This window comes from bacterium (assembly GCA_024224155.1).
Lineage (GTDB): Bacteria > Acidobacteriota > Thermoanaerobaculia > Multivoradales > JAHEKO01 > CALZIK01.
In genome coordinates, this window is record JAAENP010000154.1 from 56,559 (window position 1) to 114,229 (window position 57,671).

Sequence of the window (57,671 nt, forward strand, 5' to 3'; positions counted from 1 at the left end):
CGAGCCATCGGGCCGCAGACGGCGATGTTGCTCAAGGTCTTCCCGAGCAACTACCGGCAGGCGGGCTACGTCGCGAGTGTTTCGCCGGGCGACCTCGTCGCTCTCGGTCGAAGCCGGGCGATTCCGCTTCTGGTCGACGAGGGCAGCGGGCTTTTGCAGGCGCGAGAACACCCACAACTCAGAGATCACCCGAGCTTGGAGGCGTTGCTTCGACAAGGCTGCGACCTGGTATGTGGCAGCGGAGACAAGCTCCTGGGCGGGCCCCAGGCCGGACTTCTTCTCGGGAGCTCGGAGCTCGTGGAGAGATGCCGGCATCACCCCTTGTATCGAGCGCTGCGACCCGACAGAACGACCCTTGCCGCTCTCGAGGGCGTCTTGCGGCGGCACCTTGCCGGAAACCCCATGCCGCTCGACCGCCTCTGGCCCGACGAAACCGAGCACCGCGGACGCCTCGAGGCGTTGGCGCCCAGGCTGGGCGCCGAGATCGTACCGGCCGACGCGTTTCTCGGCGGGGGGTCGGCTCCCGACCAGCCGGTTCCGGGCCTGGCCTTGGCGCTCCCGGATACCCCCGAACTGGCCTCCGCTTTGAGACTCGGCAGTCCGCCCGTTGTGGGCTACTCACGAAGGGGTCGGTTCGTCCTGGATCTGCGCACGGTCGAGGCGGAGGATGACGAGGTCCTGGCGACCGCCGTCTTGGCAGGGCTCCGAAAAATGGGAATCGATGCAGCAAGCCCCTAGAATCTTGATTGTCGAGGATCGCGACGCGCTCCGGCGCCTGCTCGAAACGGCGTTGGCCCAGCACGGTTACGACATAACGAGCGCGGCGGATGGCGCCGAGGGTGTCGCGCTTGCCAAGACCGGAGACTTCGATCTTGTCGTCACGGATTTGAAGCTGCCCTCGGCGTCGGGACTCGAGGTCCTCGAGGCCAGCCGAGAGCGCCGACCGGAAGCGCCGGTGTTGGTGCTCACCGCTCACGGCACCGTTCAGACCGCGGTCGACGCGATGAAAATGGGCGCCAGTGATTACCTCGAGAAGCCCGTTGAGATAGACGATCTGACGGCGCTCGTGGGCAGCCACCTCGGTGGTGAATCCGGGCCGACGCTGCTCGAAGCTCCGGGAGTCCCTCCAATCGTGGGGCGCCATCCCTTGATGCGCGCGGCCGCGAAACTCACGCTGCGAGTAGCCCCGACCGAGAGTACGGTCCTGCTGACCGGCGAGAGCGGTACTGGCAAGGAACTGTTCGCGCGGGCGATTCATGCCCACTCGCCCCGCAAGTCGAGCCCCTTTGTAGCGGTCAACTGCGCCGCCTTGCCGGCCCAGTTGCTCGAGAACGAGCTCTTTGGTCACGAGAAGGGCGCCTTCACGGGAGCGCACAGGCGCCAGAAGGGCCGATTCGAGGCCGCCCAGGGTGGAACTCTGCTGCTGGACGAGATCGGCGAGCTGGAAACGGGGATCCAGGGCAAGGTACTGCGGGTACTCGAAGAGCGCGCCTTCGAGCGGGTCGGAGGTACGCGGACGGTTCGGGCGGATGTTCGGTTGGTTGCGGCCACCAATCGCGACCTGCGCGCCATGGTGAAACATGGCGAGTTCCGGTCGGATCTCTTTTTTCGGTTGGAAGTCTTCCCGATCGAGTTACCGGCTCTGAGAGAGCGATCCTCGGACATTCCGGCTCTGGCAGGCCACATCCTCGAACAAGTCTGTACTCGTTTGGGGAGAACCCGTCTGATACCGACTTCGAGGGCGGAGGACCTGCTCCAGCAACAGCCTTGGCCGGGCAATGTCCGCCAACTGGCGAATCTGCTCGAACGAGCGGCGATTTTGTGCGAAGGCAACACTCTGAGCGTAGCCGATCTGAAGGGGCTGCTGTCGCCCGGTGACGCCGAGGCACGGCAAGAGGTCGAAGACGCCTTGCTGGCCTCGGGTGGCGACAAGAAGCGCGCGGCCGAGCTTCTGGGGATCAGCTACCGCAGCTTGCAGCGCAAGGTCCAGCAGTACGACCTCGAGGGCTTTCCACGGTATCGCGGACAGTCGTAGCCGTCCGCCCACTCGGGGCTTCGGCTGCCGCTATTCGTCGACAAGAGCGATTGAGAGTCGCGCCATCGAACCGCCACCGGGCCGGTCACCAAGTCGAAGCCGGCCGCCGTGAAGATCCACGATTCGGCGGGCGAGCGAGAGCCCCAAGCCGACTCCTCCCGCGCGCCCGGTGACGAACGGCTCGAAGAGCCGCTTGCGCACGGCTTCGGGAAGCCCGGGGCCGCGGTCGAGGATCTCGATGATCGCCAACCCGTCCTGGCGCGATGTCCGGACCGTCACGGACTCCTCGATCCCGGCGGCTTGCTGGGCCTGACAGGCATTGTGGAGGAGATTGCGGATCGCCCGTTCAAGCAGCTGAGCGTCGCCCATGACCGGTAGTGGCTCGCGACCCTGAATCTCGACGCTGCTCCCTTCAAGCGCAGGATCGGCCGCCGCCCGGCGCACGACGGTTTCCAGGTTCAAGAGCTCGGGGCGGCTGCTTTCGGGACGCGCAAAGGACAGGAAATCTTCCAGGACTCTCTGCAGATGATCGGTCTCCCGGCGTAGCTCGGAGAGGTAGTCGGTGATCGCTTCCTCCTCGGGTGCTCGTTCCACCAAGGTCAGGTATCCGCGAAATGTGGAAAGGCTGTTGCGCATCTCGTGAGCGACACCCGCGGCGAGCTCGCCGACCTGGGCAAGGCTGAACGAGATCTTCTCCTCTTCGGCTTGGCGACGGGTCTCGGTGAGATCCGCGAACAGCGCCAGGAAACCCCGCACTTCGCCGTCATTGCGCCGAAGAGGGTGGACGCTCACGCCCAGCGGTACCGATTCACCGTCGCGCTCGATGTCGATTTCCCGGCGTTGGATGGGTTCGTTGCTTTCGATGGCGCTGGCGACCAGCTCGCTCAGCTTAGTATGGCCGGCGAGAAGCTCCGCCATGGGCGCCCCCGATTCGGGAGACGGCGAACCCAGCAGTCGAGCGCCTACGGGATTGAGGGCAAGGACCTCACCACCGCGGCCCAAGAGCAGGAATCCGCTCTCGAGTGAGGGCCCCAGAGCCAGTTCCAGTGTCGCCAGCTCCTCTTCTGGAGAACGTTCCGCTTCGAGCGCGCGGACCGCCTTCTCGAACGAGGAAATCAGGAAGGCGACTTCGTCCTCTGTTGTGTCCCCGGGGTCCTGGAGCCGGCGGGCTGTGGCCAGTAGCTGGTCGTAGGGTGCCAGCAGGTGCCTGAGAAAGAGGAGCACCAGGATCGACAGCGCCGCGTTGATGGGCAGGACCACCCAGGCCAGGGTGCGCACGTTTCTCAGCTGCCGGCTGAGCTCGTGGGCTCGCAGGTCGATACGAAGATAGTGAGGCTCTCCGCTCCAGACAGTGGGTGCGATTGCGGCGATGTAGTCTCTGTTCTTATCGGGTCCGACAGCGAGTGGCCGCTCGATTTCGAGGGCGTCGAAGTCGCCGAATGGCATTCCCGTCGAGATCGAGCCGCCTTCAACGATCGCATGGCCGGCGCTCGATACCAGGACGAAGGATTCTACGTGCGACAGCTGCTCGCGAAGCTCACTGGCCGTGGTGATGCGGCGGGCGGCGATGGACTCCGCGAGTCGGTCCACCAGGTGAGCGGCTTCGAGTCTGCGCGCCTCGACGGTGAGCGTAATCCCGGTCCGATAGCTGAGGAGGGTGTAGGTCGACAGCACGACCAGCAGCAGGAACACGACCGGCAGAACGATCAAGACCTCGCGCCGCAGGCCGATTCCGGGACCGCGTAGGGCTCGTTTCATAGCAGGCCGAGATAGAAGTCGACGATTTGGTCGCCGAAGAAGAGTGCGACCACGGCGCCGACGGACAGGAAGACACCGAAGGGCAATCGGGAGCTCGCGCCCAGCCGTCGCAAGGCGATCAACAAGAGCCCGGTCATGGCCCCGGCTACCGTCGCCACCAACAGAGTGACCGCAGCGCCCTGCCAGCCCAGAAAAGCTCCGACCATGGCCAGCATGTTGACATCGCCGAGGCCCATGCCTTCTTCGTTGCGCAGCCAGTACCAGAAATTCACGATCAGGATCAGGGCCCCGGCGCCGAAGAGGATACCGAGAGCGGCATCGGCGAAGCTGGTTCGGGGCAGCCAGGGCTGAAGCATCAGACCGGCGAGGATTCCCGGCAGCGTGAGCTTGTCGGGCAGTAGAAAATGATCGTAGTCGATCAACGCCAGGCACAGCAGCAGTGAGCAAAAAAGGACCGCGGCGAGAGTTTCGAGGCTGAATCCAAAGCGCCATGCGCACAGAGCGAAGAAAGTGCTAGCCGCGAGCTCGATCAGGGGATAGCGAATCGAGATCGGAGCCGAGCATCTGCGGCACTTACCCCGAAGCAAAAGGTAGCTCAGAACCGGAATGTTGTCGCGCGCGGCTACCGGTCCGCCGCAGAATGTGCACGCGGAGCGTGGGAAGACGATGGACGTGCCGCGTGGCAGCCGGTGGACCACGACGTTGAGGAAACTGCCGACAACGAGGCCGAACAGGGCCGAATAGATGATCAGGAGCGGGGTTGCCACGCTGGCCGTGATTCTATCCCCCGGCTTCGCCGTCGAACCAGTTCCGCTCCAAGCACGGCCAGCGCCGTGAGCAAGCTCAACGCCAGGCCCAGGCGAAGATAGGGAGTTCGGAATCTGAGGGCCAGCACGTGCTGCCCGGGCGGTAGCTCCAGTCCGATCTGGCCCAGAACGGTTCGATGTACAGGGATCGTCTGCCCGTCCAGTTGCGCTTGCCAGCCCCTGTCGAAGGTTGTGTTGACGACCGCCAGCAGAACCGACGACGAGGTGTACTCGAGCACGGTCGATGAGCTCTTGGCCGCCAGGCGCTGAATGCTCTCGGGAGCGCCGCCCGTCGAGGCGCCCAACTGGGGAGAGCCCACCCAATGGGCGGTGCGAAACCTGGCCGCGGCGGCCTGCGTTTCCGCCTCTTGCGCGGAGTCATGCCATTGAACACTGCGCTCCCAGCTGAGTATGGGGTTTCGCCATGGCAGCGTTTCCACTTCGACGGCGGGTAGACCCTCGCCCGCCAGCCGAGCCTGAGTCAGTTGGCTCACCGATCGATTGCGGAGCACGTAGCCGATACCCCATGCGGCCAGGATGCGGCGCGTGGCCTCTGCGTCGGACCAGTGTTTGTTTACCAAAGCCAGCGCACGATTGGCGGGTTCGGTGAGCATTCGGTCGAAATCGAGGTGCAGTGCATACGAATAGCCCCAGAGATTCCCCAGGTAGGGTTCAGCGCGGTCGACTTTGGACCACAGGGCGTCGGGCCCGGGTCGGGTCGAGCGCGGCTGGAAGCCGTCCCGGCCGACGAAGGGCTCGTCGGTGAAAACCCGTCCGCCTGCGGGGTCGACCCCGGATAGATGGCCGGGAGGCAACGTCAGCTCGGAATAGTCGATCGCGGGAGTCAGGCCGCCGTTGTAGTACGCGAGGTCCGCACCGAGCGTGACCAGGGTGAGCGGCACGAGCAGTGCCGCGGGAGTTCGCCTGAGCCGGTGGAGAAGAAGGACTCCGAGCGAGGCGAAACAGGCCAGCAAGCCCACCCAGGTCTGCCCTTTGAGAAACTCGACCGCGGTATCGAGCCGATCACCGACAGGTGGATGAATCGTGTTTTCTCGAACGAACCAGGCTCCGACTTCGGGTTTGAAGCTCAGGGTCAAGCAGAAGACCAGGACCACCAAGGTGACCACGGACGCCAGCGCGATCGCGAAGTCTTCGCGAGCAGGTTCGTCGTCTTCGCGCCGATCGAGCAGGTGCTGCCAGCCCAGTCCCGCTCCGAAGGCCAGTGCTGTGGTGGTCAGGAGCATGAACTTCTCTGGATACCGGATCAGGTTGATCAACGGTAGTGAAGGAGCCAGCTGCGCATAGAGCGGGTTGTGGCGACCGAAGGCGAGCGCCAGCCCCACGAGCGCCAGTGTTACCCAAAACATTCGACCGGCAATCGGCCAGCGCACGAACGCCGCTAGCGCCAGGATCAGGGTCAGCTGACCGGCGTAGATGGAGATGAGATACGGGAAGTCCTGGTCATGGAGCTTCCAGCCGAAGTACAGGTCTTCGTCGAGGCCCATCGGGTCGCCGTAGAGGCGGGGAAGGGCAAACTCGAGCAGGCGCAACGGCGGCGTCGACCACACGGCCGACTCGGCTTCAGATGGGCCGCTACGACTCGAGCTCTGAACATGAGCCAGGGTCGGCACCAGTTGGACCGCCGAGAGCAGCACGGCGAAGACCGCTACGAGAGTGAGGGAGCGGACGCGCCGCAGGGGATTGCCCTTGGACGTGAGGGCCATGCAGGCGACTGCGATGCTCGATACGAGCGCGATGGCGGGCTCTCCGGCGAGCACCTGTATCGCCAGGCCGAAGCCGGGGAGCGCGCTCCTCAAGCTGATAGCGGGTCGATCCGGCGCCTCAAAGTAGCGGCGAGCCCAGAAGAGAGTCCAGGGCAGCCAGCTGGCGGAACAGTAGGTAGTTACGCCATTGACCGCCGAGAGCATCCCGCCGCCGGCGAAGAACGCGACCGCGGTCAAGGTCGCCGCGGCTCGCCCGCAGCCAAAGCTGCGTGCCGCGATCCAGGCTCCGGCGAAGGCGAACATTCCGTGCAGGACCAGGATCCAGGAGACGGCAGTGTGGGCGGGCAAGACTAGGGCGAGCCAGGTGGGCGGATAGAAAGCCGCATAGTTCGGATTCGAGAGAACCGGCTGGCCGGCGTGGATAGTCGGGTTCCAGACCGGGAGTCCGTCCGTCACCAGGCTTGCAAAGGCCGCACGCAGCGGCACGTGGAAAATGGGTACGTCGCGAACGACCAGGATTGCGCCACTCGCCAGGAGGTGGCCCAGGAAGACCGCGACGACGAGGATGCCGATGATCGCTACGCCGCCGCGGCTTACGAGTCGGTGCACGCCGTGACCACGTCTGAGTAGACCGCGAGGCCTTTGAGAAAGGCCCCGCGCGTGATGCGCTCGTCAACCGAGTGGATGCCGCCGGTTTCTTCGGCCGCCAGGGCAAAGGGTGAAAAGCCGTATGCGGGGATCCCGCGCTCTCTGAAGTATCGAGCATCGGTCACGCCGGGGATGAAAGCCGGTACCACCGGCGCGCTCTGGCCCAGGAGAAGCTCGAGACAGCGGTAGATCTCGTTGTCGAGTGGCGAGGCTTCCGCTCTGGAGGAGCTCAGAAGTACTTCGACTTCCACATAGTCGCCGAGCAGCTCGCGAATCTCTTCCAGCATCGCCTTCTCGTCGGCATCGGGAAGCAGGCGGATGTCTATCCTCGCCTCGGCCTTCTTCGGGACGACGTTGATCCGCTCCCCGGTTTCGATCACGTTGACTTGAATCGTATCCAGAAGGTAGTTGGCGACGCCTGGGAACAGCCGTTCGTTGGGCTTTTCGTCCTTGACGATATCGTCGAGCTCGGCGACCATCCTTCCGAAAAAATCACTCTGGTACGGTTTGACGGCTTCCAGATAACGGCGAGCCTCCGGCGTGACCCGGAAGTCCCTTGGCCGCTGGAGTAGCCGAGCGAGGCCGAGCGTCAGCTGGTGGGGTGCGCTGCCCGGATTGAGCATCGAGCCATGGCCTCCGCGGCCATACGAGGTCGCTTTTAGCCAGAGCGGGCGTTTCTGCGCCGTTTCGATGCCCCACCAAAAATGCCGGCCGGCGATCACGCGGTTGGCTCCACCTTCGCCGAGCACGGCAGCGGTGTCCGCGAACATCTCGGGGTGATGACGGATGAGCCAGCCGGTTCCCTGCGAACCTCCGCGCTCTTCGTCGGCGACCGCCAGGTAGACGACCGGACGTGTCTGGGGACCTCCTCGCCGGTGCAAATCGATGAAGGCCGCCAGCTGAGCTATGCCGAGGCTCTTGGCGTCTACGGCGCCGCGACCCCAGATCCAGCCGTTCTCCTCGAGTCCCGAGAAGGGCTCTTGGCTCCATCCCGGCCCCGGGGGGACGACGTCCATGTGGTGGGTCAGGACGAGGGCGCCGGCGCCCGGGGTCGGGGTCGCGGCCTCCAGTCGTGCGTAGAGGCTGGTGCGGCCCGAAGGCGTGACCAGCAGACGCGTCGGGATGCCCTCGCGGTGCAGGATCTCGCGCAGGTACTGGGCAGCTGCTTCCTCGCGGCCCGGAGGGTTTGTCGTGTCGAGCTTGAGGTAGCCGACGAACCATGCCAGAGCTTCGGGTGGGGCGGCGTGGCTCTTCTGGGCGCAGCTCGGAAAGAGTAGCAGCCCCGCGAGGGCGAGCGCGGACGGTAAGCCGAGGCTACCGCTCGGGGTCGTGCGTCGGCCGCCCGTCGGAGGAGCTCGTCTCACGACCTTTCTGACGTTCACCATGGGCAGCCGGGTCTGGAACTCAATTGTAACAAGGAAAGGGCCCATTGGCCGGAGGCAAAAAAAGAGGCGCCGCTCTCGCGAGAGCGGCGCCTCCGGGTAGGTCGAGTTTAGGCGCTGGCTTAGCTGCCGGCGGCCTTGACCGTCTCGACACCGGCGGGGTACTGGACGAAGAAGCCGTCGGCCCAGACGATGTCCTGGTTGTAGTCGGTCGCGATGAACGGACCCATGGTGTAGGAAGCGCTCGTAAAGGCATCGCCGCGGCCTGCGCTGCGAATACCCATGTAGGTCGGGTCGTCGAGCGCGGTGCCATGCTGGTAATCGTAGTCGTTACCCCAAGCGTCCTTGCCGGGCACCTGCTGGATATAGAACATGGTGTTGCTGACGAAGAGCGTGCTGAGCAATCCGTCGGCGGAGATGTCCGAGCTGAGGAGGGCCCAGTTGTAGGTGCTGCCCGAGCCCGCTGCGGCTGCGGAGTTCTGGTCCTGGTACCACGAGAACCACGCCGAGCCCACGTTGCGGATGTCGCCGACCGTGCGCTTCTGCTTGGCCTTCTGGAGAGCGTCCAGGAGGTTGGGAATGAGAATTGCCGCGATGATACCGATGATCGCGACGACGATAAGGAGCTCGATCAGGGTGAAACCCTTTTGGCCCCGGCGTCTGTTGAGTCTTGAAATCATGTTCTGGCTCCTTTTGCCTTCGGTTATGAAACTAAGCGATTTCAACGCTTTTCTGTCTGGACGGCTGAAGGAGCAGTATCCGTGCCAGACTCAAAAGACACCTGAATCAAAGGGTTTCCTGGGAAGAAATCGGACCCGGCCGACAATAATTGACGGCCGGCCTGTCGGTCTCTGTCAGCCCGCGATTCCCTCGACCGCGCGCCTGTAAATCTCGAGCCCGGACACGTAGCCCGGCAGCGACATCCGCTCGTTGGGACCGTCGACGCGAAAGGTGTCGGTCGAAAAGACGACGAAAGGAGAGAAGCCATACGATGGAATACCCAGCTGGCGAAAAAAGCGCGAATCGGTAGCGCTCCAGGGCAGGAAATACGGTCCAACCGCGGTGTCCGGGTAGACACTCTCGACCGCTTCGGCAAGGGCGGCGAGGGCTGGATGATCGGGAGGACTTCCGTGTCGCGCTCCCAAGGGTTCGGCGATCTGGAAGGTGAGGCCGTGCGACAACCACTCGGGCAGCAGCTCTTTGCGCGCATCGTCGAGGTCTTGACCGGGAAGGAGATGCAGCATGACTTTCATTCGGAAGCCCCCACCGGGATCGGGCTCAGGGGCGAAGGCGGCGATTTCGTTGCGGAACATCGCGCGTAGGAAGGGCGGAAGCTGCTGGAAGCTGCCGGGCTGAGCGAGCAGGTTGTCGGGCGTCAGCAGCGTTTCGCGATAGAGATCTCGATCCCGCGACCCGCCATAGTCCTTGAAGAAGCGACTCGTCTCGGGGGTCATCAGCGGCGCTCGAAAGTGCTCGTTGTGTTCGATCAGCTGCAGTCGGAGATCCTGGAGCTGCCTCTCTGAGCTCGAGCAGAAGTGGCCTGTGGCGAAGCGCTTCTGAGCGAACTCGATGCCCCAGTATTTGATTTCTTGCCGGTTGATCGGCTCCACGATGCCGCCCTCGGTGAGGACCATCCAGAACCTCTCGGTCAGTTCGGGATGCCGCTCCAGGATCCAGCGAGTGCCAAGCTCGCTGCCGACCTCCTCGCTGCCAGTCGCCAGGAAGATCACTGATTTCTCCGGCTTTTTCTGACGCTCGATCAGATTCTTGAGGGCAAGAAGTTGAACGATCGCCACGCTCTTCATGTCGAAAACGCCGCGACCGTACAACCAGGCCTGGCTGATCTCGGCTGCGAACGGATCGAAGTCCCAGCTCTCGGGCTCCACGATCGGGAAGACATCGATGTGGTTGTGGAGGACCAGAGCTTCCGGACTCGCGCCCTCGAGAATCGCCCAGACGTTGGCTTCCTTCTCTCCGAGCCGCTCCACGGTCGGCACGAGTCCCATTCCTGCCAGCTCGTCGGCCAAGAACTCGGCACCCGCCAGCTCGCTGCCGGTAACCGAACTGGTGTCGATTCGCATGTAGCGTCGCAGCAAGTCGACCTCGGGCATCGCGGCGTAGTCGATCTGAGTCCAGTCTTGATCTTGGTCCAGCTCCGACGGGCGCTCGAAGAACCAGGTCAGGAAGAGAACGATGCCGACCGCCAGGGTGGCCGTGCCGTAGAGCAGCAGTCTTTTGCGCGTGTCCGAGAGCGGTCTGCGGCGGGCGGGTTCGCTCATGGAGCGCCAAAGTCTAGCAGCCGACTTCGCGCCTCGAAGCGGCATCGAGTCGTGCTGCCCACGCCGAGGTTAGAATCTCTCGGAAGGTCTCTCTCCGATGGCACAGAACCAACGCGAGCGCCGCTATCTTGTCGGGGTCCTGATCCTCGGGTTGACAGCATGCCTGGGCTATCTCGGGGTCGAGCTCTTCTTTCTCGACGGCGGCCTGGGGTTTCCCCTGGACGACTCCTGGATTCACCTCCAGTTCGCTCGCAATCTCTCGCTGGGCGACGGCTTGACGTACAACCCCGGCGAGCCGGTTGCCGGATCAACGGCACCTCTGTGGACCGCCGTGCTGTCGATCCTGTTTCTTCTGCCCGGCCCGGTGACGATCTGGGTCAAGCTCGTCGGGATCGCGATCACGATCGCCGCCTTGCATGCAGTTTTCGTCCTTGGCCGGGAGCTCGGATTGGGGACGGGATTGGCGGCCTTCGCCACGGCGATGACTGCCTTCACGAGTTGGATCCTGTGGGCGGCCCTCTCGGGGATGGAGATTCCGCTGTTCGTGCTGCTGTCCCTGTGGGGAATCATCCTGCATCTGCGCGAGAAACAGCGGAACGCGGGCAGCCTGTGGGCATTTGCGGCTCTGGCGCTGTCGGCGCTGGCGCGCCCGGAGGGATTCTTGCTCGTCCTGCTTGCCGGCGTCGATCGCATGTTGCAGTGGGACCGTTCGGATACCGGGGAGTTGAAGCTGGGGATCGGAGGATGGCGCGCCGTTATCAAAGGGGTCGTGGCCGGATTGATTCTGATTACCCCGATTGTCGTGCTCAACTGGAGCTTCAGCTCCTCGTTGCTGCCGACCACGTTCGGCGCCAAGTCCAGCGGCACGATCCGACTGCTGCCGGACCTTCGCTATCTCTACGAGGTGGTAAGCGTATTCATCCGGGCACAGCCCTACATGCTCTTCTTGAGTCTGGGCGGCGTCGTGGTTCTGGTCGAGCGGCTCGGGACGAAAAGGGATCGGGGCTTGCTGCCCGGTCTCTGGCTGGTGGGACTGCCGCTGGCGTATTCGCTGATCAGCCCGCCGGGTAAGTACTTGTTAGGCAACTTCGGACGCTATTTCTATCCGCTGTTCCCGATCCTGATCCTGCTCGGTACGCTGGCGATCGCTCGGGCGGCCCGGGCGATAGGTCCCAAGATCACGGTCGGCGGGCTTGCACTCCCCTTGCGGGCGGCGGTCATGCTGCTTCTGTTCTGGCCCACGGTCTCGACTTCGGCCTTGGGCGCGGGCCGCTACATCCAGGCGGTCGCGAATATCGAAGACGGAGACGTGCAGATGGCGAAGTGGCTCGCCGAGAGAGTCGATCCCAGAGCGCTCCTGGCGGTCAACGACGTCGGTGCCCTCAAGTACTTTCTGCCAAACCGCGTCGTCGACCTCGCCGGGATCATCCATCCGCGCGTGTCAGGCTACATTCGAGATGCCAAGGCCTCGGGCGGTGATTGGCGAAATGGAGTTCTGCGCATCCTGGAAGAGACCCGCCCTGATTTTCTGGTGATCTTCCCCGGCTGGTACCCGGGCCTCGGAAGCCTGAATTCGGGCTTTGTGCCGCTGTACGAGCTCGAGATTCCGGACAACATCGCTATGGGCGGGGATCGAATCGTGGTCTACAGCACACCCTGGACGCGCTATCCGCTGGCCCCGTAGGCGAGCTTGTTCGCCGATCTTCGGCCGGTCTAGAAGAAGTAGACGATGCCGAGAACCGCGCAGCCCCAAAGCAGGATATTCAGAATCGAGGGCAAGTCTCGAACGACAGCCTCCGTCGGGTTGACCTGCTCGGGGACCTGATACATCAAATACAGGTAGCGGAAGATTCCGAATAGAACGAACGGCATCGTATAGACCAGAAAGTCGGTATTGAATCGCTCCACGGTTTCCGGTGCCACCGAATAGAGTGCATAGGAGACAACCGAGGAGGCGGTCACGACGTTGATCATCTGATCAAGAAAGCCGGCGCTGTAGTGCGACAGCACGAGTCGCTGAGCGGTCGCCTCGTCGGCCAGCAGCATCAACTCATGCCGTCGCTTCGAGAAGGCGAGAAACAGGGCCAGGAAGATCGTGCACAGCAGCAGCCAGGCGGAGATGTCGACGGAGATCGCCGCACCGCCACCGAGAACGCGAAGCACGAAGCCCAGACTGACGATCATCACGTCTAGAATGACCACTCTCTTGAGTCCCAAGCTGTAGAGTGCGTTGAGAGCGAGGTAACTGAGAACCACGACCATGAAACCGGTACCGAGCCAGGTGCCCCCGATGACGACCCCGACAACGAGCAAGGCGGCGAAGCCCAGGGCCAGGGCCGGGGATATGGTCCCAGCCGCCAGCGGTCGGAGCTTCTTGAGCGGGTGCTTGCGGTCCAGATGACGGTCGCGATAGTCGTTGAATATGTAGACGACGCTCGAGGCGGCGCAAAAACACGTGAACGCAACCAGAGTGCGTGCCACGGCAGAGGGGACATGCAGCAGCTGAGCGAACACCAGGGGCGCCAGCACGAAGACGTTCTTGGGCCAGTGCGCCGGTCGCGAGAGCTTGAGCAGGGCGGCGAGCATCCGCCGTATCTTATGGGACCGGAGGGCGCCGACCGCCGGCTGCTCTTCGCCGGTGCGGAGATCCACGGTGCTTGACGCTTCGGAGCGCCCGGTTTCAGGCGGGGGGATCAGCCCGCGCCGGTTCGCTCTCCTCTACGTTCTTCCCACGTTCCTCCTGTTGCTCCTCGCGGTCTGGCCGGTAGTCGCCGGGCTCGAGACTTTCTTCTTTCGAGATGTCTTCAACACGCATCTCGAGATGAAGTGGTGGCAGGCCGAAGCGATGAAGGACGGTTTCATGCCGCTGGTGGATCCCTATCGCTCCGGGGGGCAGCCTCATACCGGAAACCCGAACACGGTGGCGCTCTATCCGAGCAATTTGCTCTATCTGTTCACGCCCCTGCTTTGGGCGTTCAATGCCCACTTCTGGCTGCACTTGCTGCTGGCTCCGGTCGGGGCATTCTGGCTGGGGAGGCGGCTGGGTCTCGGGCGCGGAGGAGCCTGGGCCGCCGGGGTCTTCTTCGGCGCGAGCGGGTATCTGCTTTCGAACTTGAACCTCTACAACCTGGTGGCCGGTGCCGTCCTGATTCCTCCTTTCACGGCCTCGATTCTGAGCTTGTGCTCGAATCCGGGCCGAAACTGGCGGCTCGCTGTTGTGGCGGTCCTGTGGTGTCTGCTGATTCTGGCGGGCGACCCGATGACCGCCGCTATCGGTTTCGGAATCGGGGTTTCGGCGCTCTGGATGGCTCGTCCGAACCGGCGCGGTTTGGCCGGACTCGCGCTGGCGCTCGCCGCCGGAACCCTTCTTGCGGCGCCTCTCTGGATCGAGTTCGTGCGTATCGTGGGCCTGTCCTTTCGCGGCCACTGGGGCTATTCGCCGGCCGGTGCGACCGAGGCGAGCTGGCATCCCGCGGCGATCGCCGAGTGGTTCATACCCTTCGCCTACGGGCGCCCGGATCTGACATTCTGGGGGCATCGCTTCTATTCCGGAGCTCAGCCGCTCTTTTACTCGTTCTATCCGGGCCTTCTGGCGATCGTGTGCTTCCTTTTGGGGCTGTTCACGGGTCGTCGGTTTCGGCTCTGGGCGCTTGCCCTGATCGGACTGGGCCTCTTTCTGGCTCTCGGCGGGCACAATCCGGTCGTGGCCTGGCTGCTGAGCCTGCCCGGGCTGAGTGTCTTGCGCCTGCCGGTCAAGTTCTGGCCGCTGGTCGCGGTGCCGGCCGCGATGGTGGCGGGCCTTGGATTCGATCGCTGCCTGGCCGCCGGGGGCGCCGGCCGACTGCGCCGGGCGTCCCTGGCCCTGGCGGCCGCCTATTTGATTGCCTGGCTTCTGGCGACCCAGGTCGGCGCGAGTGTCGAAAGCGTCTTCTCGAGTTGGATGCCGGCCGGTTTCGCCAGCGCCGGCCTGGCCGCACCCGAGCGGTTGCGCTGGGCCGGCCTTTCGCTCCAGTTCGCCGGCCTCGCCGTGGCCGTCGCACTCGCTACGCTCGTACGCCCTCGGGTCTTCAGGACTCTGGGTCCGGCGCTGTTGATCGTTCATCTGGCGGTGCAACTGGCGCTGCTGCGGCCCTTGTATCGAGCCGAGCCGGTGAGCCTGTATCGAACGGCGCCAAGCGCTAGCGTTGCGATCCCGCCCGAGTCGGTCGCCGCCCACGGTGCGGCCGGGGGCCTTTTCGGCAAGCCGCCGATTCCGATCGCCGAGTATCCGGATCCGGATCCGCGCTGGCTGCAGCGGCAGATTCACAATGAGTCCTACCCCTATGTAGGCATGATGCAGCGGCGCCGGTTCGAGTTCGCGCTCTCGCCCGAGGGGCTCGATTCCTTTCTCACCCGGGCCACCACGGAGGCCTTCGCTATGCTTCCGGACGAGCAGCGCATTCGGCTCTTGGAAGCGTCCGGTGTGGAGTGGCTTTACATGAAACGTGAACTGGGTGTGAGCGAAGGCGTCGAGTTGGCCGGGCGCTTTGCCTCGCAGGGTGCCGACCTGCTGCTCTATCGGCTGACCGGTGCCGCGGCCCCGGCCCAGTTTGTCAGCGAGTTCGTGTATTCCAGTAACTTGAACGATGCGCTCACGACCTTGACCTCTCCCGGATTTCGACCGCGCGAACAGGTTGTGATCGCGGGTTCCGGGTCTGCCGGCTCGGGGATGACGGGCACGGTCGAGGAGGTTACGTCGCGCAATCCCGAAGCCCGGGCCTGGAGAGTCGAGGCCGAGGGATTCGGCGCGCTCGTCATTCAGAGGACCTATCTGCCGACCTATCGCGTGGAGGTGGACGGAGAAGAGATCACACCCTGGGTGGCCAACATGCATCGCATCGCTGTGCCCGTCGAGGCCGGCGACCATGTCGTTCGATTGTGGCCGAGCCGGCTCGCGTTTCGTCTGTCGGTCGCCGTGGCCCTGTTGACGGCGGTCGGTCTTGTCCTCTACGTTTCAGGTGCGCACAGAAAGCGCCCGGGCTCGGAAGCATTCGGGTTAGCAGACGTCTGATTCATGACGCAGTCCAAGTTCTCCAAGATCCTGATCGCGAATCGCGGTGAAATCGCGGTACGCGTGATTCGAGCGGCGCGAGACCTCGGGATTACCAGCGCGGTGGTCTTTTCCGACCCCGATCGCGAAGCTCTACCGGTTCTCCTGGCCGACGAGGCCCACAACGTGGGAGGAGCGGCGTCTACCGAGAGTTACCTCAAGGCGGAAAGGATCGCCGACCTGGCAGTGACGATCGGCGCGGATGCCGTCCATCCCGGCTACGGCTTTCTGGCCGAAAACGCGGACTTCGCTCGGCTGTGTGCCGAGCGCGGAGTTGCGTTTATCGGCCCGCCGCCGGAGGCGATGGCCCGGATGGGCTCCAAGCTCGAGAGCCGGCGCCTGATGCGCGAAGCCGGTGTCGCGATCGTCCCGGGAGGTGAGCTCCCGCTGGAAACGACTCGGGACGCCGCGGCCGCTGCGGCCGAGATCGGCTATCCGGTGATGCTCAAGGCCTCGGCCGGTGGCGGCGGCAAGGGCATGCGACTGGTCCATAGCGCTGGTGAGCTCGAAAGCGCCTACCGCGCCGCCCGGTCCGAGGCGGCCGCTAGTTTCGGAGAGGATGCCGTTTACCTGGAGAAGTACATCGAACAACCTCGCCACGTCGAGATCCAGGTCATGGCCGATCACCACGGTAAAGTGGTCTCGCTCGGAGAGCGAGAGTGCTCACTCCAGCGACGCCACCAGAAGGTGCTGGAAGAGGCACCCTCGCCGGTAGTCAATGAAGACCTGCGGGTACGGATGGGTGCCGCGGCGGTGACCGCGGCCGAGGCCGTCGGCTACACCAACGCCGGCACCGTCGAGTTCCTGCTGTCGAGAGATCGGAGTTTCTACTTTCTGGAAATGAACACACGGCTGCAGGTGGAGCATCCGGTGACCGAGATGGTGACCGGTCTCGATCTGGTGATCACCCAGATCCGCGTCGCCCAGGGCGAGCCGCTCGGGCCGGAGTTCGACAACATCGAACGCTACGGCCACGCGATCGAAGTTCGCCTCTATGCCGAAGATGCGTTTCACAACTTCATCCCTTCGCCCGGCCGTCTCACCCGACTGCGTCTTCCCGAGGGACCGGGGATCCGCAACGACTGCGGGGTCAGTGAAGGCTCAGAGGTCACCATCCACTATGATCCGATGCTGGGCAAGCTGATAGCGTTCGGTGCCGATCGCGAGGCCGCGATCCGGCGTCTCGGTCGCGCGCTGGCCGAGCTACGGATCGAAGGGGTCAAGACCAATGTGCCCCTGTTCGTCTCGCTGCTCGAGGACCCGGATTTTCTCTCCGGAGAGCTCGATATCGGTATGCTGGACCGGAAGCTCGCGTCCGGCGAACTCACGCCGGGGAACTCGACCGGAGCCGAGGATCTCGCCGTCATGGTGGCGGCGCTCGAGTATGCGGAGCGGCACGCCCGCCGGGCGGCCAGGCCGATGCAGGACGGTCGACGCCATTCATGGCGCGAGACAGGACGCCGGGAAGCGGTCGGGAGAAAAACGTGAAGCTCGTAATCAGACATCGAGATCGGGATCGTGTGGTGCGCGTAGACCGCGATGGATCTCGAGCGCGAGTGGAGCTCGAGGGGCGATCGATCGAGTTGGATATCCGCTCGCCCGGGGGGAACGTTCGCTCGATTCTGTGGGACGGCGATCATCACGATGTCGCCGTGTGGCACCTGGGGGAGGATCGCTTCGAGGTTGCGGGCGAGTTCGGAAGCGAGATCGTGCAGGTCCTCGATCCTTTGGCTCATCTGGCCGCCACCTCACACGACGCCCAGGCGGGGCCCGCGAGTCAGCAGGTCGTTGCCTACATGCCGGGACGGGTCGTAGAGGTTTTGGTGAAAGAAGGTGATTCGGTGGCGACCGGACAGGGCGTTCTCGTGCTCGAGGCGATGAAGATGGAGAACGAGATCCAATCCGAGCGCGCCGGCACGGTGCGAAAGATCCTGGTGGCCGCGGGCGAGGCCGTCGAGGGTGGCGATCCGCTCTACGAGATCGAGTAGGACCGGTTTCTCTGCGAATGCAGGTGAGGTGCGGCTAGCCGAGGATCTCGACCAGGGTGTCGATAACCCGGGTAACCGAAAGATCCCGCATGCATCGCTGGTGGAGCAGTGGGCAGCGCTTCTTGAAGCACGGGGAACACCATCGGTGGTTGTAGAGCACGCGGTGCCGGTCGCCGGCGGGAGCGGTTCGAGTGGGGTTGGTGGGCCCGAAGAGCGCCACGCATGCCGTACCGGTGGCGGCCGCGACGTGCATCGGGCCGGAGTCGTTGGTGATCAGAACGTCGAGTCGCGCCAGCACGGCGGCTAGTTCGGCGAGGTTCAGCCTGGGACCGACCACCGGAACCACGGTGGTCGAGTTGCGCTGAATCTCAGCGGCCAGGGGCTCTTCTCCGGGCCCCGCGATCAGCACCGTCTGGAGCGGCGCTCGCTCACCGAGCTCGCGGAGGAGCTCGGCGAAGCAGCTGGAGGGCCAGCGTTTGCTGGGACCGAACTCGGCTCCGGGAAAGACGCCCACCGTCTTGAGGTCCTCTTCGCTTCGAACGCCGGCATCCCGCAAGGCGGCGCGGCCGGAATCGAGTAGTGAGGCGCTGAGATCCAGCCGCGGCGGACCGGTGGGGATCGGCGCTCCGAGTCGCTCGAGCAACGCGTCGTAGTCGTTCAGCTGGTGGCGTAGTCCCGCCGGGCGTTTCACCGGCGGTTCCAGCAAGCCACTGCGTAGGTCGCCGCGGTAGCCCCAGCGTACGGGAATACCGGCTCGAAATGCCAGCCAGGCACTGCGAAAGGAGTTCGGCAAGATGACGGCCTCTTCGAATCCGAGCTCTCTCAGGACATGAATGGTTTGGCGATCGGATCGCGCCCGCACCACGATCCGGTCGACGGCCGAAACGGTTTCGAGCAGCGGCTTCAGATGCGGCCTCGCCAACACGGTCAACGATCGGCCCGTGGCACTCAGGGCGTCGAGCATGGGGATCGCCATGACGCTGTCGCCGACCCAGTTGGGCGCGACTACCAGCGTCTTTGAGGACAGTGTCTGGGTGGGCTTCAATGGCGTCTCCAGCGATCGTGCATCCAGAGCCACTGGCCGAGCTCCCGCCGGATCGCGAGCTCGGTGGCCTGTGTGTAGCGCGCCGTGAGGGTTACGACTTCCGAGGCGTCGGGCTTGGAGCGACTCGCCGACGTCGGGCGGATCGGAGCGTGGGCGACGATTCGGTAGCGGCCACCCGGAAGCCGGTAGGCGAAGAGTGGCAGCACGGGGGCGCCGCTCCGCAAAGAGATCTGTGCGGGTAGCGGGCTGGTCCACGACTCGCGCCCGAAGAATGGGACCTGCACACCTTGAAACGGGTGCACGCGCTGATCGATCAGAATCGCCACGCGCTCGCCTCCTTCCAGAGCCCTCAGCATGCCCCGTGCGGCATGACGTTTTGGCAGCGATCGATTCCCGAAGCGCTCGCGCGTCCTGCGCACTCTCCTGTCGACCGCAGAATGCGTAAACGGGCGGGCAACGACGTGCATGGGCCCGCGGTAGAGAGCCACCACCGGACCGATCACTTCGTGGACGCCGAGATGGGCGGTCAGCACGATGACGCCTCGTTTCTCGGATTCGGCCTCCTCGAAGTAGTGCCAGTTCTCGAAGCTCAACAACCGGCAGATTCTTTCGGCACTCAGGCGCGCAAGCGACACCGACTCGAAGATCGAGGCTCCGAAGTGGCGAAACGAGCGCCGCGCGGTTGGCTCGAGCTCGCTCGCGGTGCACTCGGGGAACGCCAACGACAGATTTCGGCGGGTGACCCGGCGCCTCGAAGCGGCGGCTGCGAACAACAGGGCGCCAGCCAGGTCGCCGAAGCGCCCGAGCCACAGATGCGACGCCCGCGCTGCTCGGCTCATGTCAGCCGCTCCAGCTCGCGATCGAGCCAGACCCAGAAGGCGCCTTCCGGCTCGGCCCGGATCGGCAAGTGCGCCAAGGGGCTTTCGAGACGTCCGAGAAGCTTGACGTAGTCTTTGGTCGTGGTGAGGATCCAGTCGGCGGCGGACTCACGCGCGGCGCGCTCGATCCTGGCGAGGTCGACCTCCCGGTAGGCGTGGTGATCGCCGAATTCGAGCACTCCCTTGACCTCATTTGGGAGTCGGGCGACGCTTTCCGCGAAACGCACCGGGTGGGCGATTCCGGTGACCAGGAAAACCGAAGCGTCCGGAGGCAGGGGCTCGCGCCGCTCAGTGGTGGCGCCGAGCTCGCTGGTGCGGCTCGAGAAGCCGGGACCGCGGAAGCCGTAGGCGGCCAGCGCCCGAGCGAGTTGCTCGCCGCTGCCGGCGCCCGAATCCAGCTCCTCGATGCCTGAGAGAATGACGGCGGAGGCGCGCTCAGCCGATGCCAGGGGCTCCCGGAGCCGGCCGGAAGGGGGCAGCCGTCCGCCAGCGAAAGGGTCCCGTGCGGGGAAGACCAGGATGTCGAGCTCGCGCTGCAGGCGCAGGTGCGAAAAGCCGTCGTCCAGCACGAAACAGTCAGGTGGCGCCGGCAGCCGCTCGATCGCGTGCCGGCCGGCCAAGTAGCGGTCTCGACCGACGATGACCGCCACTCCCGGCAGCTCGGCGGCCAAGGCGACCGGCTCGTCGCCGGCCACCCGCGGCCCCAGCAGGGGACCGCCTCCGGTGCTCACCAGATGCACCCCGGTTCCCCGTCTACCGTAGCCACGCGATAGCACCGCAACCTGCCTTCCGCTCTCGGCGATGTGTCGCGCGACGGCGGCGGTCAGAGGAGTTTTGCCGGTTCCACCCCAATGAAGGTTGCCGACGCTGATTACCGGCACCGGGAGTCTCGATGACCTCGATCGATACCAGCGGCGGCGCAAACTATGGGCCGCGTTGTAGAGGAGCTGCCAGGGGGACCGAGGAGGGGCCGGCGCGACCAGCGGAGCGTCGTTGCTCATGTCGACGCGACCTGGCCCAGGTGCCGTTCGAGAAAGCTCCGGGTCTTGGTGAGAGCTCCCTGGTTGCTCTCGAATACAATCGCGGCACGCCGGCCCAGGGCGGCGGCGGCCTCCGGATCTCGAAGCCAACCATCCCAGACCGCCGCCAGATCGCCGGCGTTGCGGACCCGGTTCCAGGCACGGTCGTCATCGAAGCGGGCCTCGATCTCCTTGAAGTTGTGCATCGAGGGCCCGGCCGCGATGGGTACGCCGTGACAGGCGGCCTCGATCGGGTTGTGGCCCCCCGTCGGCACCAGCGTGCCGCCGATGAAAGCGCCCGCGCTCAGGCCGTAGACAGCCGCCAGTTCGCCCAGGCTGTCGAGTACCAGAACGTCGACCCTGGGACTCGTTTCCTTCTCGGTGTCGAGGGTTGCGAGGTCCAGTTGCGACCGCTGCCGGAGACGGAGCCCGGTCTTGGCGAGTCTCGCGACGACGCGGGGCCAGCGCTCGGGATGGCGAGGGGCGAGCACCAGGAGGGCGCGGTCACCGTCCCCCAACCGCTCGAAGGCCTCGACGACCTGCTCCTCCTCGCCGCGCATCGTGGAGCCCGCCACCAGGATCGGGCGGCCTCGCGCCAGCCGAACGATCGCCTTTTCGAGCTCGGGTATCTCGGCCGGGCGCCCGGTTTCGAATTTCAGGTTGCCGGTCACGGTGATTCGGTCCGCTTCGACCCCCAGCTCCAAGAGCCTGCGACCGTCGAGTTCGGTTTGAACGGCGAAGGCGGTGATCGGTTCGAGAACCGGTGCCAGGAACCGGTTTAGGAATCGCATTCTCCTGAAGCTTCTATCGCTGATCCGGGCGTTCACGACCACGGCAGGGATTCCCCGTCGTCGGACTTCTCGCAGGACGAGTGGCCAGAGATCGCCCTCGCAGAGAATGAGTCCGGCGGGCTGGAGCCGGTCGAAGAATCGACGGACCGCTAAACCGATTTCGAAGGGCAGATAGGTCACGAAAGCACCTGGAAATCGGCTCCGGGCCCGCTCCTGGCCGCTGGGAGTCACCGTAGTCAGGACCAGTGGCCGGCTCTCGGGGAGAATCGGCGCCAGACTCGCGGCGACGCTGACCTCTCCCACCGAAACCGCATGCACCCAGAGAGTCGTTTCGGGCGCGATCGGGACATGGCCCAGTCTCGGAGACAGAGTCGCCAGATAGTGACGGCCGCGCCTCAACAGCAGCCACGGGCCGGCGACAATGGCGAGCAGGACGTACAGAAGCTGATAGAGAAGCCACATGCTTAGCCTGGACTATTCACCAGAATTCTACTGTGGAGGCGCAAGTCATTGAATCTCCGTCGTTGCGCTCCGTCGGCCTCCTCAACGTAGCTATGGCTACGCCTGCGGAGGCCTCGGTCGCGACGCCTTGTGTCTTCAACAATCTGCGCCCCCTCGCTACGAATCCTCGTGAATAGTCCAGGCTGGGTTTGCGCGCTCTTTTGGAGTGGGTCAACCGTCGAGCCGCGACCACGACCAGTTGCGCGCCGAGCCAGTCTGATTCGGCAGTATAATTGCTTGTTGGACCGAACTTGGCGAGAGACGCTCCAAGCCTAGACAAGTCAAGTTCGTCTTTCGTACTAAGTAACGGATTGGAATGCCTTACCTGGTCCCCAGACACTCGACCGAGGCCGAAAGCGCCGCGCTCACGGACAGTGAGCTGCTGGCGGCGACCGGCCGGGGTGATCAGCAGGCCTTTGCCGAGCTCGTTGATCGCAAGACCGAGCCGTTGCTCCACCTGGCGTTTCGCATCGTCGGCGACCGCGAGGAGGCGAAGGATCTAGTGCAACTCGCTTTCTTGCGTGCCTGGGAGCACCGCGAGCGCTATGACCCGCGTTGGAGCGCGAATACCTGGCTGTACCGCATAACAACCAACCTGGGCATCGACTACATTCGGGCGCGAAGCACCCGTCGCCGGAAGACCGAGCCGGTGCGCCACCATCTGCGCGCGGTGCACAGCAAGCCCGAGGCCGGCTTCGAGTCGATGATGGCCAGCGAAACCCTGGCAATCCTGAGGGATCTGGCCAGCGACCTCAGCGCTCGACAGAGCAAGGCCTTTCTACTGCGGGAGGTGGAGGGATTGAGCTCGAAGGAGGTCGCCGAGGTCCTGGAGTGCAGCGAATCGACGGTCAGAAACCACCTGTTCGCGGCGCGCGTGAAGCTCCGGCGTGAACTGAGCCGGCGCTTTCCCGAGTATGCCGCGTTGGCGCGGGATGGCCGCCGGTGAGCTGCGAACTCTGGGACGAGCTGGCCTCCCACGGCGAGCGCCTCTTGCAGGAGGGCTCGCCCGAGCGTTCGCGAGCCGAGCGCCACTTTGCCCGCTGTTCCACCTGTGCCGAGCGGGCGTTTCTGCTCGACCCGAGTTGGGCCGTCAGGCGCCTGGATCGGTCAGGCGAGTTGCACCAGCTGGAGAGGCCGAGCTTTGGAGAAGACGAGATCGCGGAGCTCAAACGAGACGTGCTCGAGGCGGGGCGGATCCGAGACGTTGAGAGTATGGTTCGTTCCCATCGGCGATTCGCTCGAGTCGCGGTGGCCGCGGCCCTGTTCGCGGTAGTCGTCGCCGGAGGCGCGCTGATGCGAACCGCGGGCGATCTTCGGGCGCCGTCCAGCTCTCGATCCACGAGCTTCACCGCCGAGACGATCGCGCCTCCCCGCTCGTCGCAGCCCCTTCCGGCCTCCGGCGCATCGATCTATCTGTCGCTCCCGTCGGTCGGTTCACTGGCGCCATCCGCCGCTCGCGTCTACGATCTCGGCCAGGAAGACTTCGCCCTGGTAATGGTTGTCCATGAGACGCTGGACCTTTAGTAGGAGCTGCTGGCTTGCCGGCCTGGTTCTCGCTTGCCTGGGCCCGCTGGCGGCCGGAGGGCAGGTAGAGGAAGCCGCCTCGGGAGAGCTGGTCGCATATGCCTACAACCTGCAACATCGGGGTGCCTCCGAGGCGTTGGAGCTGGTTCTGCCCCTCTTGTCGAGCCGTGGCGCCGTGGAGCTGCAGCCTGGAGGCAACGCGTTGGTCGTTCGTGACACCGCGCAGGTCCTGCAGAGGATCCGGCCGCGGCTGCGCGCCTTCGATCATCCCTTCGAGCCACTGCGCCTCAGGGTCCAGATCATTCGAGCCGAGCGAAGCGGTGTGGCCTCCGGTCCTGAACCCGAGCTCCCCGCCGGCGTCATGGCCCGGCTCCGCGAGCTCCTCAAGTATGAGAGTTACTCGCTGCTCGCGGGATCGGAGCTCTCGATCGAAGACGGGATGGCTGTGGTCCAGGATGTCGGCGACGAATATCGGGTTGATTTCCGGCTTCGCCACCTGCTGTCCGACGCGCGCGCGTCACTCGAGGGTTTTCGGCTCTCTCGGGGCGCAAATGAAGAGTTCGAGGCGCTGATTCACGCCAATCTCAACCTCGATCTCGACAAACCCATGGTTCTGGGACTGGCGCCGAGCGAGGGCAGCGACTCGGCGCTTATGTTGGTGATCGAAAGCCTGCCGGTGCGAACGGCCAAGGTCGCGGAAGAATAGCGGATGCAGTTCGTTTGCACAGTGGGGAAAACCGACGGGCGTATCGTCGAGGAATCCCATGATGGCCGCTCGGAGGCCGCGGTACGGGCGGAGCTCGAGCGTCGTGGTCATCACGTTCTCAAGATCCGACGTCGGGGGTTGCCGGTCATCTCGCCGCTGGCGTGGTCGTCCAATGGCCGGCGCGCCAAGAAGGTACCGGATCAGGCGCTGCTCTTGTTCAATCAGGAGTTCGCAGCACTGCTTCGATCGGGGTTACCGGTCTTGCAGGGGCTCGGCCTCATGGCCGACCGCCAGCGTGATCCGGTCTTCAAGGAGATCTTGGAAGACGTTGTGCGCAAGGTCCAGAACGGATCCGAGCTCTCCGCGGCGTTCGCTCACCACGGCGAGTCGCTGCCGCAGCTCTTTCCGGCGACCCTGAAGGCCGGTGAGCGGAGCGGGGAGCTCGAATCGGTGATAAGGCGGTTCGTGCGCTACATGAAGCTGATCACCGAGGCCCGCCGCAAAGTGGTGTCGGCACTCGTCTATCCGGCCGTCCTCGTGGGTCTTTCGCTTCTCTTGATCGCGGTGATGGCGGTTTACGTGGTACCCAAGTTCACCGAGTTCTTCTCCGCGCTCGATACCGAGCTGCCGCTGCTGACGCGAATGACCCTCAGTTTTTCACGCTTCATGAGCAACAACTGGTTGGTTCTGCTGGCCGGAACCACCATCGTCGTGGTGGTGGTGGGCAGAGTGTCACGCTCGCCGGCCGGAGGGCGTGTCTTCGATCGCTTGAAGCTCAAGGTGCCGATTTTGGGCTCGATCTTCCGGCGACTCGCGATGTCCGAGTTCTCCCGATCCCTGTCAACGCTCCTGGCCGGGGGGATTCCAGTGGTTCCGGCCCTGGAGGACTCGGTATCGGCGGTCGGCAACGCTTACATTCGGCGGGTGCTCGAGCCCATGATCCCGAAAGTGCGCGAGGGCGTGGCGCTCTATTCGGCGCTGGAAGCGAGCGGTGAAAGTCCTGAGATTGTGGTCGAAATGACCAAGGTCGGCGAGGAGACCGGCAGTCTGGACTTGATGCTGGGCAACGCCTCGGACTTCTTGGACGAAGAGGTGGATACCCTGCTACAGCGGATCCTGGTACTGGTTGAACCGATCATGCTCGTGTTGATGGGCACCATCGTGGCCACCCTTCTGGTGTCTGTCTATTTGCCACTCTTCAGTATGCTGAGCCAGGTCGGACCGAGATAGGACCCGGGGGAAAGATGGAAGAGACAGTTTTTGCCGAAACGATGGCGACGGCGCCGGCGGAGCGAGAGCAGTATGAGAAGCGGGCAGCCGAGCTCGCCAGACGCCACGATCTCGAGTTCGTGGCCCATGATCGCTTTACCGTCGACAACGACCTCTTCCGGTCGATCCCCTTCGAGGTGATGCTTCGCTACGGCTTCATCCCGGAGAGCCAGGTCGACGGCCGGATCACGATCGTGGTCGCCGATCCAACGGACGTGACTCGTCTCGACGAGATCGAGCTGCTGCTCGGTTCGCCGATCGACGTCAAGGTCGGAGCCGGTGCCGCGATTGAGGACGTGCTCCAGAAATCGGAGAGCGCCCAGAGAGTCCTGGACGAGGCCACCGAGGACTTTCGCTTGCAGCTGGTGCAGGACGACGGCGACAGCGGCGAGGTGCTGTCGATCGACCGAATCTCGGCCGATACCAGTCCGATCATCAAGCTCGTCGATTCGACGGTTCTCAACGCCATTCAGCGGCGCGCCAGCGACATCCACATCGAGACGCGCGAGAGCGAAGTGGTCATCAAGTACCGGATTGACGGAGTCCTCTACCAGGCGATGGAGCCGATCGACAAGCGGCACCACCAGACCGTCATCAGCCGCATCAAAGTCATGTCCGAGCTCGACATCGCTGAAAAGAGGGTTCCCCAGGACGGCCGGTTCAAGCTTCGTTTCAAGGGACGAACGATCGACTTCCGTGTCTCGATCATGCCCTCGGTGCATGGCGAGGACTGCGTCATCAGGATTCTGGACAAGGAGTCGATCAACAAGGAGTTTCGCAACCTGCGACTCCCGGTTCTCGGGTTCGACGAAGCCACGATTCGCAAGGTCCGCAAGTTCATCCGGGAGCCCTACGGCATGGTGTTGGTGACCGGTCCGACCGGCTCCGGTAAGACCACCACGTTGTACGCGTGTCTGTCCGAGATTCAATCGACCGAGGACAAGATCGTCACGATCGAAGACCCAGTGGAGTATCAGCTCAAGGGCATCACGCAGATTCCGGTCAATGAGAAGAAGGGACTCACCTTTGCCCGTGGCCTGCGCTCGATTCTGAGACACGATCCCGACAAGATCATGGTTGGTGAGATCCGAGATGAGGAAACCGCCCAGATCGCCGTACAATCCGCTCTCACCGGTCATCTGGTGTTCACAACCGTGCACGCCAACAACGTCGTCGACGTCCTGGGTCGGTTCCTCAACATGCAAGTCGATCTCTACAACTTCGTATCGGCGCTGAACTGTGTACTGGCGCAGCGGCTTGTGCGCAAGATCTGCAATCACTGCAAGGTGCCGGTGGAAGTTTCCCCTGAGCTGCTCGAGGAAAGCGGCATCGAGGCGGCTTCGGTTGCCGATCGGAAGTTCTACGAAGGCGCAGGCTGTGTCGAGTGCGGTGGCACCGGCTTCCACGGCCGCACGGCCATTTCCGAGCTTCTCGATCTGTCCGATCGGATCCGGGAGCTGATCTTGGAAAGGCGGCCGGCCTCCGAGATCAAGCGTGCCGCGAAAGAAGAAGGTATGTTTTTCCTGCGTGAATCGGCGCTGTCCGAGGTTTTCAGAGGAGTCACGACGCTTCGTGAAGTCAACAAAGTTACCTTTGTGGAGTAGGCAGCTTCTGGGACTGAACGCGGTCCGCGTTCCCCCCCACGTCTTTTCGATCGCCGAGGGCAGCCTTAGCTACCTCAGCCTGGCCGAAGAGGGCGAGCTCTACTGCCGAGAGTCTCTGCGCGCGGAGCTCGGGGAGGATTGCTTTCAGGCCGGACCGCTCGGCGGCCGGCTGCGCGACGTCGAAGGCTTCACGCGAGTGCTTGACGAGTTGCTCGGCAGAATGGTCAGCCGGCCGAGCGAGGCTTCACTGGTGGTTCCCGACAATTGGTTGCGCCTGACCTTCGTCGACGTGGACGAGTGGCCGCGGCGTCGAGGCGATCAACACGAGATCTTGAGTTTCAAGCTCGGCCGGATCGTCCCGTTTCGGGTCCAGGAGCTGAGGTTCAGAGCCCAGCGAGTACCCGCAATTACGGCCGGCAGCGACCATCGCTTCCTGGTGGGCTTTGGCGTCGAGTCGGCGTTCGAGCAGTTGGAGGATGTCTTCGAGGATCGTGGCATTCGAATCGGCGATCTCTCGAATGCCAGCCTGTCGCTGCTTCAGGCCTTCAAGGGAGGCCTGGAGTCGGCGCCTCTGGGCGGACTGGTGTCCGTGGACGAAGATCGCTATGCGTTGATGGTGACGCAGCAGGGTTCGCCGATTCTGTACCGAGGCAAGGCCCACGCACGGGGCGAGTCTCTGGAGCTGGTCGCCCGCGAGCTGCGTCTCACCAAGAGCTTCATGCAACAACGCTTGGAGCCCGGCATTCTGAGCGAACTTGTGCTGGTCGCTTCCGAGGCTCGAGAAGATCCCTGGCGCTCTTTGCTGGAAGATGTATTCGAAGTTCCGGTCGCCTCGCTGTCGCGAGAATGGCCTACCATTCCGGGCCTTCAGAACCTCACCAGCCAGGCTGCCGCTCCACTGCTCGGAGCGGCTCTTCGGGAGGTTGCCTGATCGATGAGCCTGAACCTGTCGCGAAAACCGTTCGTGAACCGGCGTCCGGTTCGCAGAGCCGGTTATCTTCTGTGGACTCTGGGGCTCGTCCTCGCGGTGGTCAACGGCTTTCTCTACTGGAACCACCTGTCCGGTCAAGGCGTCACCGAGACCGGCCTGCAGGATGTGATCGGCCAGCTGGAAGAGGAATCGGAGCTGCTCGCTCGGGCTCAGGAGCAACTCGCGGGGTTTGAAACGGCCGAGCTGAACCGCAAGATCGAGTTCGTCAACCTACGAATCCAGCAGCGCACGTTCTCCTGGAGTCAGCTCTTCGACGTGCTCGCGGCGACGCTGCCCGACGACGTCCGGTTGTCGAGTCTGTCCCCGAAGTTCGAGGACGCCGCTAGGCGAGGTCGGCGCGGCGCCGTCGGCTCGCGCTCCGATGAGGTACGCCTCGGGATCCACGGCGAAGCCAAGTCCTCGGAGACACTGCTCGAGTTCCTGGATCGGCTGTTCGCCCACGTCGCTTTCGACGATCCCGATCTGCATCGGGAACAGGTCCGACCGGACGACCAAGTGATCGACTTCTCGATCTCGACCAACTACTTGCCGACCGCCGTCGACTCGACCGCGGCGAACGGCGACGAGGCCGAGGAGGTGAGCGAGTGACCTCCCTGGCTTGGAAACAGCACCTCCGGCTTTGGCTGCCGCCGGCTGTCTTTTTCGTCTTGATGGTGGCTTTCTTGAGTGTTTTCGCCCTCAAGTTCGCCGACGAGGCGCAGGTGGCTCGGAGCCGTCTCGCGAAGCGTACCGAGGAGCTCAACGCGATTCGCGCACAGCGGGTGCGCGCGGAGAGCGTCGTCGAGCAGATTCGGGCGAGTGAAGAAGGACTAGCGGATTTCTACGGCCGACGTCTGTCATCTGAGAGTCAGGCTCTGACCAGAATCCTCGCCGAGGTCAAAGATCTCTGCGGTCGCGCCGGCATCCCGCCCGCTTCCTTGAGCTACGAAAGGCAAACGCTGAAGGGCCAGGACGTGTCTCGTCGCACGATTACCTTTGCGGTCGACGGCAGCTACGCACAGCTGCGCCAGTTGATCAACTTCATCGAGCTTTCGGATTCCTTTCTGATCCTGGATCAGGTCGGACTGCGAGGCAACGACATCGAGGGAACCCCACTCCGTATCAACTTGAGGCTCTCGACCTTGTTCACCGCGGACGCGAATCTGGTAACGGCGGATCTACAGGACCTGGAGAGCTGAGGGTGGATCGCCAAAAGACACTCTTGATCGTGCTGGCGGTGGTCGCTCTCATGGTCACCCTGAGGGCGGTGTGGCCGTGGTTGTCGAGACTGGATGATTCCGTGGGTGTGGCCTCCTTCGGCCGGTCCGGCGACGATCCCGGAGCCGTGGTGGCTGGACTGACGCCGCTGCGACTGGCGGATCTAGAGCTCAAACCCGGTGAGTACCACCCGGGAAGAGATCCGTTCCGGTTTGCGGCCAAGCCGCCGCCGCCGCCACCACCGCCGCCACCGGCGGTGAAACCGCCGCCACGCAAGCAGCCCCGGCCGCAGCCCGCAGGGGCCAATCGGGGCAAACCTCCGGCCCCCAAACCGCCGCCGGTCGACGTCAAATACCTGGGCAGCTTCGGTCCGGCGAGAGGGAAAATTGCTGTTTTTGGGGACGGAACGGACATCTATAACGTACGCAAGGGAGGTATCCTCAAGGAGCACTTCCTGGTGGAGAGCATCAACTACGAATCGGCCGATCTGAAGTACGTCAATTTCCCCAAGCTGCCGCCGCAACGGCTGGCGGCGGGGGAATAGTCTGGGTGCCGCTCGAGTGAGAGAAAAACGAGGTCTAAATTCATGAAACGGCGATCACTTCTCATCAGCGGCCTGCTGCTCCTGGTGCTGATGGCCTGTACGGCCAACCGGGCCTACCGCCTGGCCCAAGCGGCCGAACAGCAGGGGGATTGGGACCAGGCCGTTCTCCACTATCTCGAGCTGCTGGATCAAGCTCCGGATCGTGTCTCCTACAGAACAGGTTTGTTGAGGGCCAAGATCCGGGCTTCTCAGCAGCATTTCGAGCGCGGCAAGAAGTTCCAGGAAGCCAACGCGATCGAGCGGGCTCTGGCCGAGTTTCAGCAAGCGGTTCAGCTCGACCCATCGAATCAATACGCAATGGTGGAGCTCGAGAAGCTGCGTGATCAGCTACTCAGAGCGGACGAAAGCTCTTACGTCGACTCGCTTCAGGATCTGAAAGAGAAGAACCGCGGCTCGCGACCGCAACCCCCCATCCTGAGCCCCCGGTCGACGGAGCCGATTTCGCTCGAGTTTCCCAAGGCGGTGTCGGTTTTCGACATCTACAAGGCCATGGGCACGGCCTTCGGTATCAACATCCTCTTCGACCCGAAGCTGCGGGATCAGCAGATTGCGATCGAGCTCAGGGATGTCGTGGCGCAGGATGCGCTCGAGATCCTGATGCGCACCGCGAATCACTTCTACAAGGTGCTCGACGAGCAGTCGATCATCGTCGCCGAAGACTCGCCTCAAAACCGGCGCAACTACGAAGACCTCGTCATTCAAACGTTCTTCCTGTCGAATGCCGAGGTCAAAGACGTCATGACCATGCTTCGGAGCCTGGTCGGAGCCAAGAACGTCGCCGCCAACGATCAGCTCAACGCGATCATCCTCCGCGACACGGCCGATAAGGTCAAAGTGGCCGAGCGCATCATTCACACCAACGACAAAGCCCGTGGAGAGGTCGTCATCGACGTCGAGCTGCTGCAGGTCAACGGCACCAAGATCCGTGATTTGGGTGTCGAGCTGTCGCAGAACTTCGTGGTCCAGTCGTTCGATTCGGGCGGCGCCAGTCCGGGCAGCGTGCGCGTCTCGGACGTCGAGTTCATCAACCAGGGCAACTGGTTCGTGACGATCCCGAACATCACCTACAACTTCCTCAAGAACAGCACCGACGCCGAGTTGCTGGCGAGCCCCCAGATCCGGATCAGCGACGGCGAGCAGGCGACCCTTCATATCGGCGATCGAATCCCGATTCCGGTGACTTCCTTCAACACCTCGCAGACCGTGGGCGGCAACATCGTTCCCCTGACGTCGTTTCAGTACCAGGACATCGGCATTCGACTCGACCTCGAGCCCCGGATCCATCACAACAAGGAGATCTCGCTGCAGCTGCAGGTCGAGGTCAGCGACCTGAGTGGGTTCGTCGAGGGTTCCGGCGGTCAGAATCAGCCGATCATCGGGACTCGGACCATCGAGTCGACCATCCGGCTGAAGAACGGCGAGACCAACTTCCTCGCCGGCTTGATCCGGACCGGTGAAACCACCACCGAGTCCGGGGTGCCCGGGCTATCGGATATTCCGGTTCTGGGCCGGCTCTTCTCCAACAAAAGAACCGAGCGCAATCGCACGGATCTGGTGTTGACTCTGACGCCTCACATCATTCGTACCCCCGACATCACCGAAGAGGATCTGCTGCCGATCTGGGTCGGCACCGAGGCCAACATCACCTTCCGGGGCGGCAGCCCCCGGGTCGAGTCCGAGGTCGAGGGTCCCTTCGACGAGGGTTCCGGCAGCGACGCCGAGCGAATTCGCGAAATGATCCGGCGCCGAATCCAGAACTTGCCGCGCGGCCTGCAGCGTAACGGTCAAGAGGAGGCGCAAGAGGAGGAGACTCCCACGGGAATCGATTTGGCGCCTTCGGCGGCGCCGGGCGACGTCTTCGGGCGCGAACCTGACGAAGGTGACGATAACGATGGCGACGGCGATGGCGGCAACCTGGCCGATCGATCGTTGATCATCGTACCGGGTGGATTCACCGAGGTATCCGACGACGGAGCCGATTCGGTCTTGCGAAGTGTGGCGGTGGAGCGGGAGCCCGAGGTCGAGCCTCTGGGCGGTGGCCTGCGGATGATCCTCGAACCGGCGCTCATCAATGTCGAGGTGGGCGAGGTCTTCGAGGTCGATGTTCTGGTCGATGCGGCCGAAGCGGTGGCTCACCTTCCGTTGACGCTGGCCTTCGATCCGTCGGTGATCGAGTTCGAGCGTCTCAGGCCGGGTGATTTCCTCGGAGGCCCGGAAGCCGCCGAGGTGGTCGTCGACTCCGCCTCACCGGGTAGGGTCGTGATCGGAGCCAGCCGCCTGGGCCGATCGGACGGCGTAAGCGGCAGTGGCTCCGTAGCTACCGCCTTGTTTCGCGCCAAGAGACCCGGCGAGACCGAGCTCAGCTTTGCTCGAGCCCGCGCGCTCGCGGCCGATCTCGAGACGGTAGCGCCATTCGAAACCTGGCAAGCTCTAGCGGTCGTCCATTCCGCCGGGGAGGGTCCCGACACAACCTCCGAAAGGCGGTGATGATTCGGGTGCGACGCGCGGCCGCCGGCGGGTTTACTCTCGCGGAGATGGTGATGGTGGCGGCGATTATGGCCATTCTGGCCAGCATCGCCCTGCCATTGGGCAAGCATGCGATGAAACGCCAGAAGGAAATGGAGCTACGGACCAACCTGCGGATCCTCCGCAACGCGATCGACGAGTTCAAGCGCTTCAGTGACGGCGGACTGATCCCGGTGGAGCTCGGTACCGACGGCTACCCGGAAGACATCGAGGTCCTGATCGAGGGAGTCGACCTGGTCGGGCAGATCGACAGGCGATTCCGGTTTCTTCGCAGGATACCGAGAGATCCTATGACCGGAGAGGCCGAATGGGGCAAGCGCAGCTTTCAGGATGATTGGGATTCGAACTCATGGGGTGGTGAGAATCTCTTCGATGTCTACTCTCTCAGTGAAGGAACGGGGCTCAACGGGATCCCGTACGCGGAATGGTAGGAATCCGCTGTGCGCCTGGGAGGCGTCGCCGCTCGAGCACGAACGGCTTTACGCTGCTCGAGCTCATCGTGGTAATTGCGATCATCGGGATCCTGGCGACAATGGCCATGCCGGCGATGAAGAACACTCCCGTGCGCGCTCGCGAGGCGGTACTCAAGAACAACCTCCACGCGATTCGAGACGTCATCGATCAGTACCACGCCGACAAGGGTTTCTATCCGCCGACCCTCGAAGCACTGGTCGAAGAGGGGTACTTCCGCAAAGTGCCGCGTGACCCGATGACGCGCAGCACCGAAACCTGGGTTCTCGAGTACGACACTCCGGATCCCGATCTCGAGCCCGCCGAGACCGATTTTTCAGAGGACGGAGCCCCGGGCGTGATCGACGTTCGATCGGGCTCTCCGAAAAGCGGCCTCGACGGCGAGCCCTACAGCGAATGGTAGCCACCGGCGCGCGGCCGCTCCGGAGGCGATCGGACCTCCGACGCCGGCAGGCGGGCTACAACCTAGTGGCCCTCATGGTAATCGTCGCGGTGGTCAACATCGCGATTGCGGCTTCTCTTCCGATGTGGAGCAAGGTGATTCAGCGCGACAAGGAGAGTGTGCTTGTCTTTCGCGGGCTCCAGTACGCCGAAGCGATTCGGGTCTTTCAGAAGCGGACCGGTCGATTCCCGACGCGTCTCGAAGAACTGATCGAGATCGAGCCACGCTGCATTCGCCAACTCTGGCTCGATCCCATGAATGAAGAGCCGGAATGGGGCCTGGTTCTCGCCGGGGCCGAGGGACTCGACCCCGGGCTTCAGTCCCAAACTGACGCCGGTCTTGGTACCAACAGAGAGCGAAGCAGCCTGCGGGAGGAACGACGACGGCGACGGGACCAACGAGATCGTGAAAGAGACCGCCGACGGCAGGGGCGGCAAGCCCCGGAAGAGACCATTTCCCCGCGCCAGCGGATCGAAGATCGCGGTGGCGGTCGGCGAGGAGTCCCTCGTGCCGGCGAGCAGGTCACGCGAGGACCAATCATAGGCGTGCACAGTCTCAGCGAGGGCACCGCGATCCGGTCGTTCGAGGGCGGGACGTCCTATAAGGACTGGAAGTTCACCACCGAGCTGCTGCCGCAGTTCGGAGTCGAGAACGCCGGCGAGAACGTGCCTCGGCTGCACAGTAATTGGATCGGCCGCGCCTACCCAGCGGGGGCGGAACCTGTCACCGAAGGTGGAATGCCGGATAGTCCGCTCGATCGGAAAGACGACAGCCGATCGAGGAATCGACGCAACCGGAGAAACGACCGTGAGCGTCGCTGAGGCGGGTCGATGGGCTTGACCGTGCGCGTTCAGAGACTGGCGCATGGCCGGGGCCTCGAGCTGCCGCGCGCCGCATCCGTGGGGAGTGCCGGCGTGGACCTGCGCGCCGCGATCGAAGAGGGCGATCGGCTCGTGCTCGCGCCTGGCGAGCGAGTGGCGATACCTACCGGCCTGGCGCTCGAGATTCCCGTCGGCTGGGAAGGGCAGGTGAGACCGCGCAGTGGACTGGCCGCGCGTCACGGGTTGGCGCTGGTCAACGCACCCGGCACGATCGACAGCGACTATCGTGGCGAGGTCAGCGTGCTGGTAATCAACCTGGGCCAGGAAGCCGTGAGTCTTCATCGGGGCCAGCGCATCGCCCAGCTGGTGATCGCTCCCTGCTCGAGGGTCAACCTGGTCGAGGTGGATTCGCTCGAGCCGAGCGATCGAGGCAGCGGTGGCTTCGGCTCGACGGGCGAACGGTAGCGGTCGACCTCCGCCTGCCCTCGAGCGAAGCGAAGGGTCTCGACCGTCTTGTGCGTCGCCGAGGGCACCTCGATCTACGGACCCGATAGAGGCCGCCGGTGTCGCCTCTCCGCGAGCGAAGAGAGGCTCGCTCCGAGGCGCACGCGGCTGGCCTTCAGCCGCGAATTGCCCTTGAGCGAAGCGAAGGTCCTCGACCGGGGGCCTTCAGTCTTTCCTGCGGTGGACCGCGGTGGAGGTCGCCTGATCCACGGGGCGTACGACGATCTCGTCGATGTTGACGTGAGCCGGCCGCGTTACGGCGAACAGAACGCACTGCGCGACGTCTTCGGCCACTAGTGGGGTCAGACCCCGGTAGACCGCGTCCGCTCGATCTCGATCGCCATAGAAGCGATTGATCGAGAACTCGGTCTCGACCATGCCGGGAGCGATCTCGGTCAGACGGATCGGCTCGCCCAGCAGCTCGAGGCGTAAGGTCCTCGTGACCGCGCGCAGCGCGTGTTTGCTCGAGGTGTAACCGGCGCCGCCGGGATAGGTCTCGAATCCCGCGGTCGAGCCGAGCATCAAGATATGCGCACTCGGCGAGCGCCGGAGCGCCGGCAGCAGCGCGCGAGTCAGGCGCGCGACTCCCAGAACGTTGGTTTGCCACATCCGGATCCAGTCCTCGTCGGATCCGGATTCCACCGGATCGAGACCCAGGGCGCCGCCGGCGTTGTTGACCAGGACGTCGATCGCAGCCGGGCACTGCGCGGCGAAAGCTTCGATGCTCTTCGGATCGACGACATCGAGCCGGATCGCCCGGCCGCCGATCTCGGCGGCAATCTTCTCCAGCCGGCTTTCACGGCGGGCCGCCAGGATCACGTCGAAACCGGCTTTTGCCAGCGTGACCGCGCTGGCTCGGCCGATGCCGGAGCTGGCCCCGGTGACCACCGCTGTGGGTCTGGAATCGTTCATGCCCGGCTCCTTTGGCTCTTCTGGGCTTCCCTGGACTCCCCTGGACTCCCCTGGCTCCACTAAACCTCGGCCGAAGGGCAGAGGTCGACCAGAACGCACTCGGCGCAGTCCGGCCTGCGCGAGTGGCAGACCTGACGGCCGTGGAAGATGAGGAGATGGGCCCATAGGGTCCAGGCGGCCTGGGGCACGACCTCCATCAGGTCGCTTTCGACCTTGACCGCGTCGTTGTTGTCGGTCAACCCAAGACGTCGGGACAGCCGGCCGACGTGGGTGTCGACGACCACGCCCTCGTCGATGCCGAAGGCGTTGCCCAGAACGACGTTGGCCGTTTTGCGCCCGACTCCCGGTAGTCTGATTAGTTCCTTGAGCGTGCGGGGTACGCGCCCGCGGTGTTCCTCGACCAGGGCCTGTCCGAGCCCCTTGAGCGACTTGGCCTTGTTGCGAAAGAAGCCGGTCGAGCGGATCATCTCTTCGAGCTCGGCTAGCGGGGTATCGGCGTAGTCCACGGCCTTCGGGTACTTCTTGAACAGCGCCGGGGTGACCTGGTTGACTCGCTTGTCGGTGCACTGAGCCGAGAGGATGGTCGCCACCAGTAGCTGGAGCGCGCTTCGGTGCCGCAGAGCGCAGCGGGCATCGGGGTACTCCTCCCGGAGCCGCTCCAGGATCTCCTCGGTCCGCCGTTTTCTGGCCGGCCGACTCTCGCGCTTGGCGCGCCCGGGCGTCGGTCGAGCTCGCCGCGCGCTCATTCGGGGGTGAAGGCTCGCACCAGCCAGTTGAAGATCCCGAGCACGAGCCCGCCGAGAATGGCCGGCAGGCAGCCGTCGATCTCGAGCCCCGAGAGCAGGCCCGAGGCGACGAGGAGCATGAGTCCGTTGATCACCAGAAAGAAGAGACCCAAGGTCAGGACGATGAGCGGCAGCGAAAGGAGCGTGACCAGCGGCTTGACCAGGAGATTCAGAGCTCCGATGACCAGTCCGGTCAGGAGCAGGTACAAGATGTCGCCGGAGTAGTGAATCCCGGGCACCAGGTAGGCCGCGACCACGACCCCGAGTCCGTTGAGGGCGATCTGTGCGAGGGCCCGGATCATGGCTAGTTGACCCCCGCCGCGGTGTCGTCCGGGGTCCATGAGGGCAGCGTGCTCGGATCGACTCCCGCCGCCTTCAGAGCCAGCGGCCAGGCCGATCCGGGGTCGCTGGAGAAGAGAAGCTCGTCCAGAACGGGTCCGACGATCCAGTCGTTGCGCAGAATCTCTTCCATGAGCTGGCCGGCGCCCCACCCGGCATAGCCCAGATAGAGCCGCAGACCGTCCGGAGGATTCCTTGCAAGGCGTGCCAGGTCGCCGACATGCTGAGTCATGCACAGGCCCGGAAGCACACAGGTCGTGGTCTCGTCGCCGCTGGCGTCATCCGGCTGGGCGCCTTCGTCGCCGAACAGGACCGTGCCCAGTTGAGGTTGCACCGGGCCACCCAGAAAGGCGCAAAGCGTAGGGTCACCGGTCCACTCGATTGCGAGGCCCTCCAGGATCTCGGCAACCGAGACCGTGGTCGGGCGGTTGAGGTTGAAACCGAAGCTGCCCTCGTCGTCATGGTGAAGCAACAGCACCACGCTCTTGTTGAAAAACGGGTCCAGCACCTGGGGGGTTGCCATCAGCAGGAGCGGTGCGTCGAGCTCCTGTTTCTGTCGCTCGGTCACCATCGAGGAGATCTTATCTCGCGAAAAACAAAACAGGTCGCTTCGAGAAGCGACCTGTTGAATCGACTTGGTTGCGGGGGCAGGATTTGAACCTGCGACCTTTGGGTTATGAGCCCAACGAGCTACCAGACTGCTCCACCCCGCGTCACCGTCCCCGTTGCCGGGGCCGAGAATCGTGCCACAGCACCTCGCCGCTGTCAATCGCCGCTGCTAGTCGCCAGTGCTATTCGGAGAACGGATCCGATCCCGAGCGAAACGACTTGACGGCCAGAGCGCCGAGAACCAGGACCGCCAGGGCCAGAGCTGCCCATATCAGCACCGGATGGCGCTCGGAGAAGGGCTCGGAGCTGACGAAGTCCGGGTTTGGCTCTTCGGCGCCGAGCGCACCGAGGGGCGCGGCAGCCAATTGGCCGCTATCGAGCAGTTGCGCCAGCTCGTAACGGGGGCTCTCGGCTCGGGAATGGCCGTACAGCAGCCTAAAGGCTCGCCGGGCCTCGGGTCTAAAAACCACGCTCTGGACCGGGCGCAGAAGCGTGATCCGAAGATCGTCGATCGGGGCGTCATTGCCGTCGAGGATCGCGACGCGCCAGAATCTCGCCGAGCTGCCGCTGAACTCCACCTGAAGAGACTCTCGCTCGGCGCCGGTTTCCTGATTCAAGAACCGATAGACGAGTCCGCGGCCGACATCTCTCCAGGTGTCGCCGTCGTCGCTGGCGCCGACCTTGACCGGGCGATGGAACTCGTTCCGAAGAGTCTCGACGCGCACCGCCGAGATCGGAGCCGTTCTTCGCTCGGAGGCGAGCTCCCACCAGCTTTCGTCCACCGGCGAGTCCTCGCGGAGTGCGAGCTCGAGACCGGCGTCTTCGAGCTCGGCCTCGGATTCCAGGTGTTTATTGGCGACTCGGATACTCGCGATCGGAACGGCACCGTCGTCACGCAGAAGGCGGAGCCTCAGCCAGCGGTCGCGGGTCGGGGGATAGCCGACGCGCATGGCTTGCCCCTCGCCGGTCTCCCGGAAGTGGTAGACGGGAGCCTTGGCACGGAGTGTCCTCCAGGCTTCATAGTCCGAGCTCGCGGAAATCTCGGCCCAGCCGAAAAAGTCCTCTTTCCGATCCGACAGCTCGACCTTGACCACGCTATGCACCGCATCGTTGCCGCCGGTATCGACGACTGCTTGGGTGTAGCTTCCGGGCACGTAGCCGGTGTCGATCAAGTCGGTGTCGCGCCAAGCGAGACTGCCGGTGGGGAAGCCCGAATAGAGCACGTAGCCGGTCTCTTTGCCGGAGTCGTCGATGACCCGGAGATCGGAAAGGTCGATGCTGGCGTGGGCGAAGACCTCATCGGAGACAGGCACTCGGACCAGTCGCTGCTCGAGCGCTTCGGCTCCGATCGCGATCGGTCGCGAGTAGGCCCAGTTGCGCCAAGCCCAACCGAGGTCCACGGCGCGGTCTTCAGATGCCGCGGATGCCGCCGCCGGCGACGCTGTCGCGATGCCTCCGCTGGCTCCGATAGCGGCTACCAAGAAGAACCGGAGTAGTAGAGGCAGGCGCCTGACGGTCACGGTTCGTTCGATTTCCGATCGGCCGAGAGTCCGCGCTGGTAGAAGAACGACAGAGCGAGCAGCACGACGCCCAGCACCACGAACGAGACGATGCGATAGCCCTTGTCGAGGAACGAGAGGTCAAACAGAAACACCTTGGCGACGGCGAGACCGATCAGAAGCAGCCCCTGCCAGCGCAGGGCCGGCTCGCGTCGTCCGACCCCGAGGCCGATCAGGACACCGCCGCAGATCGTCCACAGCAGCGACAGGCCGAGCTGCCGGGCGAGCTTCGGGTCGAGGCTGCCGCTCGCTGTGCCCAGGACGCGCCAGACCTCCTCGGACAGGCCCCACACGGCGACCGCGTTGGCCGCGATCCCCGCGATCTCGAAGATCCGGCGCTCGTCGGGCCCGATTCGGGCGCGATCGGAAGTGCCCCAATAGGCGCTCGCGGCGAGAGCCGCCACCGCCGCGACGAAAGCCAGGAAGCGCTCGTTGAGGAGGAACCTCTCGGTGTCACCCGACGCATCGAAGAGCAGGACGACCACGACGGCGATCAGGGCCAGTCCGGTCCAGCGCAGTGCCCGGATGCCGCTACGAAACCCCGCCCAGACCAGCGCCGCGCCTTCCACGGCCAGCGCGGTCCGGATCCACTCGCCCTGGAGGCGGATCGGAATCGCTGCGGTCGCGAACGCTAGAGCCACCCCGGCGAAGACATAGCGGGTCGCGCTCGCGCTCGACGCGCGCGTCAGCAAGAGGTAGACGACGGCCAGCACCAGCACCGCGATCGTCAGCCACCAGCGATGGTCGTCGTAGAGCATGAGGTGCAGGCCGAGACCGAACCAGTACGCGTTGGCGAGGACCAGGCAGGTCTCGTCCAGGTGGAGCGGTGCATCCTGTCGTGCTCGGAGGGCTCCGAGCGCGCCGAAAGAGAGAAAGAAGAGCGTCCCGAAGAGAAGGGTGGGCAGGAGTTTCGCGGGCTCGTAGAACTCGTCGTACCAGGAAAAGAAATAGACGACGAAGCCGGCGAGCGCAATCGGAGCGAGCCAGCGCCACCTCATGGTCCAGGCAAGGGCGAGAAAGCCCGCGGTCAGGGCGAGCAGATAGACAAAAAGGGTCGTCTGGTTATCGACGCCCGTGCTGAGCAGCCCTGGTGTGAGCAGACCGCCAAGCAGCGCCAGAACCGCCAATCTCTGCGAACCTCGACCTCGAGCCAGGCCGGCCAGAGAGGCGGTCACCAGAATCATCCCGCCGAACGCGGCGGCCTGGGGGATCAACTCGTAAAAGTCCCAGGCCGCATAGAGGGAGAGAAAGAGAACGCCGCCGCCCAGGGCGGCGATGCCGTCCGAGAACACGCGATGGCCGCGGCTCGAGAACCACTGGCTGCCGGCCAGCAGGCCGGTGCCGGCGACCAGGCCGATGACGACTCGCCCGGTCGGGCCGATCCAGTCGTTGTCGAAGGCGTACTTGAGAAAGAACGAGGTCGCGAGCAGGATCGCCAGAATCCCGATCCGATGCAGCCACTCCCCAGCGATAAGGGCTTCGAGGTCGAAGGACCGGCCTTCGGGCAGGGGTTCGAACAGCGGTTCTCCTTTGACAACCGCCGGCGTCGGAGGAGGGGTGGTCTCCGCTTTCTCCGCTTGGGGCCGCTCTCGATCCGGTCGGTCCAGCGTGCGCCCTCGATCCGAGCCGGCGGCTCGTTCGAGGAAGGCCACCTCGTCTTCGAGTTCCCCGTACTTTCGCTCCAGGGTTTTCAGTCGGAAGAAATTGAAGACCGCGAGCGCGGACGCGCCGACTATGAAGACGAACAGGCCGAAGGCGAAGCCGGTCAAGAGGTTTTCTGCCATCGCGTCGGTTGACCGCGCCGAGGGAGAAGCGGTTCGTTGAATTGTAGCGCGCAGGTGCTCGAGGGCGGCTGTTTGCGGCGGCATGGCCCGGAGGGTACGCTTGGCTCGGGGCGGTTCCCACGGAGGAAGGACATGTTCGAAATCGAAGAGCTGGCGGGTCGGGAGATCCTGGATTCACGCGGCAACCCGACGGTCGAGGTGGACTGCCTTCTGAGCGGAGGAGCGGTGGGTCGCGCGGCGGTGCCCTCGGGGGCTTCGACCGGCAAGCGCGAGGCGCTCGAGCTGCGCGACGGCGACGAGCGTTTCGGGGGTAAAGGTGTGCTGCGTGCGGTGAGCTCGGTCAACGAGGTGTTGGCCGGCGAGCTTGCCGGTATGGATGCGCGCGACCAGACCCTTCTCGACACCGCGATGATCGAGCTGGATGGCACGCAAGACAAGAGTCGCCTCGGTGCCAACGCGATTCTGGGAGTCTCGGTCGCGGCGGCCAAGGCAACCGCCGCTCAATGCGGCCTGCCGCTCTACAACTACCTGGGAGGCCCCAACTCCACGGTCCTGCCGGTACCGATGTTGAACGTCCTCAACGGCGGCGCTCACGCGGACAACTCGGTGGACGTGCAGGAGTTCATGCTGGTTCCCGTCGGCTTTGAGCACTTCGGCGAGGCTCTGCGCGCCGGTGTCGAGACCTACCATGCGCTCAAGAAGGTTCTGGGTCAACGCAATCTGGTGACCGCGGTGGGGGACGAGGGTGGTTTTGCGCCCAACCTGGCCAGCAACAGCGAGGCGCTCGATCTTCTGATCGAGGGCATCGAACGCGCGGGATACGTGCCCGGTGAGGATTTGGCGCTGGCGGTTGACGTCGCCGCGAGCGAGTTCACCGAGGAATCGTCGGCCGGCTCGGCCCGCTATGTTCTCGCCGGCGAAGGCAGGACCGGGCTCACGAGCGCGGATCTCGTCGACATGTATGACGAATGGCTGGATCGCTATCCGGTGGTATCGATCGAGGACGGTCTGGCCGAGGACGACCATGAGGGTTGGCGTCTGATGACCGAGCGCTTGGGTGGGCGAGTGCAGCTCGTGGGTGACGATCTCTTCGTGACCAATCCGGAGATCCTCGCCAGCGGCATTCGAGACGGCTTGGCCAACGCGCTGCTGGTGAAGCTCAACCAGATCGGCACCGTGACGGAGACCCTGGCCGCGGTCGAGCTTGCGAGAACCAATGCCTATGCCAATGTCATCAGCCATCGTTCGGGAGAGACCGAGGATTCGACCATCGCCGATTTGGCGGTCGCCGTTCGTAGCGGCCAGATCAAGACCGGCGCGCCATGCCGCAGTGACCGCGTCGCCAAGTACAACCGCCTGCTGCAGATAGAAGAGGAGCTCGAGGGGACGGCCACCTATCCCGGAAGCGCGGCTTTCCCTCGCTATCGCCGGTGAGTCAGACGCACCAAACCGAAACAGAGAGCCGGGATTCGTCTTTTCGGACCTTGCTCTTCGGAGCGTGCGCCGTGGTTTTCGCGGTTCTGCTACTGGCCGGTTACGACGGCTCTCGAGACCTGGTGCGGCTCAAGGCGCGCGAGGCTCAACTCGAGGCCCGATTGAGAAAGACCGACGCTCGCATCGCCGAGCTGCGCGAGCGCATCGGGCGCCTTCGTTCGGATCCCTACACCCTGGAGAGGGTGGCTCGGGAGGAGGTCGGACTCTCACGTCCGGGCGAGATCGTGGTCATCCTACCGCCGGCCGATGCGCATCCGGACGAGGTCGCTACGCTTCCTTCGAAGCCTTGATCCGGTCTCCACGCGCCAGGGTTATCTTGAGCAGCGGCGGCGTGATCAACGTGGTCACGATGACCATGATGACGACGGCCGAAAAGATCGTGCCCGAGATGACCGGTTGACCGCGCAGAATCAGGGCCGCGCCGATGCCGGCGAAGATCAGCCCGACCTCGCCTCGCGGGACCATGCCCACGGCGACCGAGATCCGGTCCAGACCCTTCTCGACGACTCCCACGGCGCAGATCATCTTGCCGACGATGGCGGCTATGGAGAGGAGCGCGGCGAAGCCCAGCACCTCGACCTGGCCGAATGTCGACAGGTCGACCTTGATCCCCATCAGCACGAAGAACACGGGCACCAGAAACGTGTTGATCGGATGCAGGAGCTCTTCGAGGGCGTGGTCTCCCCGACCCAGAAAGTCCCGGTAGTGAACCTCGTCGAGGATCAAGCCCGCGGCGAAAGCGCCGACGATGGGCGCCAGCTCGATCACATTGGCGAGATACGCCAGCAAGAAGCAGAATGCGAGCGACAGGCTCAGGAGAAGACCGCGGATCCGAAGCCGGCTGGCCACGCGAAAGAGTCTGGGCGAAAGCCAGCTGCCGATCACGATCGCGCCTACCAGGAACGCGGTGGCCTTCAGGATAATGGCGAGGACATCGGTGGCTGCCAGCGTGCCGCCGGTGTTGGCGGCCGCGATGATGCCCGAGACCACGGCGAGAATCACCAAGCCGAGGACATCGTCGATCACCGCGGCGCCGAGGACGATCTTGGCTTCCCGTGTCGAGACCTTGCCCAAATCGGTCAACACGCGGGCGGTGATCCCGACGCTGGTGGCACAGAGCGTGGCGCCGATGAACACGTGAACCAGAATGTCCTCGCTGGGCAGCAGCCACAACGAGACGCCCCAGCCTAGAAAGAACGGCGCGATGACTCCAAGACAGGCCACCAGCAGGCTCGACGAACCCACCGAGAGCATCTCGCGCACGTTCGATTCCATTCCTACCTCGAAGAGCAAGAGTACGACTCCGAGCTCCGCCAGAATCGCTATTCCCTCGTTGCTGGCGAGGAAGTCGAAGCCGTGGAATCCGACCAGCGCGAGGTTGCCCAAGACGACGCCCGCGACCAGCTCGCCCAGGACGGCCGGCTGGTGAACTCGTTCCGCTATTTCTCCTCCGAGTTTCGCGGCGATGAGAATGATGACGAGTCCGAGGAGCACGGGCGTGACAGGGCTTTGGTGCCCACCGCCTTCCGAGTGTCCGCCGTTGTCGGCGGGATCGGAGGCATGGGCGGTATCGGTGCCGCTCGGCGAGACGGCCGGCGGCTCGACGGCCGGGCTGGTCGCGCCGGTTGCCGCCAAGGCGCCGCTGCTGTCGGTGCCGGCTTCCAGACCCGGTACCAAGCCGGTTGCCGCCAGCGCCAAGCCGCCAAGCAGCAGCGCTAGAATCGCTCGTCTCATATACCCGACCTCCTCGGAGTTCTCATCGATGCGAGCGCGATGCTAACACTCGGAGTGTGCCCGTCGGCTGGGACCGAAATACACTTGATTGCATGATGGACGACTGGGGCATTCACAACGAGCGGCTTCGGGCGTCGGATCCGTATCGTCGGTTGAGCCGAGAACTCGGCGGCGCGAGCGGGCTGCCGGTGGAAGCCGCGGCCTGGATTCACGGTCTGCTGACCGAAGAGAGAGGGCGAGCGGGCCTCGTGATCGCGCCGCGCGAGTCGACGGCCCTGGCCTGGCGAGCCGCGGCGGAGTTCTTTGGAACCACCGCAGCCTTTTTCTCGCCGCCATCTCTGACGCCCTATCAGTCGGCGGCCGTGCCGATGTCGATCGCTGTGCGCGAGGTCGTGACTCTCGACCGCCTGGCGCGAAGCGATGTCAGAATCCTGATCACGACGCCGGCGGGCCTGTTTCGCAAGCTGCCGTCGCGAAATGCTCTGGCGGGCCGGACCCTCACGGTCAAGCGTGGTCAGCGGATGGAGCTCGAAGCTTTGGTAGATGGTCTTATCGACCTGGGATTCGAGCGGCTCGACCTGGTCGAAGAGGTCGGCGCCTTTGCCGTTCGCGGAGGCATCGTCGACTGCTTTCCTCCGGGACTCGATCTCCCCGTTCGCTTTGACTTCTTCGGCGACCAGATCGAGTCGCTACGCTCCTTCGATCCGGGAGATCAGAGGTCGCGCGAAGTGATCGCGAGCACCAGGCTCTTGCCTCTGACTCTCTTTGAAGCCGGCGCGGACCGAATGGCCGAGCTCGGCGCCGTTCTTCTCGAGGAGGCGACTCACCTGAGTGCCGAGGAAGAGGCCCGCGTCGAGGGCCTGCTCGGGGGCGTGCCATTTCCCGGTTGGCAAGAGCTTCTACCGGCACTGGAGGGCGAAGCCACAACGGTGCTCGATTGGCTGGAAGACGAGCCGTTGATATGTGCCTTCGAGCCCGGCGATGTCGAAGCGGAGGTGAGCTCCTACGCCGATCGGCTGGCGTTGGATCGCAGGCAGAGGCACCTCGCAAACGAGCTGGCATTGGCCGAAGATCTTCTTCTGCACCCGAAGGCGACGGTCGAGGCCCTGGTGGAAGCTGCGACGCTTACGATCTCGAACAGTGTTTCCGAAGCCGGGGCGGTGGACTTCGGCGGCGGCTCGACCGATCTCTTTCACAACCAGCTCCAGCGCTTTCCAAACGAGGTGGTTGGAGCGCTCGCGCGCGGGGAGAGCGTCGTGATCGCCGCTCCGAGCGAGCATCGAGGGCGTCTGGAGGCTTTCTGCGAGAGCTATGGGCTCGCTCTCGGATGGGATGGTGTTCGTCTCGCCGCCGGCGAGCTAAGCCGCGGATTTCGGCTGCCGGCTGCGAGTGTCGCACTCTTCTCCGAGGACCAGCTGTTTCGCCCGGTCGCGCCACGCCGGCGCCGACGAGGGGGCTCGGTCTTCTTCTCGGGACTCCGGGATTTGAAGCTCGGTGACTTCATCGTTCACGAGGATCACGGCATCGGTCAGTTCGTCGGCTTGCGGAGCCTGGGCCTGCGCGACGACGATGATTCGCACATACCCGAGACGCTGCGGTCACCTTCGCGGGGAGCAGCTCCGGGCGGCGTCGAGGCACTCGAGATTCAATACTCGGGCGGCCGCACACTGCTGCTGCCGCCGTCCGGGCTCGACCGCATCCAGCGCTATCTCGGGTTTGACGGTGTGGCCCCAAGACTCGATCGGCTGGGTGGAACGTCCTGGGTTCGCAAAAAGGAGCGCGTCAAGGCGGGCATGCGCCAAATGGCGGGAGATCTACTCAAGCTCTACGCCGAGCGCCAGCTCGCCGAGGCGCCGGCGATGCCCCCGGACTCGGATCTCCAGAGACAGTTCGATGCGGCCTTCGACTACGAACCCACGGACGACCAGCTCCAGGCGATCACCGCGGTCAAGAGAGACCTCGAGGACCCGCGTCCGATGGATCGACTTCTGTGCGGCGACGTGGGCTTCGGCAAGACCGAGGTCGCGATGCGAGCGGCCTTCAAGGCGGTCGACGGAGGCTTCCAGGTCGCGGTTCTGGCGCCCACCACGATCCTTGCGGACCAGCATCTGGAGACGTTTCGCAAACGCTTTGCGGGTTTTCCGGTCGAAGTCGACATGGTGTCGCGGTTTCGCACGCCGATGGAAGTCACTCAGGTCCGCGAGCGTCTGGGGCAGGGCAAGATAGACATACTGATCGGGACCCATCGCCTGCTCAGCAGGGATCTCGAGTTCTCGAAGCTGGGGCTCCTGATCATCGACGAGGAGCAGCGCTTTGGGGTCGCACAGAAGGAGCGCCTGCGCAAACTCAAGAAGAACGTGCATGTCTTGGCGATGACCGCGACCCCGGTGCCGCGCACCCTGCAGCTCTCCCTGGCCGGAGTGCGTGATCTCTCGACCATCGAAACGCCGCCCAGAGACCGAATGTCGGTGGAGACGGCCATTGTGCCTTTCGGACAGGAGCTGGTGCGCGAGGCGGTCGAGTACGAGCTCGATCGGAACGGCCAGATCTACTATGTCTACAACCGGGTCGAGAGCATCGAAGAGATGGCGGAACAGTTGCGAGAGATCTGTCCGCGGGCCCGGATCATCATCGGACATGGCCAGCTTGCCGAGAAGGCGTTGGCCGAGCGAATGCATGCGTTCAAGGCCGGCGAACACGATCTTCTGCTCGCCAGCACCATCATCGAGAACGGCATCGATATCCCCAACGTCAACACGATTCTGGTGCACAGGGCCGACCGCTTCGGCCTGGCGCAGCTCTACCAGCTGCGCGGCCGGGTGGGCCGAAGCCGCAGGCTGGCTTTCTGCTATTTACTGACGCCACCGCGACAAGCCCTGACGGAGCTCTCTCGCAAGCGCCTGGAGGCGATCCGTGAGTTCACCGAGCTGGGTGCCGGGTTCCGGGTCGCGGCTCGCGACCTGGAGATTCGAGGCGCGGGAGATCTTCTGGGGGCCGAGCAGAGCGGACACATCTCGGCTGTGGGGCTCGAAACCTATCTCAAGATGCTCGATGAAACCGTACGTGAGCTCCAGGGAGAGGAGATCGCCGAGTCGATCTCGACGGCCATCGAGTTGCCGTTCGAGTTGGTTGTGCCCGAGGACTATGTCGCCGAGCAGAATCTCAGGCTGGAGCTCTATCGCCAGATAGCCGCCGGGGAGGGGGCGTCCGAGGATCTGATCGCCGAACTACGCGATCGCTACGGTGAGCCTCCGAAAGCTGTCTACCGCCTGCTCGAGGTGTCGGCCCTCAGGCGATCGGCCGAGGAGCTGCGCGTGCAATCGATCACCGGCGGATCCGGCGCGCTCAAGATCCGTTTCCGGCACGATACCCGGATCGCGGCCGACGATCTCATCCGTTTCGTCGGTGAGCGCGACCAGCTCTCATTCAGTCCGAGCGGAGTGTTAACTTGGGCCGGCGTACCCGACGAACGGTTGGTCGCAAGGGCCCACGAGGTCCTGGAGGAGCTTTCCGCCAGTTGAGGCAGACAATCGCCACCACCCTGTCTGTGTTTGCCGCGCTCATGACTCTGGCCTGCGGCCGGGGCGCGCCGGCGGCCAACGTTGCCGCGGAGCTCGGTGGGCAGGCCGTGCCCTATGTCGAGTTCGAGGCGTACTTGGCGGCAAACGCGATTGTAGATGCGCCTTCGCTCGGCAGCGAGGTTCTGTCGAGCCTGTTCGATCAGTTCCTCGAGGAGCTGCTTCTGACCCGGCTGGCGGCCGACGAGGGGATCGAAGCGAGGCGACCCAGCGCGGCAGTCGCTCGGCTGGTTTCCGGCTCTAGCGGTGCCATTGACCGCGGCGAAGTGGAGGCCTTCTACCGAGCGAACCCGGATCGGTTCCGCCGGCCCGAGAGTGTGCGACTGCGTCAAATCCTGGTCGAGGATCGAGCCACGGCGGAGCGGGCGGCGCGAGAGCTGGCCGAAGGGGTGCCTTTCGAAGACGTAGCGCGTAGACTCTCCCAGGGACCGCGAGCCGAGGTGGGGGGTGATCAAGGCGTTTTGAGTCGTGAGGACCTGCCACCCGAGATCGCCAATCAGATCTTCGGCCTGTCTCCGGACGAGATCAGCGAGATCATCGCGGCGGATTACGGCTTTCATGTTTTTCAGATTTCGGAGCGCTACCCGGAGACTCAGACGCCGCTCGATCAAGCGGTTCCGTACATCATCGAGGAGTTGAAGGAGCAAAAGCGGGGTCAAGCCGTGCGCGATCTCCTCGAACGAGCGGTCAGGCGCTACAATGTGCGTCTCTACGCGCGGAACCTTCCGTTCCAGTACCAGGGGAAATATGGCTAGAAAAAGACTCTCGAAGAGTGCTTCGGTGATCCTGTCAGCCGCGATTCTCTTGGCGGCCGTTCCCGCGGTCGCGGAGGTCAACCGGATTGTCCTTCGGGTCAACGATCGGATCGCGACTCTCCTGGATTACGAAAAACTCAAGCAGGAGAGGGTCCGGTCCCTGGCGCGCTCGGAACTGTCGGAAGAAGAGCGTCAGCGCCAACTGGCCAGCGTCGGAACCGACACGATGAACAATCTGTTCCAGGAAATGCTCCTCCTGTCGCGCGCGGATCAGCTCGAAGTACGGATCGGCCCGTCCGAGCTACAGGAGGCGTTGGAGAACACCAAGCAGAGCTTCGGGATCGAGACCGACGAGGACTTCGAAGAAGCCCTGCGTCAGTCCGGGCTCACGCGGGAGGACCTGCGCAAGCAGATCGAGAACAGTCTGAGAATCCGGGAGGTCTTTGGCCTGGAAGTCTATTCCGAGGTAGGCTTCGAGGAAGAGGATCTTCGACGCTACTACGGCGCTCATCCCGACGAATTCCGCACCACCGCTGCCGTTCTGCTGCGCGAGGTGATCGTTCTCGAGTCGTCGGGACTCGATGCCGCGGCATTGTCCGACGTGGCGAAGGAACTGAGAGAAGCGATCGCTAGCGGCGAGGTCGACGAGCTTCTGGCAGAGAGGGAAGCCGCGGGCTCGACCACCGGGTGGATCGACCTGGGCTGGGTCGAGGCCGGTGATCTCGACGAGCAGCTCGAAGCTGCGATCGTAGGCGTGGAGGCGGGTGGCGTCACCGAGCCGACGGCGGCGCGCGGCGGCTTGCATCTGCTGCAGGTGCTCGAGCGCCGGGAAGCGCGGGTGCGGGAGTTCGCCGAAGTCCGCGAGCAGCTCGAAGTTGCCGAACGGGCCCGCCGGATCGAGAAGCAGCAGGCCGAATACCTGCGCGAGCTCGAAGACCAGGCCTTCATCGTCGCGCATCCTCCGCCCGAAGCGGCCGGTTTTCGCGCCGAGGTCAGCGGCAGCGAGCCGAGCGCGGTCGAGAGCCTGGATGCGAGCGACGGACTGAGCCCCGGCAGCGAATCACAGGACGGCTAGGCCGGACGATTCGCGAACGTGATTCGGAGCGCTCTGCCGGTGATTTACGCTCCGTTTACGGTCTGCAAAAAAGGTGGAGCAAAATGGACAGGAGTGGAGTCTGATGGTAAAGTCGCCCAGGTTTCCATGGAAGGTGTGTCCTGTTCATGTTTCGGGGAAGTGCGCCAGCAAAAATCGACGATAAGGGACGGCTAAAGGTCCCGACGAACTTCCGTCGAGTCCTGGAAGAACGCTACGGCCGCGAACTGTTTCTGACATCGGTCGTCGGTGATTCGGTGCACCTCTACCCGCTGGGCGTTTGGGAAGAGTTCGAGCAACGCCTGGCCGGTCTGCCTTCGACCGATCGGACCAAGAGACGCTATCTGGAGCGAGTTGCCTACTTCGGCCAACAGTCGCAGCTCGACTCCCAGGGCCGAGTCGTCGTGCCTCAGCTTCTCCGCGAGAGCGCGGACATGACCGGTGAGGTGGTCGTGGCCGGTCGGTTGGACCACCTCGAGGTCTGGAACCACGAGCGACTGCTTGCGCGATTCCGCGAGCAGCCGTTTACTGACGAGGATTTCGGATACCTGAGCGAGCGCGGCATCTAGCCGCACTCGAGCAGAGGTTCATTGAAACGAATTGCGTGCAACACAAACCGGTCCTTCTTCGCGAAGTCGTCACTTTTCTGCAACCGGAGCGAGGGGGCTTGTTTGTCGATTGCACCGTGGGTCTCGGAGGACACACGGAAGCGATCCTCGAGGCAAGCGCCCAGGCTCGTGTTCTGGGTGTCGATCGCGATCCACAAGCACTGGGGGTGGCGCGGCGGCGTCTCGAGCGATTCGGACCGCGGCTACGACTGGTCCAGGCGGATTTCGCCGATCTTCCAGACGTTCTGGAGCAGCTCGAGGAAGGACTCGCGGCAGGAGTGTTGGCGGATCTCGGGGTCTCGTCGTTACAGCTGGATTCCGCCGAGCGCGGATTCAGCTTCAGGTGGAACGGGCCCCTTGACATGCGAATGGGAAACGAAGGTCCGACGGCAGCTGACGTCGTCAACACATACTCGGAGGAAGAGTTGCGGAACATTCTTTGGCAGCATGGTGAAGAGAGACAGGCGCGTCGGATCGCGAGGGCACTGGCGGAGGAACGTGACAGAAAGCCGCTCGAGACGACGGATGACCTGAAGCGCGTGGTTTACCGGGCCAAGGCCGGAGGCAGGTCCGGCCGTCGCGGCCGCAGGGAGGGTCGGGTGGACCCCGCGACCCGCGTATTTCAGGCGCTCAGAATCGAGGTCAACAAAGAGCTCTCGAGACTCGAAACCCTACTGGACGAGGTCATCAAGCTGGTCGAGGCCGAGGGCCGACTGGTGGTGATCTCATATCACAGCCTGGAGGATCGCCTGGTAAAGAACTCGTTGCGGCGGCTTGCTCGAGGCAAGATCGACGAGATCACCGGCCGGCCCCACTCGGAGACCAGGGTCATCGAGGTTCTCACCAAGAAGCCGGTGCGTCCGTCCGTAGAGGAGATCGAGATCAATCCGCGGGCTAGGTCTGCCCGGCTGCGGGCGGCGAGGAGGTTGTAGGCGACTCGTGAGGCGTTCGTATGCGGTCGTTCGGCCGGTCAGCAACACCTACCTCATTCGGGAGCGTGATCGCCGACGCCGTCGAGAGCTTCTCTGGGTGGCGAGCGTCTTGCTGCCGCTCGGAGCCTGTGCTCTGGTCTACGTGTGGCTTCACGTCGAGGTGCTCCGGGTCGGCTATCGCATCCATGACCTCGAAAAGCGGGTCGAACAGCAGGTGGAGCTTGAACGACGCCTTGGGCTCGAAGCGTCGTTTCTCGAGAGCCCCAAGCGAATCGAAGAGCGTGCCATTGCCGAGCTCGGGATGTCGCCACCGGCGGCGGAACAGCTGATCTTCGCCGAGGTGGCACGGTGAAGGGCCGCCTCGTGGTCTTTTTGGTCGTGATGGCCCTGTGGGCCGCGGGCATCTCGGCTCGGCTCTACCAGTTGCAGGTTGTCGAGCACGAGAGCTACGCACGGCGGGCGTTTGATCAGCAACTCCAGATGGTCGACCTGGCGCCGCCGAGGGGCACGATCTTCGACGCCCGCGGCCGCAAGCTGGCGGTTTCAATGGCGGTCGACTCGGCCTACGTTTTGCCGCACAAGCTGGCCGATGTCGAAGACGCTGCCGAACGGATCGCCCCCATACTCGGTTCGACACCGGCCGGCGTGCTCGAGCGGCTGATCGATGAACGACCATGGCTGTGGTTGACTCGACAGCTCGATCCGCCCGTCGCCGAAGCGCTTCGAAAGCTCGACATCGAGGGCATTGGTTTCGTAGAGGAGAGCAAACGCTTCTATCCCCTGGATGAGCTCGCGGGACCGGTACTCGGGTTCGTGGGGACGGACCATTCGGGGCTGGCGGGCCTCGAATTGGCCTACGATTCGGTCGTCTCGGGCGAGCCGATGCGTCGCCGTTTCCTGAAGGATGCTCTAAACGACCGGGTCGTGGCGCCGGGCTTCTCTTTCATCGACGCCGCGCCCGGGGCCGATCTTCATTTGACCATCGACGCCACGGTTCAGTACATCGTCGAGGACGAGCTCGCTCGAGCCCTCGAAAAGAGTCATGCGCGGGCCGGCGTTGCGGTCCTGATGCAGCCACACACGGGGGCGATTCTCGCGATGGCCTCGCTGCCGGCTTTCAATCCCAATCGGTTCGGCGACTACGAACGAGCTCAATGGCGCAACGCGGCCGTGGAGGATGCATTCGAACCGGGGTCGACCTTCAAGGCGATCACCGCGGCCGCGGCTCTCGAACGCAACCTGATCGACCCCATGGATGTCATCGACTGCGAGCAGGGTGAGATCACGATCGGCTCGACCCGGATTCGGGATCATAAACCCTTCGGGGAGTTGACGTTTCGTGAGGTGATTGCGCGTTCCAGCAACGTCGGGGCGATCAAGGCCGGCCTGCGGCTAGAGCGTTCGGAATTCTTCGATGACACCCGCCGCTTTGGTTTCGGTTCGGCGACCGATATCGATCTTCCGGGTGAGAATTCGGGGATCGTACGCGGCGTCGAGAAGTGGTCGAAGTACGAAGCCGCTTATCTCTCCATCGGTCAGGGAATCTCGGCGACACCGGTCCAGCTGATTCGAGCCTTTGGCGCGATGGCCAACGGTGGCTACCTGGTCGAGCCCCACGTTGTCGCGACCGTCGATCGCGGCGGTCGCCGGGAGGCGCCCGCGCGCGCCGAGTCCGACGGCCCCGTGGTGAGCGCCGCGACCCTGCGGTCCTTGACCCGTCTGCTCGAGGCAGTGGTCGAGGAGGGGGGCGGAGCGCAGGCAGCGGTTCCCGGGTATCGGGTCGCCGGCAAGACCGGTACCGCCCAAAAAGCGCTCCCGGGAGTCGGTTATCTCCCGGATCGCTACGTCGCGAGCTTCTTGGGCTTCGTGCCTTCGCGTCGTCCGGAGGTCGTGGCGATGGTGATGCTCGACGAGCCTAGGGGTCTCTTCTACGGCGGCGAGGTCGCGGCTCCGGTGTTCGCTGCCATCATGACCCGCGTTCTTCCCTACTTGGGAGTTGCTCCCGGTGCTCCCGAGGACTTTGAACCGACACTCGAGACCGGTGCGCCGGTGCCTGCAACCGGCACGTTGCTGGCTCGCACCGTACGGCCCCCAACCGGCGCGACGACAGCAAGCGACGAGATACCCGATGTCCGCGGGCTGACCGCTCGGGAAGCGATTCAGACGCTGGCTCAAAGCGGTCTCAGGCCCAGGCTGCATGGCAGTGGCTTTGTCGAGCTGCAGTCCCCGCAGGCCGGGCGGCCGTTGACCGAGGCTGGAGGAGAGATCGAGATCTGGCTCGGAGCGAGCTCTTGATCATGCACGAGGTGATGCGCGCGTCAGAACTGATTCGAGGTTTGCCGATCGAAGCCCTGGAGCAGGACTTCGAAGTCACAGGCGTGACTCACGACTCCCGCAGGGTGCGTAGCGGAGATCTCTTCGTCGCCCTAGTGGGGGACCGTTTCGACGGTCGAGCCTTTGTGGCTCAGGCGCGGGCCAGAGGCGCCGCCGGAGTGCTTTCGGTGGGCGATCCCCCCGCAGACTATGACGGACCCTGGCTACGCGCCGGCGATCCGCGGGCGGCGATGGGGCTTCTGGCCGCTCGGCTGCACGATCATCCGGATCGGGATCTGGTGATGGTTGGGGTAACCGGCACCAACGGCAAGTCCACGGTGATTGCCCTGGTCGCCTCGATGCTGGAAGCCGCGGGCCGCCCCACGGGTACGGTGGGAACACTGGGCCATCGATTCGAAGATCTCGCGATCGAAGCGGGCCGCACGACTCCCGAGGCCACCGACCTGTTCCCCTTGCTGCACGACATCGTCGAGCGCGGCGGCCAAGCGGTTGTGATGGAGGTGTCGTCGCACGCGTTGGTCCTGGATCGCGCCGCCGGCGTGGGTTTCGATGTTGCCGCCTTTACCAATCTCTCACGCGATCACTTTGATTTTCACGGTGGCTTCGAAGAGTACTTCGCCGCCAAGCGCCGACTCTTCGAGCAGCTCAAGCCTGAAGGTCGGGCGGTGTTGAATGTGGACGACCCCTACGGACGCAGGCTCGCCGATGACCTCGGAGCGCGCGGTGTACGCCTTACGACCTTCGGCGAACGTGATGGCGACGTCTCCGTGGTCGAGGCGGCGCTGTCGATTGAAGGAATCGGTGCGACGTTGCGCACGCCCCGAGGCGAGCTCTCGGTCTCGTCGCGGCTTCGCGGGCGCCTCAACCTTCTCAATCTCTCCGCGGCGGTGGCTTGTGGAGAAGCCCTCGAGCTGGACGCCGAGGCGGTCATCGCGGGTCTGGAGCGGCTCGGCCCGGTGGCCGGCCGTCTCGAGCCGGTCGATCGCGGTCAGCCCTTTCCGGTATTCATCGACTTTGCCCACACCGATGCGGCGTTGGCCGCCAGTTTGCGCTCGCTGCGCGAGATCGCGGCTGGTCGCAAGATCGCCTGCGTCTTCGGTTGTGGGGGCGATCGCGATCCGGGAAAACGAGTGCTCATGGGTCGCGCCGCCGGCGAGCTTGCGGACCTGCCGATCGTGACATCGGACAATCCCCGTCGCGAGGATCCTCTGGCGATCATTGCCGCGGTTGAAGAGGGGCTCGAGCAGAGCGGTAACGACTCGTACCGAGTGATTCCGGATCGTCGCGAAGCGATCGCTCGGGCGATCTCGATTGCCGACGAAGACTGGCTGGTTCTGGTTGCCGGTAAGGGGCACGAGGAAGGTCAGATCATCGGCGACGAGATCCGGCCGTTCTCCGATCGCGAGGAGCTGATCATGGCGCTGGAGGCCCGACTTGGCTAGCGGAACGATGCGGGAAGCCGCCGAAGCCATGCGTGGACAGTTGATCTACGGCGATCCGGACGCGCGCTGGACGGGTGCGGCGCTCGACTCGCGCCGGATTACAGGCGGTGAGCTGTTCTTTGCGTTCTCCGGCGAGCAGACGGACGGTCATCGGTTCGTGGATGACTCGCTCAGTCGTGGCGCCGCGGGCGCCGTGGTCGAGGAGTTGGTGGCGCCGACGGTCGCCGGCGGGCTGATCAAGGTCGACGATTCCCTGGCGGCTCTTCATTCCCTCACCCGCCACGTCCGCGAGCGTCTGCCGGAGCGCCTGATCGCGATCACCGGGTCCACGGGCAAGACCACGACCAAGGACCTCCTGGCACAGATGCTGGAGAAACGATTCACGGTGGCACGCAACCCGGGCAACCTCAACAATCTGCTCGGATTCCCGATCTCGCTTCTCGGCGTCCCGGATCAGACGGAGTGGATGGTGGCCGAAATGGGCATGTCGACTCCAGGCGAGCTGCGTCAGCTTGCCGAGCTGGGCCGTCCCGATTTCGTCATCTACACCAACGTGCGGCCGGTACACCTCGAATTCTTCGAGAGTCTTCAGGGTATTGCCGAAGCCAAGGCGGAGATTCTTGAGGGCCTTTCCGCCGAAGGCACGGTCATCGCGAACGCCGACGATCCGGAGCTGGTTCGAATCGCCTCCCGCTACCCGGGGCGGAAAGTCTGGTACGGGCTCGAACAGGACGCCGAGTTTCGTGCTGAGGATGTGGTCGAGCTCGCAGGCGGCGGCAGCCGGTTCGTCTTCCGTGTCGGGAACGATCGCCATTCGGCGGATCTGCCGCTCTACGGGCGTTACAACGTCGAGAACTTCCTGGCCGCGGCGGCCTGTGCGTACACCGTCGGGCTGCGGGTCGAGGAGATCCTTGAGGCCGCCTCGAAGGCCGAGCCCGGGTCGATGCGTGGCGTGATTCATCGCCTGCCCGAGGGCGCCTACCTGGTAGACGACAGCTATAACTCGAATCCCGACGCGCTGTCCCAGTCGCTGGCTAGCGCTCGAGCCCTCGAGGGCAGACGCTATTGGGCCGTACTCGGGTCGATGCTCGAGCTCGGTGGGGGATCGCCCGACTTCCACCGCCAGCTCGGCCGCGAGGCGGCAGGCCTTGGCTTTGCTCCGGTTCTGGCGGTGGGCGCAGAGGCGCGCGCGCTGGCCGAGGGCGTAAGCGAGGCCGGTGGCTCGGCGATCTGGATGGAGAACGCCGAGGAAGCAGCGGTCGCGGCCCTCAAGGAGCTCGAGCCCGGCGATGTTGTTCTGGTCAAGGGCTCGCGGGGCATCGGTCTCGATGTCGTGGTGAATCGACTGCTCTCGGGAGGGAAAGAGTAGTGCTTTACCACCTGCTGTTTCCGTTGGCCGAGCGCATCGCGGCTTTCAACGTTTTTCGCTACATCACGTTTCGATCGGCCGGTGCGATCGTGACGGCTGTGATTCTCTCGCTCGTCCTCGGCCCCTGGTTCATACGCCGGCTCCAGAGTTGGTCGATCGGTCAGAGCATCCGTGAAGAGGGGCCCGAAAGCCATCACACGAAGGCCGGTACCCCCACCATGGGCGGACTGCTGATTCTGTTCGCGGTTCTCGTGTCGACTCTGCTCTGGGCGAACCTCGGAGACCCCTTGATCTGGCTGGTGGTGGCCGTCACGGTCGCGTTCGGGCTGATCGGCTTTGCCGATGATTGGCTCAAGATCCGCCGTCGGCACAGCCGCGGCCTGAGCGCGGCAACCAAATTTCTCCTACAAGCACTGGTCGGGGCGGTCGCGGCGATCGTCATGCTGTCGCTGCCCGGGGAGTTCGAAGTGGCCTCGACGATCGCGCTCCCGTTCTTCAAGAACGCGGTCTTCAACATCGGCTGGCTCTTCGTGCCCTTCGTTGCGCTGCTCCTGGTCGGATCGTCGAACGCGGTCAATCTGACCGACGGACTCGACGGCCTGGCGATCGGCGCGGTGCTGATTGCCGCGGCGACCTACGGCATCTTCGCCTACGTTGCCGGGAACGCGGTGGTCGCCGACTATCTTCAGGTTCCATTCGTTCGCGGTGTGGGCGAGGTGGCGGTGTTTTGCAGCGCTCTGGTCGGGGCAAGCATCGGGTTCCTGTGGTTCAACGCCCATCCGGCCGAGGTCTTCATGGGCGACGTGGGCTCGCTGGCGTTGGGCGGCGCGATTGGAACCGTGGCCGTGCTCTCCAAGCAGGAGATTGTCCTGGTTCTGGTCGGCGGACTGTTCGTGATGGAGGCCCTGTCGGTCATCCTGCAGGTGACATCTTTCAAGCTCACCGGCAAGAGGGTGCTGCGCATGGCGCCGATCCACCACCACTTCGAGCTGAGTGGCTGGTCGGAGCCCAAGATCATCGTGCGCTTCTGGATTCTCGCGTTTCTCTTTTCGTTGATTGGACTGTCGACGTTGAAGTTGAGATGAAGCAGGACCAAGAACAGCGAACCTGGCAGCGGGTTCTGGTGTATGGCCTCGGCGCCTCCGGGGCGGCAGCCGCGGAATTTCTCCGCGATCGCGGCATCGGAGTGGTGGGTGTCGACCGGCGTTACGCCGAGGATCTGGAGCTTGGCGCCCTCGCCGCGGGCGCCGCTGGCGCGGATGTCGAGCTGGTCTTGGGTGAGGAGCCGAGCCGGCTGCCGCCGGCAATCGACGCGGTGGTGGTCAGCCCGGGGATACCACTCGACAGGCCGATCCTGAAACAGGCCCGGAAGCGGGCCATCCCGGTGCTGGCCGAGGTCGAGCTCGCCTTTCCGCATCTGGACGGCCGGGTGGTGGGCATCACGGGCAGCAACGGCAAGAGTACGACCACAGCCATGACCGGAGCGCTGCTCGAGGCTTCCGGAATTGCTGCGGAGGTCTGCGGCAATATCGGAGTTCCCCTGGTGTCGGTAGTCGATGGGGCACCGGACCGAGTTTTCGTCGTCGAGCTGTCTAGCTTTCAGCTCGAGACGGTCTCCAGGTTTCGGCCCAAGGCGGCGGCTCTGCTCAACGTGTCACCGGATCATCTGGATCGACACGGTACCTTGGAAAGCTATCTCGCGGTCAAGGCGAACCTGTTCGCGCGCCAGCAAGAGAACGACT

General features: G+C 64.2%; 51 protein-coding genes and 1 tRNA gene (2 of these 52 cut by a window edge). 33 read left to right on the top strand and 19 right to left on the bottom strand.

Annotated features, from left to right (window positions below):
• Both selA and GY769_09185 read left to right on the top strand, forming a co-directional pair.
• On the top strand, positions 1 to 738 hold the 3' portion of the coding sequence (gene selA, locus GY769_09180; protein ID MCP4202094.1) for an L-seryl-tRNA(Sec) selenium transferase. Its footprint begins 645 nt before the window's first position; the window shows 738 of its 1,383 coding nt (coding positions 646-1,383); its start codon lies beyond the left edge, outside the window; its stop codon occupies positions 736 to 738.
• On the top strand, positions 722 to 2,035 hold the full coding sequence (locus GY769_09185) for a sigma-54-dependent Fis family transcriptional regulator (GenBank protein MCP4202095.1): 1,314 nt from the start codon (positions 722 to 724) through the stop codon (positions 2,033 to 2,035). The genes selA and GY769_09185 overlap by 17 nt, the downstream gene beginning before the upstream one ends.
• Positions 2,036 to 2,065: 30 nt before the next feature.
• Here the strand turns inward: GY769_09185 and GY769_09190 are convergent, their stop codons facing one another.
• The 6 genes from GY769_09190 to GY769_09215 all read right to left on the bottom strand — a co-directional run bounded on the left by GY769_09190 (position 2,066) and on the right by GY769_09215 (position 10,632).
• A complete protein-coding gene (locus tag GY769_09190; GenBank protein MCP4202096.1) occupies positions 2,066 to 3,793 on the bottom strand; it encodes a PAS domain-containing protein in 1,728 nt (575 codons plus the stop codon).
• Entirely contained in the window at positions 3,790 to 4,560 is a 771-nt protein-coding gene (locus GY769_09195) for a prepilin peptidase (protein MCP4202097.1), read from the bottom strand. Before GY769_09195 ends, GY769_09190 begins: the two co-directional genes overlap by 4 nt.
• Complete coding sequence (locus GY769_09200; protein ID MCP4202098.1) at positions 4,542 to 6,932, bottom strand: YfhO family protein; 2,391 nt, start codon at positions 6,930 to 6,932, stop codon at positions 4,542 to 4,544. The genes GY769_09195 and GY769_09200 overlap by 19 nt, the downstream gene beginning before the upstream one ends.
• Complete coding sequence (locus GY769_09205; protein MCP4202099.1) at positions 6,917 to 8,335, bottom strand: M20/M25/M40 family metallo-hydrolase; 1,419 nt, start codon at positions 8,333 to 8,335, stop codon at positions 6,917 to 6,919. Before GY769_09205 ends, GY769_09200 begins: the two co-directional genes overlap by 16 nt.
• Positions 8,336 to 8,475: 140 nt before the next feature.
• Positions 8,476 to 9,033, bottom strand: a complete 558-nt coding sequence (locus GY769_09210) for a prepilin-type N-terminal cleavage/methylation domain-containing protein (GenBank protein ID MCP4202100.1) — start codon at positions 9,031 to 9,033, stop codon at positions 8,476 to 8,478.
• A 174-nt stretch (positions 9,034 to 9,207) separates the two neighbouring features.
• The gene (locus tag GY769_09215) at positions 9,208 to 10,632 is read right to left on the bottom strand and encodes a M20/M25/M40 family metallo-hydrolase (GenBank protein ID MCP4202101.1); all 1,425 of its coding nucleotides are present in this window, start codon (positions 10,630 to 10,632) and stop codon (positions 9,208 to 9,210) included.
• A 97-nt stretch (positions 10,633 to 10,729) separates the two neighbouring features.
• On the opposite strand from GY769_09215, the gene GY769_09220 reads away from it, so the two are divergent.
• Positions 10,730 to 12,316: a hypothetical protein gene (locus tag GY769_09220; GenBank protein ID MCP4202102.1), complete on the top strand. Its 1,587-nt coding sequence runs from the start codon at positions 10,730 to 10,732 to the stop codon at positions 12,314 to 12,316.
• 29 nt (positions 12,317 to 12,345) lie between these two features.
• Here the strand turns inward: GY769_09220 and GY769_09225 are convergent, their stop codons facing one another.
• The gene (locus GY769_09225) at positions 12,346 to 13,218 is read right to left on the bottom strand and encodes a decaprenyl-phosphate phosphoribosyltransferase (protein ID MCP4202103.1); all 873 of its coding nucleotides are present in this window, start codon (positions 13,216 to 13,218) and stop codon (positions 12,346 to 12,348) included.
• A gap of 67 nt (positions 13,219 to 13,285) precedes the next feature.
• Between GY769_09225 and GY769_09230 the strand changes: the two genes are divergently transcribed.
• The 3 genes from GY769_09230 to GY769_09240 are packed head-to-tail and all read left to right on the top strand — an operon-like array spanning position 13,286 to position 17,709.
• Complete coding sequence (locus GY769_09230) at positions 13,286 to 15,682, top strand: hypothetical protein (GenBank protein ID MCP4202104.1); 2,397 nt, start codon at positions 13,286 to 13,288, stop codon at positions 15,680 to 15,682.
• A gap of 3 nt (positions 15,683 to 15,685) precedes the next feature.
• Positions 15,686 to 17,209, top strand: a complete 1,524-nt coding sequence (locus GY769_09235; protein ID MCP4202105.1) for an acetyl-CoA carboxylase biotin carboxylase subunit — start codon at positions 15,686 to 15,688, stop codon at positions 17,207 to 17,209.
• A complete protein-coding gene (locus GY769_09240; GenBank protein ID MCP4202106.1) occupies positions 17,164 to 17,709 on the top strand; it encodes a biotin/lipoyl-binding protein in 546 nt (181 codons plus the stop codon). The genes GY769_09235 and GY769_09240 overlap by 46 nt, the downstream gene beginning before the upstream one ends.
• 34 nt (positions 17,710 to 17,743) lie before the next feature.
• Here the strand turns inward: GY769_09240 and waaF are convergent, their stop codons facing one another.
• The 4 genes from waaF to GY769_09260 are packed head-to-tail and all read right to left on the bottom strand — an operon-like array spanning position 17,744 to position 21,904.
• Positions 17,744 to 18,754, bottom strand: coding sequence for a lipopolysaccharide heptosyltransferase II (waaF, locus tag GY769_09245; GenBank protein MCP4202107.1), 1,011 nt, complete (start codon positions 18,752 to 18,754; stop codon positions 17,744 to 17,746).
• Complete coding sequence (locus GY769_09250) at positions 18,751 to 19,593, bottom strand: lysophospholipid acyltransferase family protein (GenBank protein MCP4202108.1); 843 nt, start codon at positions 19,591 to 19,593, stop codon at positions 18,751 to 18,753. Before GY769_09250 ends, waaF begins: the two co-directional genes overlap by 4 nt.
• A complete protein-coding gene (gene lpxK / locus GY769_09255) occupies positions 19,590 to 20,633 on the bottom strand; it encodes a tetraacyldisaccharide 4'-kinase (protein ID MCP4202109.1) in 1,044 nt (347 codons plus the stop codon). The genes GY769_09250 and lpxK overlap by 4 nt, the downstream gene beginning before the upstream one ends.
• Complete coding sequence (locus tag GY769_09260; GenBank protein ID MCP4202110.1) at positions 20,630 to 21,904, bottom strand: 3-deoxy-D-manno-octulosonic acid transferase; 1,275 nt, start codon at positions 21,902 to 21,904, stop codon at positions 20,630 to 20,632. The genes lpxK and GY769_09260 overlap by 4 nt, the downstream gene beginning before the upstream one ends.
• A gap of 355 nt (positions 21,905 to 22,259) precedes the next feature.
• On the opposite strand from GY769_09260, the gene GY769_09265 reads away from it, so the two are divergent.
• Genes GY769_09265 through dut form a run of 14 tightly spaced genes read left to right on the top strand, consistent with a single transcriptional unit; the run spans position 22,260 to position 34,563 of the window.
• The gene (locus GY769_09265) at positions 22,260 to 22,889 is read left to right on the top strand and encodes an RNA polymerase sigma factor (GenBank protein ID MCP4202111.1); all 630 of its coding nucleotides are present in this window, start codon (positions 22,260 to 22,262) and stop codon (positions 22,887 to 22,889) included.
• Complete coding sequence (locus GY769_09270; protein ID MCP4202112.1) at positions 22,886 to 23,467, top strand: hypothetical protein; 582 nt, start codon at positions 22,886 to 22,888, stop codon at positions 23,465 to 23,467. The genes GY769_09265 and GY769_09270 overlap by 4 nt, the downstream gene beginning before the upstream one ends.
• Entirely contained in the window at positions 23,448 to 24,173 is a 726-nt protein-coding gene (locus tag GY769_09275) for a hypothetical protein (GenBank protein ID MCP4202113.1), read from the top strand. Before GY769_09270 ends, GY769_09275 begins: the two co-directional genes overlap by 20 nt.
• 3 nt (positions 24,174 to 24,176) lie before the next feature.
• Entirely contained in the window at positions 24,177 to 25,403 is a 1,227-nt protein-coding gene (locus tag GY769_09280) for a type II secretion system F family protein (protein MCP4202114.1), read from the top strand.
• A 41-nt stretch (positions 25,404 to 25,444) separates the two neighbouring features.
• A complete protein-coding gene (locus GY769_09285) occupies positions 25,445 to 27,046 on the top strand; it encodes a type II/IV secretion system protein (GenBank protein MCP4202115.1) in 1,602 nt (533 codons plus the stop codon).
• Positions 27,015 to 27,977, top strand: a complete 963-nt coding sequence (locus GY769_09290; protein MCP4202116.1) for a hypothetical protein — start codon at positions 27,015 to 27,017, stop codon at positions 27,975 to 27,977. The genes GY769_09285 and GY769_09290 overlap by 32 nt, the downstream gene beginning before the upstream one ends.
• Before the next feature lie 3 nt (positions 27,978 to 27,980).
• Positions 27,981 to 28,625: a hypothetical protein gene (locus tag GY769_09295; GenBank protein ID MCP4202117.1), complete on the top strand. Its 645-nt coding sequence runs from the start codon at positions 27,981 to 27,983 to the stop codon at positions 28,623 to 28,625.
• Positions 28,622 to 29,215 (top strand): hypothetical protein, encoded by a 594-nt coding sequence (locus GY769_09300; protein MCP4202118.1) that lies wholly within the window; start codon positions 28,622 to 28,624, stop codon positions 29,213 to 29,215. The genes GY769_09295 and GY769_09300 overlap by 4 nt, the downstream gene beginning before the upstream one ends.
• A gap of 2 nt (positions 29,216 to 29,217) precedes the next feature.
• A complete protein-coding gene (locus GY769_09305) occupies positions 29,218 to 29,778 on the top strand; it encodes a hypothetical protein (GenBank protein MCP4202119.1) in 561 nt (186 codons plus the stop codon).
• Positions 29,779 to 29,820: 42 nt separating this feature from the next.
• A complete protein-coding gene (locus GY769_09310) occupies positions 29,821 to 32,325 on the top strand; it encodes a hypothetical protein (protein ID MCP4202120.1) in 2,505 nt (834 codons plus the stop codon).
• A complete protein-coding gene (locus GY769_09315) occupies positions 32,325 to 32,795 on the top strand; it encodes a type II secretion system protein (protein MCP4202121.1) in 471 nt (156 codons plus the stop codon). The genes GY769_09310 and GY769_09315 overlap by 1 nt, the downstream gene beginning before the upstream one ends.
• Positions 32,789 to 33,238, top strand: coding sequence for a prepilin-type N-terminal cleavage/methylation domain-containing protein (locus tag GY769_09320; GenBank protein MCP4202122.1), 450 nt, complete (start codon positions 32,789 to 32,791; stop codon positions 33,236 to 33,238). Before GY769_09315 ends, GY769_09320 begins: the two co-directional genes overlap by 7 nt.
• Positions 33,232 to 34,098 carry a type II secretion system protein gene (locus tag GY769_09325; protein ID MCP4202123.1) on the top strand — a complete coding sequence of 289 codons (867 nt, stop codon included), beginning with the start codon at positions 33,232 to 33,234 and terminating at the stop codon, positions 34,096 to 34,098. Before GY769_09320 ends, GY769_09325 begins: the two co-directional genes overlap by 7 nt.
• 9 nt (positions 34,099 to 34,107) lie before the next feature.
• On the top strand, positions 34,108 to 34,563 hold the full coding sequence (gene dut / locus GY769_09330) for a dUTP diphosphatase (protein MCP4202124.1): 456 nt from the start codon (positions 34,108 to 34,110) through the stop codon (positions 34,561 to 34,563).
• Between the two features lie 204 nt (positions 34,564 to 34,767).
• On the opposite strand, the gene GY769_09335 is transcribed toward dut, so the two are convergent.
• From GY769_09335 to GY769_09365, 7 genes are all read right to left on the bottom strand, one after another.
• Positions 34,768 to 35,514, bottom strand: coding sequence for an SDR family NAD(P)-dependent oxidoreductase (locus tag GY769_09335; protein ID MCP4202125.1), 747 nt, complete (start codon positions 35,512 to 35,514; stop codon positions 34,768 to 34,770).
• Positions 35,515 to 35,573: 59 nt separating this feature from the next.
• The gene (gene nth / locus GY769_09340; GenBank protein MCP4202126.1) at positions 35,574 to 36,260 is read right to left on the bottom strand and encodes an endonuclease III; all 687 of its coding nucleotides are present in this window, start codon (positions 36,258 to 36,260) and stop codon (positions 35,574 to 35,576) included.
• Complete coding sequence (locus GY769_09345; protein ID MCP4202127.1) at positions 36,257 to 36,601, bottom strand: phage holin family protein; 345 nt, start codon at positions 36,599 to 36,601, stop codon at positions 36,257 to 36,259. The genes nth and GY769_09345 overlap by 4 nt, the downstream gene beginning before the upstream one ends.
• Positions 36,602 to 36,603: 2 nt before the next feature.
• Positions 36,604 to 37,209 (bottom strand): hypothetical protein, encoded by a 606-nt coding sequence (locus GY769_09350; protein MCP4202128.1) that lies wholly within the window; start codon positions 37,207 to 37,209, stop codon positions 36,604 to 36,606.
• 65 nt (positions 37,210 to 37,274) lie between these two features.
• Positions 37,275 to 37,351, bottom strand: a tRNA-Met gene (locus tag GY769_09355).
• A gap of 78 nt (positions 37,352 to 37,429) precedes the next feature.
• A complete protein-coding gene (locus GY769_09360) occupies positions 37,430 to 38,767 on the bottom strand; it encodes a DUF3999 domain-containing protein (GenBank protein ID MCP4202129.1) in 1,338 nt (445 codons plus the stop codon).
• Positions 38,764 to 40,590 carry a DUF2339 domain-containing protein gene (locus GY769_09365; GenBank protein MCP4202130.1) on the bottom strand — a complete coding sequence of 609 codons (1,827 nt, stop codon included), beginning with the start codon at positions 40,588 to 40,590 and terminating at the stop codon, positions 38,764 to 38,766. Before GY769_09365 ends, GY769_09360 begins: the two co-directional genes overlap by 4 nt.
• Positions 40,591 to 40,722: 132 nt before the next feature.
• Here GY769_09365 and eno point away from each other — a divergent pair, with 132 nt between their 5' ends.
• Both eno and GY769_09375 read left to right on the top strand, forming a co-directional pair.
• On the top strand, positions 40,723 to 42,024 hold the full coding sequence (gene eno / locus GY769_09370; GenBank protein MCP4202131.1) for a phosphopyruvate hydratase: 1,302 nt from the start codon (positions 40,723 to 40,725) through the stop codon (positions 42,022 to 42,024).
• 71 nt (positions 42,025 to 42,095) lie between these two features.
• Complete coding sequence (locus tag GY769_09375; GenBank protein MCP4202132.1) at positions 42,096 to 42,374, top strand: septum formation initiator family protein; 279 nt, start codon at positions 42,096 to 42,098, stop codon at positions 42,372 to 42,374.
• Here GY769_09375 and GY769_09380 read toward each other — a convergent pair.
• Complete coding sequence (locus GY769_09380; GenBank protein MCP4202133.1) at positions 42,352 to 43,818, bottom strand: cation:proton antiporter; 1,467 nt, start codon at positions 43,816 to 43,818, stop codon at positions 42,352 to 42,354. The two genes, GY769_09375 and GY769_09380, sit on opposite strands and share 23 nt — an antisense overlap.
• Positions 43,819 to 43,910: 92 nt before the next feature.
• Between GY769_09380 and mfd the strand changes: the two genes are divergently transcribed.
• The 11 genes from mfd to murD form a co-directional block, all read left to right on the top strand.
• Positions 43,911 to 47,339 carry a transcription-repair coupling factor gene (gene mfd, locus GY769_09385; protein MCP4202134.1) on the top strand — a complete coding sequence of 1,143 codons (3,429 nt, stop codon included), beginning with the start codon at positions 43,911 to 43,913 and terminating at the stop codon, positions 47,337 to 47,339.
• Positions 47,336 to 48,151: a peptidyl-prolyl cis-trans isomerase gene (locus GY769_09390; GenBank protein MCP4202135.1), complete on the top strand. Its 816-nt coding sequence runs from the start codon at positions 47,336 to 47,338 to the stop codon at positions 48,149 to 48,151. The genes mfd and GY769_09390 overlap by 4 nt, the downstream gene beginning before the upstream one ends.
• A complete protein-coding gene (locus tag GY769_09395; protein ID MCP4202136.1) occupies positions 48,144 to 49,226 on the top strand; it encodes a hypothetical protein in 1,083 nt (360 codons plus the stop codon). Before GY769_09390 ends, GY769_09395 begins: the two co-directional genes overlap by 8 nt.
• Positions 49,227 to 49,372: 146 nt before the next feature.
• The gene (locus GY769_09400) at positions 49,373 to 49,813 is read left to right on the top strand and encodes a division/cell wall cluster transcriptional repressor MraZ (protein ID MCP4202137.1); all 441 of its coding nucleotides are present in this window, start codon (positions 49,373 to 49,375) and stop codon (positions 49,811 to 49,813) included.
• A gap of 20 nt (positions 49,814 to 49,833) precedes the next feature.
• On the top strand, positions 49,834 to 50,784 hold the full coding sequence (gene rsmH, locus GY769_09405) for a 16S rRNA (cytosine(1402)-N(4))-methyltransferase RsmH (GenBank protein ID MCP4202138.1): 951 nt from the start codon (positions 49,834 to 49,836) through the stop codon (positions 50,782 to 50,784).
• Positions 50,785 to 50,791: 7 nt separating this feature from the next.
• On the top strand, positions 50,792 to 51,136 hold the full coding sequence (locus GY769_09410) for a cell division protein FtsL (protein MCP4202139.1): 345 nt from the start codon (positions 50,792 to 50,794) through the stop codon (positions 51,134 to 51,136).
• A complete protein-coding gene (locus GY769_09415) occupies positions 51,133 to 53,079 on the top strand; it encodes a PASTA domain-containing protein (GenBank protein ID MCP4202140.1) in 1,947 nt (648 codons plus the stop codon). Before GY769_09410 ends, GY769_09415 begins: the two co-directional genes overlap by 4 nt.
• 14 nt (positions 53,080 to 53,093) lie before the next feature.
• A complete protein-coding gene (locus tag GY769_09420) occupies positions 53,094 to 54,560 on the top strand; it encodes a UDP-N-acetylmuramoyl-L-alanyl-D-glutamate--2,6-diaminopimelate ligase (GenBank protein MCP4202141.1) in 1,467 nt (488 codons plus the stop codon).
• A complete protein-coding gene (locus GY769_09425; protein ID MCP4202142.1) occupies positions 54,553 to 55,929 on the top strand; it encodes a UDP-N-acetylmuramoyl-tripeptide--D-alanyl-D-alanine ligase in 1,377 nt (458 codons plus the stop codon). Before GY769_09420 ends, GY769_09425 begins: the two co-directional genes overlap by 8 nt.
• Entirely contained in the window at positions 55,929 to 57,014 is a 1,086-nt protein-coding gene (locus GY769_09430) for a phospho-N-acetylmuramoyl-pentapeptide-transferase (GenBank protein ID MCP4202143.1), read from the top strand. The genes GY769_09425 and GY769_09430 overlap by 1 nt, the downstream gene beginning before the upstream one ends.
• Positions 57,011 to 57,671, top strand: the 5' portion of a protein-coding gene (gene murD, locus GY769_09435) for a UDP-N-acetylmuramoyl-L-alanine--D-glutamate ligase (GenBank protein ID MCP4202144.1). The gene runs 770 nt beyond the window's last position; 661 of the gene's 1,431 nt are visible here — the first part of the coding sequence; it begins with the start codon at positions 57,011 to 57,013; its stop codon lies beyond the right edge, outside the window. The genes GY769_09430 and murD overlap by 4 nt, the downstream gene beginning before the upstream one ends.

Excerpts from the sequence above, each read along its gene's own strand:
- GY769_09185 (MCP4202095.1), top strand. The coding sequence starts at position 722 with ATGCAGCAAGCCCCTAGAATCTTGATTGTCGAGGATCGCGACGCGCTC.
- GY769_09190 (MCP4202096.1), bottom strand. The coding sequence starts at position 3,793 with ATGAAACGAGCCCTACGCGGTCCCGGAATCGGCCTGCGGCGCGAGGTC.
- GY769_09210 (MCP4202100.1), bottom strand. The coding sequence starts at position 9,033 with ATGATTTCAAGACTCAACAGACGCCGGGGCCAAAAGGGTTTCACCCTG.
- GY769_09215 (MCP4202101.1), bottom strand. The coding sequence starts at position 10,632 with ATGAGCGAACCCGCCCGCCGCAGACCGCTCTCGGACACGCGCAAAAGA.
- GY769_09220 (MCP4202102.1), top strand. The coding sequence starts at position 10,730 with ATGGCACAGAACCAACGCGAGCGCCGCTATCTTGTCGGGGTCCTGATC.
- GY769_09225 (MCP4202103.1), bottom strand. The coding sequence starts at position 13,218 with ATGCTCGCCGCCCTGCTCAAGCTCTCGCGACCGGCGCACTGGCCCAAG.
- GY769_09235 (MCP4202105.1), top strand. The coding sequence starts at position 15,686 with ATGACGCAGTCCAAGTTCTCCAAGATCCTGATCGCGAATCGCGGTGAA.
- GY769_09240 (MCP4202106.1), top strand. The coding sequence starts at position 17,164 with ATGGCGCGAGACAGGACGCCGGGAAGCGGTCGGGAGAAAAACGTGAAG.
- GY769_09250 (MCP4202108.1), bottom strand. The coding sequence starts at position 19,593 with ATGAGCCGAGCAGCGCGGGCGTCGCATCTGTGGCTCGGGCGCTTCGGC.
- lpxK (MCP4202109.1), bottom strand. The coding sequence starts at position 20,633 with ATGAGCAACGACGCTCCGCTGGTCGCGCCGGCCCCTCCTCGGTCCCCC.
- GY769_09260 (MCP4202110.1), bottom strand. The coding sequence starts at position 21,904 with ATGTGGCTTCTCTATCAGCTTCTGTACGTCCTGCTCGCCATTGTCGCC.
- GY769_09265 (MCP4202111.1), top strand. The coding sequence starts at position 22,260 with ATGCCTTACCTGGTCCCCAGACACTCGACCGAGGCCGAAAGCGCCGCG.
- GY769_09275 (MCP4202113.1), top strand. The coding sequence starts at position 23,448 with ATGAGACGCTGGACCTTTAGTAGGAGCTGCTGGCTTGCCGGCCTGGTT.
- GY769_09280 (MCP4202114.1), top strand. The coding sequence starts at position 24,177 with ATGCAGTTCGTTTGCACAGTGGGGAAAACCGACGGGCGTATCGTCGAG.
- GY769_09285 (MCP4202115.1), top strand. The coding sequence starts at position 25,445 with ATGGCGACGGCGCCGGCGGAGCGAGAGCAGTATGAGAAGCGGGCAGCC.
- GY769_09295 (MCP4202117.1), top strand. The coding sequence starts at position 27,981 with ATGAGCCTGAACCTGTCGCGAAAACCGTTCGTGAACCGGCGTCCGGTT.
- GY769_09310 (MCP4202120.1), top strand. The coding sequence starts at position 29,821 with ATGAAACGGCGATCACTTCTCATCAGCGGCCTGCTGCTCCTGGTGCTG.
- GY769_09315 (MCP4202121.1), top strand. The coding sequence starts at position 32,325 with ATGATTCGGGTGCGACGCGCGGCCGCCGGCGGGTTTACTCTCGCGGAG.
- GY769_09320 (MCP4202122.1), top strand. The coding sequence starts at position 32,789 with ATGGTAGGAATCCGCTGTGCGCCTGGGAGGCGTCGCCGCTCGAGCACG.
- GY769_09325 (MCP4202123.1), top strand. The coding sequence starts at position 33,232 with ATGGTAGCCACCGGCGCGCGGCCGCTCCGGAGGCGATCGGACCTCCGA.
- dut (MCP4202124.1), top strand. The coding sequence starts at position 34,108 with ATGGGCTTGACCGTGCGCGTTCAGAGACTGGCGCATGGCCGGGGCCTC.
- GY769_09335 (MCP4202125.1), bottom strand. The coding sequence starts at position 35,514 with ATGAACGATTCCAGACCCACAGCGGTGGTCACCGGGGCCAGCTCCGGC.
- nth (MCP4202126.1), bottom strand. The coding sequence starts at position 36,260 with ATGAGCGCGCGGCGAGCTCGACCGACGCCCGGGCGCGCCAAGCGCGAG.
- GY769_09345 (MCP4202127.1), bottom strand. The coding sequence starts at position 36,601 with ATGATCCGGGCCCTCGCACAGATCGCCCTCAACGGACTCGGGGTCGTG.
- GY769_09350 (MCP4202128.1), bottom strand. The coding sequence starts at position 37,209 with ATGGTGACCGAGCGACAGAAACAGGAGCTCGACGCACCGCTCCTGCTG.
- GY769_09365 (MCP4202130.1), bottom strand. The coding sequence starts at position 40,590 with ATGGCAGAAAACCTCTTGACCGGCTTCGCCTTCGGCCTGTTCGTCTTC.
- eno (MCP4202131.1), top strand. The coding sequence starts at position 40,723 with ATGTTCGAAATCGAAGAGCTGGCGGGTCGGGAGATCCTGGATTCACGC.
- GY769_09380 (MCP4202133.1), bottom strand. The coding sequence starts at position 43,818 with ATGAGACGAGCGATTCTAGCGCTGCTGCTTGGCGGCTTGGCGCTGGCG.
- mfd (MCP4202134.1), top strand. The coding sequence starts at position 43,911 with ATGATGGACGACTGGGGCATTCACAACGAGCGGCTTCGGGCGTCGGAT.
- GY769_09395 (MCP4202136.1), top strand. The coding sequence starts at position 48,144 with ATGGCTAGAAAAAGACTCTCGAAGAGTGCTTCGGTGATCCTGTCAGCC.
- GY769_09400 (MCP4202137.1), top strand. The coding sequence starts at position 49,373 with ATGTTTCGGGGAAGTGCGCCAGCAAAAATCGACGATAAGGGACGGCTA.
- GY769_09420 (MCP4202141.1), top strand. The coding sequence starts at position 53,094 with ATGCGCGCGTCAGAACTGATTCGAGGTTTGCCGATCGAAGCCCTGGAG.